This is a genomic window from Bacillus sp. M5A3_1b (assembly GCF_053345335.1).
Window position 1 is genome coordinate 1 of sequence record NZ_JBKEZY010000014.1, and the last position, 56,514, is coordinate 56,514.

General features: G+C 35.6%; 71 protein-coding genes and 2 pseudogenes (1 of these 73 only partly in view). 59 read left to right on the plus strand and 14 right to left on the minus strand.

Annotated elements, in window-relative coordinates:
* Together ACLBWW_RS25815 and ACLBWW_RS25820 are read right to left on the minus strand one after the other, a co-directional pair.
* The coding region (locus ACLBWW_RS25815) for a collagen-like repeat preface domain-containing protein (RefSeq protein WP_447614298.1) at positions 1-2,922 on the minus strand (2,922 nt) is incomplete at its 3' end.
* Positions 2,923-3,035: 113 nt separating this feature from the next.
* Positions 3,036-4,001 carry a tyrosine-type recombinase/integrase gene (locus tag ACLBWW_RS25820; RefSeq protein ID WP_048544247.1) on the minus strand — a complete coding sequence of 322 codons (966 nt, stop codon included), beginning with the start codon at positions 3,999-4,001 and terminating at the stop codon, positions 3,036-3,038.
* Between the two features lie 263 nt (positions 4,002-4,264).
* On the opposite strand from ACLBWW_RS25820, the gene spoVK reads away from it, so the two are divergent.
* Entirely contained in the window at positions 4,265-5,221 is a 957-nt protein-coding gene (gene spoVK / locus ACLBWW_RS25825) for a stage V sporulation protein K (protein ID WP_048544246.1), read from the plus strand.
* A 30-nt stretch (positions 5,222-5,251) separates the two neighbouring features.
* Here spoVK and ACLBWW_RS25830 read toward each other — a convergent pair whose 3' ends face one another.
* Positions 5,252-5,389 (minus strand): hypothetical protein, encoded by a 138-nt coding sequence (locus ACLBWW_RS25830; RefSeq protein ID WP_048544244.1) that lies wholly within the window; start codon positions 5,387-5,389, stop codon positions 5,252-5,254.
* Between the two features lie 99 nt (positions 5,390-5,488).
* Positions 5,489-6,112: a trimeric intracellular cation channel family protein gene (locus tag ACLBWW_RS25835; RefSeq protein WP_048544241.1), complete on the minus strand. Its 624-nt coding sequence runs from the start codon at positions 6,110-6,112 to the stop codon at positions 5,489-5,491.
* Between the two features lie 92 nt (positions 6,113-6,204).
* Between ACLBWW_RS25835 and hflX the strand changes: the two genes are divergently transcribed.
* From hflX to glnA, 4 genes are all read left to right on the plus strand, one after another.
* On the plus strand, positions 6,205-7,479 hold the full coding sequence (gene hflX, locus ACLBWW_RS25840) for a GTPase HflX (protein ID WP_063260594.1): 1,275 nt from the start codon (positions 6,205-6,207) through the stop codon (positions 7,477-7,479).
* Positions 7,472-8,743, plus strand: coding sequence for a methionine gamma-lyase family protein (locus tag ACLBWW_RS25845; protein WP_000460296.1), 1,272 nt, complete (start codon positions 7,472-7,474; stop codon positions 8,741-8,743). The genes hflX and ACLBWW_RS25845 overlap by 8 nt, the downstream gene beginning before the upstream one ends.
* Before the next feature lie 174 nt (positions 8,744-8,917).
* Positions 8,918-9,307: a transcriptional repressor GlnR gene (glnR, locus tag ACLBWW_RS25850; protein ID WP_000656784.1), complete on the plus strand. Its 390-nt coding sequence runs from the start codon at positions 8,918-8,920 to the stop codon at positions 9,305-9,307.
* A 48-nt stretch (positions 9,308-9,355) separates the two neighbouring features.
* A complete protein-coding gene (gene glnA, locus ACLBWW_RS25855) occupies positions 9,356-10,690 on the plus strand; it encodes a type I glutamate--ammonia ligase (protein WP_048544236.1) in 1,335 nt (444 codons plus the stop codon).
* Between the two features lie 123 nt (positions 10,691-10,813).
* Here the strand turns inward: glnA and ACLBWW_RS25860 are convergent, their stop codons facing one another.
* Complete coding sequence (locus tag ACLBWW_RS25860; protein ID WP_098831913.1) at positions 10,814-11,959, minus strand: tyrosine-type recombinase/integrase; 1,146 nt, start codon at positions 11,957-11,959, stop codon at positions 10,814-10,816.
* A 272-nt stretch (positions 11,960-12,231) separates the two neighbouring features.
* Between ACLBWW_RS25860 and ACLBWW_RS25865 the strand changes: the two genes are divergently transcribed.
* Positions 12,232-12,357: a hypothetical protein gene (locus ACLBWW_RS25865; RefSeq protein WP_257210999.1), complete on the plus strand. Its 126-nt coding sequence runs from the start codon at positions 12,232-12,234 to the stop codon at positions 12,355-12,357.
* A gap of 126 nt (positions 12,358-12,483) precedes the next feature.
* Here ACLBWW_RS25865 and ACLBWW_RS25870 read toward each other — a convergent pair whose 3' ends face one another.
* Positions 12,484-12,837: a helix-turn-helix domain-containing protein gene (locus ACLBWW_RS25870; protein ID WP_447614299.1), complete on the minus strand. Its 354-nt coding sequence runs from the start codon at positions 12,835-12,837 to the stop codon at positions 12,484-12,486.
* A gap of 491 nt (positions 12,838-13,328) precedes the next feature.
* Here ACLBWW_RS25870 and ACLBWW_RS25875 point away from each other — a divergent pair, with 491 nt between their 5' ends.
* The gene (locus ACLBWW_RS25875; protein WP_447614300.1) at positions 13,329-14,468 is read left to right on the plus strand and encodes an AimR family lysis-lysogeny pheromone receptor; all 1,140 of its coding nucleotides are present in this window, start codon (positions 13,329-13,331) and stop codon (positions 14,466-14,468) included.
* Between the two features lie 34 nt (positions 14,469-14,502).
* A complete protein-coding gene (locus ACLBWW_RS25880; protein ID WP_167514909.1) occupies positions 14,503-14,655 on the plus strand; it encodes a hypothetical protein in 153 nt (50 codons plus the stop codon).
* 309 nt (positions 14,656-14,964) lie between these two features.
* Here ACLBWW_RS25880 and ACLBWW_RS25885 read toward each other — a convergent pair whose 3' ends face one another.
* Entirely contained in the window at positions 14,965-15,309 is a 345-nt protein-coding gene (locus tag ACLBWW_RS25885) for a helix-turn-helix domain-containing protein (protein ID WP_098152302.1), read from the minus strand.
* A gap of 254 nt (positions 15,310-15,563) precedes the next feature.
* Between ACLBWW_RS25885 and ACLBWW_RS25890 the strand changes: the two genes are divergently transcribed.
* From ACLBWW_RS25890 to ACLBWW_RS25945, 12 genes and pseudogenes are all read left to right on the plus strand, one after another.
* On the plus strand, positions 15,564-15,842 hold the full coding sequence (locus ACLBWW_RS25890; protein WP_447614301.1) for a helix-turn-helix domain-containing protein: 279 nt from the start codon (positions 15,564-15,566) through the stop codon (positions 15,840-15,842).
* A complete protein-coding gene (locus tag ACLBWW_RS25895) occupies positions 15,805-16,536 on the plus strand; it encodes an ORF6C domain-containing protein (protein ID WP_447614302.1) in 732 nt (243 codons plus the stop codon). Before ACLBWW_RS25890 ends, ACLBWW_RS25895 begins: the two co-directional genes overlap by 38 nt.
* 40 nt (positions 16,537-16,576) lie before the next feature.
* On the plus strand, positions 16,577-16,837 hold the full coding sequence (locus tag ACLBWW_RS25900; RefSeq protein WP_098831918.1) for a group-specific protein: 261 nt from the start codon (positions 16,577-16,579) through the stop codon (positions 16,835-16,837).
* A 235-nt stretch (positions 16,838-17,072) separates the two neighbouring features.
* Positions 17,073-18,143, plus strand: coding sequence for a DnaD domain-containing protein (locus tag ACLBWW_RS25905; protein ID WP_447614303.1), 1,071 nt, complete (start codon positions 17,073-17,075; stop codon positions 18,141-18,143).
* Positions 18,144-18,146: 3 nt separating this feature from the next.
* Complete coding sequence (locus ACLBWW_RS25910) at positions 18,147-18,425, plus strand: AbrB/MazE/SpoVT family DNA-binding domain-containing protein (protein WP_107134803.1); 279 nt, start codon at positions 18,147-18,149, stop codon at positions 18,423-18,425.
* Complete coding sequence (locus ACLBWW_RS25915) at positions 18,418-18,777, plus strand: cell division protein SepF (RefSeq protein ID WP_107134804.1); 360 nt, start codon at positions 18,418-18,420, stop codon at positions 18,775-18,777. Before ACLBWW_RS25910 ends, ACLBWW_RS25915 begins: the two co-directional genes overlap by 8 nt.
* Positions 18,778-18,795: 18 nt before the next feature.
* Positions 18,796-18,960, plus strand: coding sequence for a DUF3954 domain-containing protein (locus ACLBWW_RS25920; protein WP_107134805.1), 165 nt, complete (start codon positions 18,796-18,798; stop codon positions 18,958-18,960).
* Positions 18,961-18,985: 25 nt separating this feature from the next.
* Entirely contained in the window at positions 18,986-19,459 is a 474-nt protein-coding gene (locus tag ACLBWW_RS25925; protein WP_107134806.1) for a sugar ABC transporter substrate-binding protein, read from the plus strand.
* Positions 19,460-19,479: 20 nt separating this feature from the next.
* Positions 19,480-19,995 (plus strand): dUTP diphosphatase, encoded by a 516-nt coding sequence (locus ACLBWW_RS25930; protein ID WP_098831924.1) that lies wholly within the window; start codon positions 19,480-19,482, stop codon positions 19,993-19,995.
* 3 nt (positions 19,996-19,998) lie between these two features.
* A pseudogene (locus tag ACLBWW_RS25935) lies at positions 19,999-20,471 on the plus strand (hypothetical protein).
* Positions 20,472-20,506: 35 nt separating this feature from the next.
* Positions 20,507-20,701: a hypothetical protein gene (locus tag ACLBWW_RS25940; protein ID WP_447614304.1), complete on the plus strand. Its 195-nt coding sequence runs from the start codon at positions 20,507-20,509 to the stop codon at positions 20,699-20,701.
* Positions 20,694-20,852: a hypothetical protein gene (locus tag ACLBWW_RS25945; RefSeq protein ID WP_447614305.1), complete on the plus strand. Its 159-nt coding sequence runs from the start codon at positions 20,694-20,696 to the stop codon at positions 20,850-20,852. The genes ACLBWW_RS25940 and ACLBWW_RS25945 overlap by 8 nt, the downstream gene beginning before the upstream one ends.
* A gap of 401 nt (positions 20,853-21,253) precedes the next feature.
* On the opposite strand, the gene ACLBWW_RS25950 is transcribed toward ACLBWW_RS25945, so the two are convergent.
* Positions 21,254-21,448, minus strand: a complete 195-nt coding sequence (locus ACLBWW_RS25950; RefSeq protein ID WP_107134808.1) for a hypothetical protein — start codon at positions 21,446-21,448, stop codon at positions 21,254-21,256.
* A 607-nt stretch (positions 21,449-22,055) separates the two neighbouring features.
* On the opposite strand from ACLBWW_RS25950, the gene ACLBWW_RS25955 reads away from it, so the two are divergent.
* Complete coding sequence (locus ACLBWW_RS25955; protein ID WP_070189703.1) at positions 22,056-22,277, plus strand: hypothetical protein; 222 nt, start codon at positions 22,056-22,058, stop codon at positions 22,275-22,277.
* Positions 22,278-22,495: 218 nt separating this feature from the next.
* Here ACLBWW_RS25955 and ACLBWW_RS25960 read toward each other — a convergent pair whose 3' ends face one another.
* Together ACLBWW_RS25960 and ACLBWW_RS25965 are read right to left on the minus strand one after the other, a co-directional pair.
* Positions 22,496-23,200 carry a BclA C-terminal domain-containing protein gene (locus ACLBWW_RS25960; RefSeq protein WP_447614306.1) on the minus strand — a complete coding sequence of 235 codons (705 nt, stop codon included), beginning with the start codon at positions 23,198-23,200 and terminating at the stop codon, positions 22,496-22,498.
* A gap of 796 nt (positions 23,201-23,996) precedes the next feature.
* Positions 23,997-24,291: pseudogene (locus ACLBWW_RS25965) on the minus strand (hypothetical protein).
* 125 nt (positions 24,292-24,416) lie between these two features.
* Here ACLBWW_RS25965 and ACLBWW_RS25970 point away from each other — a divergent pair.
* The 31 genes from ACLBWW_RS25970 (at position 24,417) to ACLBWW_RS26120 (ending at position 46,891) form a co-directional block, all read left to right on the plus strand.
* Entirely contained in the window at positions 24,417-24,707 is a 291-nt protein-coding gene (locus ACLBWW_RS25970) for an MFS transporter (RefSeq protein ID WP_447614307.1), read from the plus strand.
* Between the two features lie 115 nt (positions 24,708-24,822).
* Positions 24,823-24,993, plus strand: coding sequence for a hypothetical protein (locus ACLBWW_RS25975; RefSeq protein WP_107134811.1), 171 nt, complete (start codon positions 24,823-24,825; stop codon positions 24,991-24,993).
* A 20-nt stretch (positions 24,994-25,013) separates the two neighbouring features.
* Positions 25,014-25,484 (plus strand): ArpU family phage packaging/lysis transcriptional regulator, encoded by a 471-nt coding sequence (locus ACLBWW_RS25980; RefSeq protein WP_107134812.1) that lies wholly within the window; start codon positions 25,014-25,016, stop codon positions 25,482-25,484.
* Entirely contained in the window at positions 25,481-26,023 is a 543-nt protein-coding gene (locus ACLBWW_RS25985) for a tyrosine-type recombinase/integrase (protein WP_107134813.1), read from the plus strand. Before ACLBWW_RS25980 ends, ACLBWW_RS25985 begins: the two co-directional genes overlap by 4 nt.
* A 201-nt stretch (positions 26,024-26,224) precedes the next feature.
* Positions 26,225-26,473, plus strand: a complete 249-nt coding sequence (locus tag ACLBWW_RS25990; protein WP_447614308.1) for a hypothetical protein — start codon at positions 26,225-26,227, stop codon at positions 26,471-26,473.
* 386 nt (positions 26,474-26,859) lie between these two features.
* Positions 26,860-27,084: a hypothetical protein gene (locus ACLBWW_RS25995; RefSeq protein WP_000523951.1), complete on the plus strand. Its 225-nt coding sequence runs from the start codon at positions 26,860-26,862 to the stop codon at positions 27,082-27,084.
* 132 nt (positions 27,085-27,216) lie between these two features.
* Positions 27,217-27,465, plus strand: coding sequence for a hypothetical protein (locus tag ACLBWW_RS26000; protein ID WP_050426807.1), 249 nt, complete (start codon positions 27,217-27,219; stop codon positions 27,463-27,465).
* A 10-nt stretch (positions 27,466-27,475) separates the two neighbouring features.
* The gene (locus ACLBWW_RS26005; RefSeq protein ID WP_000426822.1) at positions 27,476-27,823 is read left to right on the plus strand and encodes an HNH endonuclease; all 348 of its coding nucleotides are present in this window, start codon (positions 27,476-27,478) and stop codon (positions 27,821-27,823) included.
* 2 nt (positions 27,824-27,825) lie between these two features.
* Complete coding sequence (locus ACLBWW_RS26010; protein ID WP_000582271.1) at positions 27,826-28,134, plus strand: hypothetical protein; 309 nt, start codon at positions 27,826-27,828, stop codon at positions 28,132-28,134.
* 107 nt (positions 28,135-28,241) lie between these two features.
* A complete protein-coding gene (locus tag ACLBWW_RS26015; RefSeq protein WP_447614309.1) occupies positions 28,242-28,565 on the plus strand; it encodes a P27 family phage terminase small subunit in 324 nt (107 codons plus the stop codon).
* A complete protein-coding gene (locus ACLBWW_RS26020) occupies positions 28,549-30,231 on the plus strand; it encodes a terminase TerL endonuclease subunit (protein WP_447614323.1) in 1,683 nt (560 codons plus the stop codon). The genes ACLBWW_RS26015 and ACLBWW_RS26020 overlap by 17 nt, the downstream gene beginning before the upstream one ends.
* Before the next feature lie 14 nt (positions 30,232-30,245).
* A complete protein-coding gene (locus tag ACLBWW_RS26025) occupies positions 30,246-31,427 on the plus strand; it encodes a phage portal protein (protein WP_447614310.1) in 1,182 nt (393 codons plus the stop codon).
* Complete coding sequence (locus ACLBWW_RS26030) at positions 31,399-32,112, plus strand: head maturation protease, ClpP-related (protein WP_447614311.1); 714 nt, start codon at positions 31,399-31,401, stop codon at positions 32,110-32,112. Before ACLBWW_RS26025 ends, ACLBWW_RS26030 begins: the two co-directional genes overlap by 29 nt.
* Positions 32,113-32,154: 42 nt before the next feature.
* Positions 32,155-33,318, plus strand: a complete 1,164-nt coding sequence (locus tag ACLBWW_RS26035) for a phage major capsid protein (protein ID WP_107134822.1) — start codon at positions 32,155-32,157, stop codon at positions 33,316-33,318.
* A gap of 14 nt (positions 33,319-33,332) precedes the next feature.
* Positions 33,333-33,557 (plus strand): hypothetical protein, encoded by a 225-nt coding sequence (locus tag ACLBWW_RS26040; protein WP_107134823.1) that lies wholly within the window; start codon positions 33,333-33,335, stop codon positions 33,555-33,557.
* A 9-nt stretch (positions 33,558-33,566) separates the two neighbouring features.
* On the plus strand, positions 33,567-33,866 hold the full coding sequence (locus ACLBWW_RS26045) for a phage head-tail connector protein (protein ID WP_107134879.1): 300 nt from the start codon (positions 33,567-33,569) through the stop codon (positions 33,864-33,866).
* The gene (locus ACLBWW_RS26050) at positions 33,847-34,203 is read left to right on the plus strand and encodes a phage head closure protein (protein ID WP_107134878.1); all 357 of its coding nucleotides are present in this window, start codon (positions 33,847-33,849) and stop codon (positions 34,201-34,203) included. The genes ACLBWW_RS26045 and ACLBWW_RS26050 overlap by 20 nt, the downstream gene beginning before the upstream one ends.
* Positions 34,196-34,603, plus strand: a complete 408-nt coding sequence (locus ACLBWW_RS26055; protein ID WP_223265764.1) for a hypothetical protein — start codon at positions 34,196-34,198, stop codon at positions 34,601-34,603. The genes ACLBWW_RS26050 and ACLBWW_RS26055 overlap by 8 nt, the downstream gene beginning before the upstream one ends.
* A complete protein-coding gene (locus ACLBWW_RS26060; RefSeq protein ID WP_107134824.1) occupies positions 34,584-35,012 on the plus strand; it encodes a hypothetical protein in 429 nt (142 codons plus the stop codon). The genes ACLBWW_RS26055 and ACLBWW_RS26060 overlap by 20 nt, the downstream gene beginning before the upstream one ends.
* A 1-nt stretch (position 35,013) precedes the next feature.
* Positions 35,014-35,598: a phage tail protein gene (locus tag ACLBWW_RS26065; protein ID WP_107134825.1), complete on the plus strand. Its 585-nt coding sequence runs from the start codon at positions 35,014-35,016 to the stop codon at positions 35,596-35,598.
* A 67-nt stretch (positions 35,599-35,665) separates the two neighbouring features.
* Positions 35,666-36,127, plus strand: coding sequence for a hypothetical protein (locus ACLBWW_RS26070; RefSeq protein WP_353836356.1), 462 nt, complete (start codon positions 35,666-35,668; stop codon positions 36,125-36,127).
* A gap of 178 nt (positions 36,128-36,305) precedes the next feature.
* The gene (locus ACLBWW_RS26075; RefSeq protein WP_447614312.1) at positions 36,306-40,436 is read left to right on the plus strand and encodes a hypothetical protein; all 4,131 of its coding nucleotides are present in this window, start codon (positions 36,306-36,308) and stop codon (positions 40,434-40,436) included.
* Positions 40,437-40,438: 2 nt separating this feature from the next.
* Positions 40,439-41,128, plus strand: a complete 690-nt coding sequence (locus tag ACLBWW_RS26080) for a phage tail domain-containing protein (protein WP_060487450.1) — start codon at positions 40,439-40,441, stop codon at positions 41,126-41,128.
* Positions 41,113-43,287, plus strand: coding sequence for a phage tail spike protein (locus ACLBWW_RS26085; protein WP_107134828.1), 2,175 nt, complete (start codon positions 41,113-41,115; stop codon positions 43,285-43,287). Before ACLBWW_RS26080 ends, ACLBWW_RS26085 begins: the two co-directional genes overlap by 16 nt.
* Positions 43,288-43,298: 11 nt before the next feature.
* Complete coding sequence (locus ACLBWW_RS26090) at positions 43,299-43,493, plus strand: hypothetical protein (protein WP_107134829.1); 195 nt, start codon at positions 43,299-43,301, stop codon at positions 43,491-43,493.
* Entirely contained in the window at positions 43,462-44,652 is a 1,191-nt protein-coding gene (locus tag ACLBWW_RS26095) for a BppU family phage baseplate upper protein (protein WP_447614313.1), read from the plus strand. Before ACLBWW_RS26090 ends, ACLBWW_RS26095 begins: the two co-directional genes overlap by 32 nt.
* Before the next feature lie 18 nt (positions 44,653-44,670).
* Positions 44,671-45,108 (plus strand): hypothetical protein, encoded by a 438-nt coding sequence (locus ACLBWW_RS26100; RefSeq protein ID WP_107134831.1) that lies wholly within the window; start codon positions 44,671-44,673, stop codon positions 45,106-45,108.
* A complete protein-coding gene (locus ACLBWW_RS26105; protein WP_000057774.1) occupies positions 45,109-45,261 on the plus strand; it encodes an XkdX family protein in 153 nt (50 codons plus the stop codon).
* A 93-nt stretch (positions 45,262-45,354) separates the two neighbouring features.
* Positions 45,355-45,591, plus strand: a complete 237-nt coding sequence (locus ACLBWW_RS26110) for a hemolysin XhlA family protein (protein WP_107134832.1) — start codon at positions 45,355-45,357, stop codon at positions 45,589-45,591.
* Positions 45,591-45,830 carry a holin gene (locus tag ACLBWW_RS26115; RefSeq protein WP_149238030.1) on the plus strand — a complete coding sequence of 80 codons (240 nt, stop codon included), beginning with the start codon at positions 45,591-45,593 and terminating at the stop codon, positions 45,828-45,830. Before ACLBWW_RS26110 ends, ACLBWW_RS26115 begins: the two co-directional genes overlap by 1 nt.
* Entirely contained in the window at positions 45,827-46,891 is a 1,065-nt protein-coding gene (locus tag ACLBWW_RS26120) for an N-acetylmuramoyl-L-alanine amidase (protein ID WP_447614314.1), read from the plus strand. Before ACLBWW_RS26115 ends, ACLBWW_RS26120 begins: the two co-directional genes overlap by 4 nt.
* Before the next feature lie 61 nt (positions 46,892-46,952).
* On the opposite strand, the gene ACLBWW_RS26125 is transcribed toward ACLBWW_RS26120, so the two are convergent.
* From ACLBWW_RS26125 to ACLBWW_RS26140, 4 genes are all read right to left on the minus strand, one after another.
* Complete coding sequence (locus ACLBWW_RS26125; protein ID WP_447614315.1) at positions 46,953-47,462, minus strand: protein phosphatase 2C; 510 nt, start codon at positions 47,460-47,462, stop codon at positions 46,953-46,955.
* 170 nt (positions 47,463-47,632) lie between these two features.
* Entirely contained in the window at positions 47,633-48,007 is a 375-nt protein-coding gene (locus ACLBWW_RS26130) for a protein phosphatase 2C (RefSeq protein ID WP_317616680.1), read from the minus strand.
* Between the two features lie 349 nt (positions 48,008-48,356).
* Positions 48,357-48,851, minus strand: a complete 495-nt coding sequence (locus ACLBWW_RS26135) for a protein phosphatase 2C (protein WP_335426720.1) — start codon at positions 48,849-48,851, stop codon at positions 48,357-48,359.
* A 58-nt stretch (positions 48,852-48,909) separates the two neighbouring features.
* Complete coding sequence (locus ACLBWW_RS26140) at positions 48,910-49,395, minus strand: protein phosphatase 2C (protein ID WP_447614316.1); 486 nt, start codon at positions 49,393-49,395, stop codon at positions 48,910-48,912.
* Positions 49,396-50,169: 774 nt separating this feature from the next.
* Here ACLBWW_RS26140 and ACLBWW_RS26145 point away from each other — a divergent pair.
* From ACLBWW_RS26145 to ACLBWW_RS26175, 7 genes are all read left to right on the plus strand, one after another.
* Entirely contained in the window at positions 50,170-51,213 is a 1,044-nt protein-coding gene (locus ACLBWW_RS26145; RefSeq protein ID WP_447614317.1) for a hypothetical protein, read from the plus strand.
* Positions 51,191-51,577 (plus strand): ASCH domain-containing protein, encoded by a 387-nt coding sequence (locus tag ACLBWW_RS26150; protein WP_447614318.1) that lies wholly within the window; start codon positions 51,191-51,193, stop codon positions 51,575-51,577. The genes ACLBWW_RS26145 and ACLBWW_RS26150 overlap by 23 nt, the downstream gene beginning before the upstream one ends.
* Before the next feature lie 2 nt (positions 51,578-51,579).
* Positions 51,580-52,098, plus strand: a complete 519-nt coding sequence (locus tag ACLBWW_RS26155; protein ID WP_447614319.1) for an ATP-binding protein — start codon at positions 51,580-51,582, stop codon at positions 52,096-52,098.
* A gap of 28 nt (positions 52,099-52,126) precedes the next feature.
* Positions 52,127-52,363, plus strand: a complete 237-nt coding sequence (locus tag ACLBWW_RS26160) for a DUF3850 domain-containing protein (protein ID WP_447614320.1) — start codon at positions 52,127-52,129, stop codon at positions 52,361-52,363.
* Between the two features lie 836 nt (positions 52,364-53,199).
* Complete coding sequence (locus ACLBWW_RS26165; protein ID WP_048544235.1) at positions 53,200-53,940, plus strand: YveK family protein; 741 nt, start codon at positions 53,200-53,202, stop codon at positions 53,938-53,940.
* Complete coding sequence (locus tag ACLBWW_RS26170) at positions 53,889-54,551, plus strand: CpsD/CapB family tyrosine-protein kinase (RefSeq protein WP_048544232.1); 663 nt, start codon at positions 53,889-53,891, stop codon at positions 54,549-54,551. The genes ACLBWW_RS26165 and ACLBWW_RS26170 overlap by 52 nt, the downstream gene beginning before the upstream one ends.
* Positions 54,552-54,841: 290 nt before the next feature.
* Positions 54,842-56,514, plus strand: partial view of a polysaccharide biosynthesis protein gene (locus ACLBWW_RS26175; protein ID WP_048544231.1) — the 5' portion only. It continues 154 nt past the right edge of the window; 1,673 of the gene's 1,827 nt are visible here — the first part of the coding sequence; the start codon lies at positions 54,842-54,844; its stop codon lies beyond the right edge, outside the window.

Below are 56,514 nucleotides of genomic sequence, written 5' to 3' on the forward strand. Positions count from 1 at the left end.
GCCCTGAGGTCCAGTAGCGCCGGTAGCACCAGTAGCACCCGTGTTACCTTGAGTACCTTGAGGTCCAGTAGCACCCGTGTTACCTTGTACGCCCTGAGGTCCAGTAGCGCCGGTAGCACCAGTAGCACCCGTGTTACCTTGAGTACCTTGAGGTCCAGTAGCACCCGTGTTACCTTGAACGCCCTGAGGTCCAGTAGCGCCGGTAGCACCAGTAGCACCCGTGTTACCTTGAACACCCTGAGGTCCAGTAGCGCCAGTAGCACCTGTGTTACCTTGAGGTCCAGTGGCACCAGTAGCACCTGTGTTACCTTGAATACCTTGAGGTCCAGTAGCGCCAGTAGCACCTGTGTTACCTTGAGGTCCAGTAGCGCCAGTAGCACCTGTGTTACCTTGAGCGCCTTGAGGTCCAGTGGCACCAGTAGCACCTGTGTTACCTTGAGCGCCTTGAGGTCCAGTAGCGCCAGTAGCACCTGTGTTACCTTGAGCGCCTTGAGGTCCAGTAGCGCCAGTAGCACCTGTGTTACCTTGAACGCCTTGAGGTCCAGTAGCGCCGGTAGCACCAGTAGCACCCGTGTTACCTTGAACGCCTTGAGGTCCAGTAGCGCCGGTAGCACCCGTGTTACCTTGAACACCTTGAGGTCCGGTAGCGCCGGTAGCACCTGTGTTACCTTGAACACCTTGAGGTCCGGTAGCGCCGGTAGCACCTGTGTTACCTTGAGCACCCTGAGGTCCAGTAGCACCAGTAGCACCAGTAGCACCAGTAGCACCTGTGTTACCTTGAACACCTTGAGGTCCAGTGGCACCAGTAGCACCTGTGTTACCTTGAGCGCCTTGAGGTCCAGTAGCGCCAGTAGCACCTGTGTTACCTTGAGCGCCTTGAGGTCCAGTAGCGCCGGTAGCACCTGTGTTACCTTGAGCGCCTTGAGGTCCAGTAGCGCCAGTAGCACCTGTGTTACCTTGAACGCCTTGAGGTCCAGTAGCGCCGGTAGCACCTGTGTTACCTTGAACACCTTGAGGTCCGGTAGCGCCGGTAGCACCTGTGTTACCTTGAACACCTTGAGGTCCAGTAGCACCAGTGTTACCTTGAGCACCCTGAGGTCCAGTAGCACCAGTAGCACCTGTGTTACCTTGAGCACCCTGAGGTCCAGTAGCACCAGTAGCACCTGTGTTACCTTGAGCACCCTGAGGTCCAGTAGCACCAGTAGCACCTGTGTTACCTTGAGCACCCTGAGGTCCAGTAGCACCAGTAGCACCTGTGTTACCTTGAACACCTTGAGGTCCAGTAGCGCCGGTAGCACCCGTGTTACCTTGAGCGCCTTGAGGCCCAGTAGCACCCGTGTTACCTTGAATACCTTGAGGCCCAGTAGCACCCGTGTTACCTTGAACACCTTGAGGTCCAGTAGCACCAGTAGCACCCGTGTTACCTTGAACACCCTGAGGTCCAGTAGCGCCTGTGTTACCTTGAGCGCCTTGAGGCCCAGTAGCACCCGTGTTACCTTGAATACCTTGAGGTCCAGTAGCACCAGTAGCACCCGTGTTACCTTGAATACCTTGAGGCCCAGTAGCACCAGTAGCACCAGTGTTACCTTGAATACCTTGAGGCCCAGTAGCACCTGTGTTACCTTGAGCGCCTTGAGGCCCAGTAGCACCCGTGTTACCTTGAGGTCCTTGAGGCCCAGTAGGTCCAGGAGGCCCACCAGAAGGTCCGGTAGGTCCGGTAACTCCTATACCAGTGGCACCGGTAGCACCCGTGTTACCTTGAGGCCCAGTAGCACCCGTGTTACCTTGAATACCTTGAGGTCCAGTGGCACCAGTAGCGCCCGTGTTACCTTGAACGCCTTGAGGTCCAGTGGCACCGGTAGCACCCGTGTTACCTCGAGGCCCAGTGGCACCAGTAGCACCCGTGTTACCTTGAGGCCCAGTGGCACCAGTAGTACCCGTGTTACCTCGAGGCCCAGTGGCACCAGTAGCACCCGTGTTACCTTGAATACCTTGAGGTCCAGTGGCACCAGTAGCACCCGTGTTACCTCGAGGCCCAGTGGCACCAGTAGCACCCGTGTTACCTTGAGCACCTTGAGGTCCAGTGGCACCAGTAGCACCCGTGTTACCTCGAGGCCCAGTGGCACCAGTAGCACCCGTGTTACCTTGAGGCCCAGTGGCACCAGTAGCACCCGTGTTACCTTGAGGCCCAGTGGCACCAGTAGCACCCGTGTTACCTCGAGGCCCAGTGGCACCAGTAGCACCCGTGTTACCTTGAGACCCAGTGGCACCAGTAGCACCCGTGTTACCTCGAGGCCCGGTGGCACCAGTAGCGCCCGTGTTACCTTGAGGTCCGGTAGCACCAGTAGCGCCCGTGTTACCTTGAGGTCCGGTAGCGCCAGTAGCACCCGTGTTACCTCGAGGTCCGGTAGCGCCAGTAGCGCCTGCTGGCCCAGTAGGCCCGGTAGGTCCTTTAATGAATGAAGCAGAATTAACTAGAGCGGTTTGTAATGCTGCTATTAATTTAAGAAGCTCTTGAAGTGTGCAAGGGTCAATTCGGAATAGTTTTGTAATGTATAGTAAATAATTAATTAGATTTTGAAGCTCAATAAATACAGCGCTTGCTACGAAGGTTGGATTTTTTAATATAGTTATTAAATTTTTAATAATAGCTAACCCTTGTGCTTTCAGGGAGGAAGTAGCGTCTAGTGAACAAATAAATTTACTTAGTAAGTTCAATGTATCGATTAGATCTTCAATATTTTGAGGAGATGGATTTGCGAAAAGTTTTGGAATTATTTTTGTTAGATCGATAATGATTGCGCGGAATGTTCTAAGTTGTGCCTTAGTAACTGGGATGGATGGAGTATTTGGGATTCGTCCGGCGCTACTTGGAAAGCATGGTTTGGAGAATTTGTTCTGACTGTCGTTAAAATGAGACATTAAATCTCTCCTTTCTCATGAGGATATGAAAGAAACTCATCATAGTAGATGCAAAAATTAGTTAAATGGTCATAGTAAAATCGTTTGTTTAAAGAAAAAATAGAAAAAACGCCTTAGGATAAGGCGTTTTTTCTATTTTCTGCGTATTGATAATATCGTTTGAGTGAAACTTTTGATTTAAATCCAACTAGTTTTATAATTTCTGATTCTGGAGTTTCTTTTTTTATTAAGTTTAAAATATAGGTGTTACGAAAGTGTTGTCCTGAGATTCCTTTACGTAAATTAGCTCTAGATACTTCAAGGCGAATCATTTTTTGGATAGCGATTTCTGTTAATCCCTTTGGTGCATCATTTTCGTATACCCATCTGTATGTTCCGCGATTAAAATCAAAGGCAATAAATAATGGATCATTACTATGGTATTTTGGACGAACGGGCTCTGGGATGCTTTTGTAATAAGTATATAGTTGTTTTTTGTCTTCGCTAGTTAATGTAATTGTTCTTTCTATCCCTGCGGTTGCTGGGATAGATAATGTGTTCGTTTCAAAGTGGACGTGCTGCATAGTTAATGCTGTAAGATCTTGTAAGGATAATCCGTAGTCGATTAATAAATTTAAAATAGCGATATTACGATCCATTAATAAAGGGCGCACAGGACGCTGTTTTTCTGAAAGTCCTTCTAATGAAGTGACTATATGTTTTAATCTTTTTTCTTCATCAGATGAAATGAAATCCTCATTACGAAGTGTGCGGTCTGGTTGAATAGAAATTTCCATGTTCTTTAATGGATTAGGGATGTTTAGAAAGTGATGCATTCTATTTAATACAATAAATACACGGTGCATCGTTTTCTCTGAGTAATGTCGATTCTTTTTTAAGTCGGAAAAGTAATCTTCATAGTCTTTTGTACAAAGTGTAGCCCATATATTACTGGAAGGGAGCTTTTTGTTTTTTTCTAACCAATGTCCGAAATCTTCAATGTCATAAACATAACGTTTAATGGTTGAAGGTTTTCGGCCTTTATTCAATAAAAAAATAGAAAAGGCTTGTATTGTATCATGGAATTCCGTTGTCTCCATAGTCCCACCACCTTCATTATTTCTTATATTATAGCAAACTTTTCTGAAAATAGTCATTTGCAAGGGAGACAGGAATAATAATATTTGGTGAGTGGATAAAGTGAAACTTTAATCAGTGGGGTATTTGTTCATCTCCCTTGATTATTAGTTGAACCAATCGGGCATTTACGGGTAGCTATCTCTCGTCTAACTTCCTCGCGTTTGCTGAATTTTGAGGTGGGAGTCTTACTGCTTGTTCATGCAGGATAAAATGAGGTGATTGTATGGAACAATCGATGCGAAAGAAAAATAATAATCAAATTAACATTGTGTTAAATCATCGAAAGAAAATTTCTTTACCGGCCGCAGAAAATAAAGCAGTAATTTCAAGTGAAACTACTACGAAACATGAGATGCTGCAAAGAATTGAAGAAGAGATGGGAAAGCTTGTTGGGATGGATGAAATAAAAAAGATAATAAAAGAAATATATGCTTGGATTTATGTAAATAAAAAAAGACAAGAAATAGGGTTGAAGTCTGAGAAGCAAGTACTCCACATGTTGTTTAAAGGGAATCCGGGTACAGGGAAGACAACTGTTGCTAGAATGATAGGGAAATTGTTGTTTGAGATGAATATTCTATCAAAAGGGCACTTAGTTGAAGCTGAACGTGCGGATCTTGTAGGAGAGTATATCGGTCATACAGCTCAAAAAACAAGAGATTTAATAAAAAAAGCAATGGGAGGTATTTTGTTTATTGATGAGGCGTATTCGTTAGCCCGAGGAGGAGAAAAAGATTTTGGGAAAGAAGCAATTGATACGCTCGTGAAACATATGGAAGATAAACAACACGGTTTTGTATTAATTTTAGCCGGATATTCAAGAGAGATGAATCACTTTCTTTCATTAAATCCAGGTCTGCAATCCCGTTTTCCGTTTATAATTGAATTTGCGGATTACTCGGTAAATCAGCTGTTAGAAATAGGGAAGAGGATGTATGAGGAACGTGAATACCAGTTATCGAAAGAGGCTGAATGGAAATTTAGAGATCATTTACATGCTGTAAAGTACTCATCGCAAATTACATCGTTTAGTAATGGAAGATATGTACGGAATATCGTTGAAAAATCGATTCGTACACAGGCTATGCGCTTGTTGCAAGAGGATACGTATGATAAATATGATTTAATTGGGATATCAAGTAGTGATTTGATGCTTGAAGAGGAGACGCACAGTACATAAACTGTGCGTCTGTTTTTGGTATAAGTGCTGTTACTCTTTTTTTGCTTTTTCTTGATAAGATTTATGGAAACGTTCCATTTTAGCACTTTTTTCGTGTGCAGAATTAGGATCATGCCCAAATTGACCTACTGAGCTTTTTTGAGCACCTTTATTAACGTGGTTTGTCATTTGTATTCACCTCGCTTTGAGGATTAGTATAAACATTATGTAAAGAAAAACTCGTTAGAAAAGAAAAACCTCTTTACGATCTGTAAAGAGGTTGGATTGCTATTTATGCACTGAACGTTCGTTTGTGTCGATGCGTCTATGCGGTAAATGCCATTTGTAATGAATAGAAACCATGCGGAAGCAAACAATTAAAATGAATAAGGTGTATAAAGCCCAATCACTAACAATAATTTGAGCGCCGATTAAGAAACCTGCTAGAATCGTCCAAAAAGCATATACTTCAGCTCGAAGGACGAGAGGTTTTCTACGGGCTAAAAGATCGCGGATAATACCACCGCCAATGCCAGTTAAAACAGCTGCTACGATTGTAGCGCTAATTGGTAAATTTAATTTCTGAGCATATAATGCTCCTTGTACGGCAAATGCTGATAAGCCGATAGCATCAGTGATGTTTTCCCACTTTTTCCAGTGTCTAATTAATTTATTAGGAAAAAGAAAAATAATTGTCATTGATAAAAGTGCGATTTGGAATAACATGTCTTGTTGCCAAAACGCGACAATCGGATAACCGATTAATAAATTACGAAGGGCACCTCCCCCAAATGCGGTCGCCATTCCTAAAATATACACCCCGAAAATATCATAATCCTCTTCCATTGCAACAATGGCTCCGCTTAGTGCGAAAGCAATTGTGCCTATGATGCTAAAAATCTCCCATGCCATGAATTTTCTCCCCCGCTAACTAGATGAAATGTGCTTCCTCTGCTATTATATTAGAAGGTTTAAATTTCGAAAAGGATGAGTGAACATATTTGATGGAAGAAAAAGAAAAAGTCATATTAGTGGGCTGTCAATTGCCGCAAGAAGATGATGAAAAATTTATGCATTCCATGAAAGAGCTTGCATCGCTAGCGAAGACTGCGCGAGCAGAATTGTTAGTGTCTACAACGCAAAAACGACCGAAGTTTCATCCGGCGACGTATATAGGTAAAGGTAAATTAGAAGAGCTTACAATGTTAACTGAAGAATTAGAACCGGATGTTATCGTATTTAATAACGAATTAACGCCGAGTCAAATTCGGAATTTATCCTCAGTATTAGATGCGAGGGTAATTGATCGAACGCAATTAATATTAGATATTTTTGCGCAACGTGCGAAGTCGAGGGAAGGTAAGCTTCAAGTAGAATTAGCTCAGTTGCAATATACAATGCCGCGTCTTATGGGGCAAGGATTGTCTTTATCACGTCTTGGTGGTGGTATTGGAACAAGGGGACCAGGTGAGACGAAACTAGAGACGGATCGTCGTCATATTCGATCACGTATTGATGAAATAAAGAAACAACTTGCAGTCGTTGTGGAACATCGGAAAAGATATCGTGAGAGAAGAAAAGATAATAAAGTATTTCAAGTTTCATTAATAGGATATACGAATGCGGGGAAATCTACGCTGTTTAATAGGTTGACGGAAGCTGATACATTTGAAGAAAACTTGTTGTTTGCAACGTTAGACCCGACGACAAGGAAAATGCCGTTACCTTCTGGTTATACAGTATTACTAACTGATACGGTTGGTTTTATACAGGATTTACCTACGTCATTAATTGCGGCTTTTCGTTCGACATTAGAAGAAGCTGGTGAAGCGGATGTTATTTTACATGTAGTTGATTCTGCAGATCCTAATTATGTAGGGCATGAAAAAACAGTAAAACAATTATTGTCAGAACTTGAAATTAATCATATTCCTATTATTACGTTATATAATAAAAAAGATGAATTACATCAAAACTTTATTCCGTTTCCGAAAAGTGACTTCTTAATGACTAGTGCTTTTGAAGAAGATGATTTATTACATATAAAAGAAGCGATAGAAACGAAAATGAAGGAAGAAATGAATTGTTATCAAGTGGAAATTCCTCCGAGTGAAGGTAAGTTGTTAACGTTATTAAAAACGGAAACACTTTTAACAAAGATGGAGTTTTTAGAAGATAAATTTGTATATGATTGCGTAGGGTATATTTTTGCTCATTCATCGCTTAATGTGCAATTAAAGAGATTTTTAGTGGAAGAAGGAGAAAATAAAAATGTTTGATCGTTTGAAAAATGGAGAAAAAATTGCTCCAATCGTAAAAGAAGTAGAGAGCCAAATTACAGAAGTACATAAACGTGCGGATGAAGTAATTGAAAGTAATCAGTTTCGTGTATTAGAAAGTTTTCGTAAACATAAAATTAGCGATTCGCATTTTATTCCGACGACAGGTTACGGTTATGATGATATTGGCCGTGATACGTTAGAAAAAGTGTATGCGGATGTATTTGGAGCGGAAGCTGGTCTTGTTCGTCCACAAATTATTTCAGGTACTCACGCTATTTCTACAGCGTTATTCGGTATTTTACGTCCAGGAGATGAGTTATTGTACATCACTGGCAAGCCGTATGATACGTTAGAAGAAATCGTTGGTGTACGCGGAAAAGGTGTAGGTTCATTTAAAGAATATAATATTGGTTATAATGCAGTTCCGCTTACTGAAGAGGGGCTTGTTGATTTTGGAGCTGTTGCGGCTGCAATTCATAGTAATACGAAGATGATTGGTATTCAGCGTTCAAAGGGCTATGCTACTCGTCCGTCATTTACTATTTCTCAAATTAAAGAGATGATAGCGTTTGTTAAAGAAATTAAACCAGATGTTGTTGTATTTGTAGATAATTGTTATGGCGAATTTATTGAAGAGCAAGAGCCATGTCATGTTGGTGCAGATTTAATGGCAGGTTCGCTTATTAAGAACCCTGGTGGTGGAATTGTTAAAACTGGTGGTTATATCGTTGGTAAAGAACAGTATGTTGAAGCGTGTGCATATCGTTTAACATCTCCAGGAATCGGTGCGGAAGCAGGGGCATCTTTATACAGTCTACAAGAAATGTATCAAGGTTTCTTCTTAGCGCCGCATGTAGCGGGACAAGCGCTAAAAGGTGCGATTTTTACAGCTGCATTTTTAGAGAAGTTAGGAATGAATACATCACCAGCATGGAATGCGCCAAGAACAGATTTAATTCAGTCTGTTCAATTTGATGATAAAGATCGTATGATTGCATTCTGCCAAGCAATTCAATATGCATCTCCGATTAATTCTCACTTCACTCCATATGCCAACTATATGCCGGGTTATGAAGATGATGTAATTATGGCTGCGGGAACGTTTATTCAAGGTGCAAGTATTGAATTGTCAGCTGATGGTCCAATTCGTCCCCCTTATGTTGCTTACGTGCAAGGTGGGTTAACTTATTCACATGTGAAGATTGCAATTTGTTCTGCAATTGATGCATTAATTGAAAAAGAATTATTAACAATTTCTTAAGGGGAAGCTGTCGATTTCGACAGCTTTTTTCTTGTAAAAGTAATGATTTATTTCACTAGAAAAAAGAATGAAAAAATTTATAAAAAATCATGTAAGAAAAGCTAACATCTATTGACACTAAACATAACATGGTATAAAATGAGAAGCAGTTAAGGCGAAGGAGGAACTGAAACAATGAAAGAAGATAGACGTTCTGCCCCGCTGTTTCCTATTGGTATTGTTATGGATTTAACACAATTATCTGCACGTCAAATTCGCTACTATGAAGAGCATAATCTTGTTTCTCCAACCCGTACAAAGGGGAATCGCAGATTATTTTCATTTAACGATGTAGATAAGTTGTTAGAGATTAAAGATTTATTAGATCAAGGCTTGAATATGGCTGGTATTAAACAAGTGTTACTAATGAAAGAAAATCAAACAGAAACAGTGAAAGTAAAAGAAGAAACGAAAGAAATTTCAAAAACTGAGCTTCGCAAAATACTTCGAGATGAGCTACAACATACAGGTAGATTTAATCGAACTTCATTGCGACAAGGTGACATTTCAAGGTTTTTTCACTAAAGAGAACTGATTCTGAAGGTGTTTAGAGGGACGAAGGAGGAATTTATAATGGCTAGGTACACAAAAGAAGATATTTTCCGTTTGGCGGAAGAAGAGAATGTAAAGTATATCCGTTTACAATTTACAGACCTTTTAGGAGTAATTAAAAACGTAGAGATTCCAGTGAGACAATTAACGAAAGCTCTTGATAACAAAATGATGTTTGATGGATCTTCGATTGAAGGTTTTGTACGTATTGAAGAATCTGATATGTATTTATATCCTGACTTAGATACTTGGGTAATTTTCCCATGGACTGCTGAAAAAGGTAAAGTTGCCCGTCTAATTTGTGACATTTACAATGCGGATGGCACTCCATTTGATGGAGACCCACGTAACAACTTAAAACGTGTGTTAAAAGAAATGGAAGCTTTAGGATTCTCAGATTTCAATCTTGGACCAGAGCCAGAATTCTTCCTATTTAAAGTAGATGAAAAAGGAAATCCAACATTAGAATTAAACGATAACGGTGGATACTTCGACCTTGCGCCGATGGATCTAGGGGAAAACTGTCGTCGTGATATCGTTCTTGAACTAGAAGAGATGGGCTTTGAAATTGAAGCGTCTCACCATGAGGTTGCTCCAGGGCAACACGAAATTGACTTTAAATATGCAAATGCAATTCGCTCATGTGATGACATTCAAACATTCAAACTTGTTGTAAAAACAATTGCTCGTAAACACGGTTTACACGCAACATTTATGCCAAAACCATTATACGGTGTGAACGGTTCAGGTATGCACTGTAACTTATCACTATTCAAAAATGGTGAGAACGTATTCTTCGATCAAAACGGTGACTTACAATTAAGTGATGATGCTCGTCATTTCATCGCAGGTATTTTAAAACACGCACCAGCATTTACAGCGGTAGCAAATCCAACTGTAAACTCTTACAAGCGTTTAGTACCTGGATACGAAGCTCCTTGTTACGTAGCATGGTCTGCACAAAACCGTAGCCCATTAGTACGTATCCCTGCATCTCGTGGTATTAGTACACGCGTAGAAGTACGTAGTGTTGACCCAGCTGCAAACCCATATTTAGTAATGGCTACATTATTAGCAGCAGGTCTTGATGGAATTAAAAACAAATTAACTCCACCAGCTGCAGTAGACCGTAACATCTACGTGATGACAAAAGAAGAGCGCGAAGAAGCTGGCATCGTTGACTTACCAGCAACATTAGCGCAAGCATTAGTTACATTACAATCTAATGAAGTAGTATGTGGTGCACTAGGTGACCATTTACTTGAGCACTTCATCGAAGCAAAAGAGATTGAGTGGGATATCTTTAGAACACAAGTTCACCAATGGGAACGTGATCAATATATGTCTCTTTACTAAGAGGCTTAAACCCTTGATATGACTGGTATCAAGGGTTTTTTTATTTACCTCTTACCACAACCTTATGTGGTTGTGAAATGAAAAACAGCCACAAAACAGCCACAAAAAACACCAAAAAAAATTCTACTCTAAAACATTACTCATATACTTTTCAAATTCAGAAATAGAGTCTTTATTGATTTTATCACTAATATGCGAATAGACATTGGATGTCATTTCGATACTTTTATGACCTAATCGTTCTTGTATATATTTTAAGTTAGCGCCTGATTCTAATAACAAAACGGCATGTGTATGCCTTAGAGAGTGGATATCAAGACTAGGTATGTTAACCTTTTTTAAAATTCTTGAAAAGGCATTAAATAAAGTTGATTTTGGCAAGAAATTACCGTCTGTTCTGGTGAAAACTAAATCTAAATCATGTTTATAACTTTCTTGTAATACTAATTTATTTTCATTTTGCCATTTCTTATGATTCAACAAATCTTTAGCAAGGGGAGCCGGAATCATAATTGTTCGTCTAGATGAAAATGTCTTTGTATCACCAAATAGTTCTTCATCACCTTTAGCTGTGAAATCTAATGTTTTTGTAATGTTTATCGTTTGTTCTTTAAAATCAATATCACTCCATTGAAGTGCGGCAGCTTCACCTTTTCGCATTCCAGTATTGATAAGTGTCTTAAAAAAGATATAATAGATGTAATTATATTGATAAGATGCTTTTAAGAATAGTGGAATGTCTTCTGTACGCATATACTTGAGACCTTCCTCTTTTTTTTGGTTTTTATTTGAAATTACAACATCATCACAAGGGTTTGTTCCAATCTTTTTTAAACTAACAGCCTTACACATTGCGTTATTCATAGTTCGGTGAATTATTTTTACGGTTCCCTTGCTATATCCTTGATCAGTGAGATGATTAATAAAGTTTTGATACATCATCGGCTTTAAATCTTTTAAATTAATATTTTTAAAATAAGGGATGATGTGTTTTTCAATGTTTCTTTTGTGTAGGATGAATGTGTTTTTTCGTACGGTATTTTCTTTGTACAGTTTAAGCCAATCTTCTAAAAAGTACTTTAAGGATGTTGGAACATTATCGATTTCAAAACCATTTAATATCTTTTGCTCTTCTTCAGCAGCCGCAATTTGGGCTTCTTTTTTTGTTTTAAAGCCACGTTTAGTTTTTTCTTTGTACTGGTGAGTATAGGGGTCTTTGAATTTAATCCTATATTGCCAACCGTTGCTTACTTTTCTAAAGCTAGCCATAAAAATCCTCCTTATCATAAGTTACAGTTAACATACAGCCTGTACATTAATTGTAATTGAATAATAGCACGATAACCTAATTACTGTAAAAGAAATTTACAGCTGATGAATAGCTAGGTTAAAATATTTATGTATTCAAAAAAAGAAAGGGGGATGAAAGTATGGGAGAATATACAAATGATCCTGGTGGTCATAAGGTTAATGAACCGGGGACAGGATGGAAAGTAGTTACCGATTCAGGAACGGGTATATAACAAAGGGGGAATAACAAGATGAAAAGTTCCATAAAAGACCCAGGTGGTTCAAAAGTAATTAATGATCCAGGTGGTGGTGGCGCTGGATATGAAAAGGATCCAGGGGGATGGAAAATAATTTTAGATCCGGGAACGGGTGTGTAATACATAGGAGCCTAATGGCTCTTTTTTTATTGCAGAAAAAAAGAGAGCACCTGCTCTCTTGCTCAAATTGTAAAATAAAGAAAATTTTACAATTTTAATTTGGAAAACATTTCTTCTACAATCAAATCATAACAACTCATCAGTCTCTGCTAAGACTTTTGAATAAAATATGAGTTGTTTGCAAAATCGCTCTCTTTGGTGTTCTTCTAACGCTCCATACGTTAATTGAACTTCATGGAGAGCATTCTCTAATAACCTATCTTTTGTTTGATCGCAGCCGCTGAAAAGAGTGTCTAAAGGTACGTTGAAGAAGGAGCTGATTTGTAGAAGCGTTTCCATACTCGGTTCAAACATTGCATTTTCATAATTATTAATCTGATTTCGACTCAGATTAAGTTTTAAACCGAGTTGTTCTTGTGTTAAATCTCTAGACTTTCTAAGCTTTTTTAAATTTTGTGCGAATACTTCTAATGCTTTCATAATTCGAGTATAGTATTTAAAGATTTAACATACTATAATTGATTGTAAAACAATCATAATGTCTAATTAAGATTGTTTAGTTTGATTTATTTGAAATAAAAATGAGAACAAGTGTTCTTTTTTGCTTAATTAATGGTAAAATGTGTACATAGGTATTACAGAGATATAAGTAATACTTTTAGTAAGTATAGAGGAATGTTGTATTATATTGATTTTTAACTTTCTCAACAATTATCTGATAACTGAATGACTGAAATTTGGAAAAAATGTGATATTATGAAAATAATAAAATAAACGGACGTAAAAAAGACCCATGACTGTGCAAGTGGTGCGCTAACACCCTTACACCGTCCACCCTAAGCCAGCTAGGGAAAACACTTGTCATAAGTCTCGTACATAATTATAACACATCTTTTGAATGTAGTGACGCGTTTTCCTCAAAAGTTAAAAATGGGTATAACGTGTCTTTTTGTCCACAAGGAGGACAAATAATGCAGAGTTTATTAAGTAACATGCATGAGGATTTAAATAGTAATGGCTACACCAATCGTAAGTTAGCTAAACGATTTGATGTTAGTCACACAACTGTAAACAGTTATTTTAAGGAAACTAGCGAGTTTGATTTTATGCACTTTGTAGAATCTTTGAGGCTACATAAGCCTAATAATATTAACTTTAGAAGAGAATGCATAAAAAAGATGTTTGAACAATTAACACCAGTTAATGAACGGGTAGCAATGGAAGTTTTGAATATGTACGGGGAATACGGCCTACAAAAACAGTTAACCGCTAGAATAATGAATTCAGATAAAACTACGAAAAACGCAAGAATAAATAAGAAAATAGCAGCCATTTATGATTTACTCGCTCTTCGCCTATCTGGAAGGATATCTAATGATGATTTTTTTGTAGAGACAGAAAAGATGAGAAATTCATTCAAAACGTCTAACAACGAAGCTAAAATATTATCTGGTTTTGCGTTTATATATGCTCAACTTAACTTCGGTGATTATCGAATGGTTTCACAATATACAAATCAATTAAAACCATTAATTAATGACGTTAGTAAAGATACCATTAGAAAATCATATTCCTTACGAATAAAAGAAATGGAGTCGATGAGTGCACAAAGAGGAAATGATTTAGAGACTTCAAGGGAATTGTGTTTCGAAATTATAAATGATGAAACAAACCCTTATGATTGTATGAAATCATTAGCTTATTGTACATTAGCTGAGACGTATATGATGGATTATGAGAAGTCATACTATTTTTTAGAACAATCTTTCGCTACTCTTCCGATCATAACTAATAAGAAACTTCTTAATCGTAAAGGGTTCATAAAAAACACACTTGATTTTCTAAATATAGTTCATGAAAAGAATCTTGAAAAAATAAAACCATCAAGTTTAGCTGAAAAAGCACATCTATACACAAAAATAGGTAAGAAGAAAGAGGCTGTATTTATTTTAGATGAGTTAGAAAAGAAAAATGGTGGACTTTCCCCTTTCCAAAAGTACTATAAAGGTCTTGCTACAGGAGATGGAAAATTTTTCGGAGAATCCATAGCAGATTTTGAAAAAACAGGGGATTTTTTCTATATTTCCCTACCTAAAATGGCTTTAAAATGATATAATGGAGCCATACATAAAGGTGGTGAAATGATTGAAATCAAAGATTATTAAATCGATTTTAGCAATTGCCGCTGTAGCTTGTTTTTCTTTTACAGCAGTAAAAACAGAAGATACTCAGCAGGTTGCGAAAGTAGAACAGCCTGTACTATATATGCAAGTTGATCCTGGCGGGACAGGCGGCTGATTCTGTCACAACATAATGGGAATTTAATAGATAAAAGAAATGACACTATCAACAATTGATAGTGTCATTTCTAATTTAAGGGGAATGGAAGCGAATCGACCGTATGGTCAAATACTTTCCAAATTAGACTTGAGAAAGTTGATAAATAAACATTTTGAGGGGGACAACGTATTATGGAGAAGCTAGTGTCTGAATTATTATTAATGGAGAAAGTTGAAGGGGTAAATATTGAACATCTCCGTGAAATGCTAATAGAATTATCAAATACAGAAAAAAAGTAAAATAAAACTCCGTAGACAATTATTAGTCTCACGGAGTTTTATTTTTAGATATAAAGCTTTGAATTGTTGATTTAAATAACTCTTTGTTGTCCTCTGAAAGTTGGTTGATCAGCGTCATCCATTCGTTAGTCTCTTTACTTATCTCTTCTGTTTCTTTAACCGTTAGTTTTTGATGCATAGCTCTTCCTAATAAGTAATCAATAGAAACCTCGTATATGTCTGCTAGTTTAGTTAATGTTTCGTAGTCAGGTTTACGTCTTCCTGATTCATAACTAGATAAAGTGGCTTTGTTTACGTCTAATTTGTCTGAGATGAAAGTCTGTGTGTAACCTTTCTTTTCGCGACACGCTTTCAATCTTTCGTTTAAGTTCATAATTTTATTATTCCCCTTTATAAATAATATCCCATTACTAATGTGCATTTCCTTATTTGAAGGTGTATTACACTGCTTTGCTGTGCATTGCACAACTTTTGCTTAATTACAGTATATATACTTTTTGACAACTTTTCACTATCTGTAAAAATATTTTTAACAAAATGACAAAATAGGGTTTACATTTACGAAGTGACAACCTATAATGAAATCAAGAAGTTGTCAAAACGACAACGACGGGAGGTGAGGCGGATATGACATTTGGAAACAGAGTCCGAGATATTCGCAAACAAAAAAATATAACACAAGAAAAACTAGCTAAGAAGCTTGACTTCAGCCACGCTTCAGCTATTTCTTTTATAGAAAATGGCAAGAGAAGATTAGATGCTGAAAAGATACCAACTTTAGCAAATGCACTTGGAGTATCAATAAACGAACTTTTTTTTGTTCAAAATGTTGTCGAAATGACAACTGAAGGAACGGAGGGAAAAGAAAATGAATCAATTGCAAGTTATGCAACATCCAGTAAGTGAATTTGTTTTTATGGAAGGAAATCAAGTGGTTACAGACAGTTTAACAATGGCTCAAATGTTTGGAAAAGAACATAAAAATGTAATTCGAGATGTTGAGGTCCAGATAGAAAAATTGATTGAAGCAAATGAAATGGAATGGGGGCAGCTCAACTTTGAGCATACCCAATACCAGCATCATCAAAATAAACAATGGTATCCAAAATTCAATCTTACAGAAGATGCATTTGCAATTGTTGCAATGAGCTACATAACACCAGAGGCGATGAAAATGAAAATTAAGTTCTTACAAGAGTTTAAACGAATGAAAGAACATATTCAAAAGTTGCAACAACAACCGAAAAGTGTTGAGGATGCAATTATCCACAGTATGACTGAATTAAAACAAATAAAATCACGACAAGATCATACGGAAGAAGAAATGAACAAAATGAAACTTCTAGTAGATAACGAATTATGGCTAACTGAACAACACAAAGGATCTGTGCAACGTAAAGTAAAACAACATGTTTTTGAACTTAAAAAAGAAGGTTATGTTAATGCATCGTATCAGGGAATATATGGCGCATTGAAAAGACATTTTGGTGTAGCTAAATACGATAAAATTCCAAGGAAATATTATCAAAATGCTATGCGATTTATCGCAGGATGGTATCCGCCAGAAAGACCTAGTTCATTAGATGATTATATTTCTTAATAGACAAAATTAAAATTTTACAGAAAAGGAGATCCGAAAAATGATTAGTGTTCAAGTCGATGAAAAAGAAGTAAGAACCCTTTATTTAGCAAAAGTTGAAGAAAAAGTTAAAGAAATCGATGCAGAGTTAGTATTTTGGGATACGAATGAATTAAAAAGAAGAACTTGTATGAGCTGGAACACGATTCAAAAAGAATTCTTCTTTGATCCAAGGTTTCCTAAATTTAAAGTTGGCTCAAAATGGTACTTTCCATCCCAAAAAGCCAAAGAATTTCTATTGCAATGGCTATCTGAAAGATAAAGGAGGTGATTTAGTGGAAGATACAACATCGTTAGGAGTATTCGCGACGTTTATCGCATGCAGTGTATTGTTGCTTTACATTACCTACGAACCAATAAAACGGTGGGCTTGGAGTGACGTAGAACAAAGTAAAAAGACCCATGGCAGTGGGTCCTTTAAGAAAAACAATTTGTTATAAGTATATCACGGAAAGCAGGGAAATAGCACATTGGTTTTATGAAAAGGAGTGAAGGCTATGAACAACAAGGTATTACAAATAGGACAAATAAATTTTCGTGGCAATGTTATAGATCATGGGTGGTTTAAAACACTTACGTTAGATAATGGCAAACCTAATATTGTTGCAATTACTATCTTAGGGGAATTCGTTTATTGGTATAAACCTACTGAAGTAAGAAGTGAAGAGTCTAGTCAAGTTCAATATAAACAAAAGTTCAAGGCAGACATGCTTCAAAAGAGTTATCAACAATTAGCCGATTCATTTGGATTTACAAAAAGGCAAGTAAAAGACGCGTGTGACTTTTTAAAAGAACGTGGTCTTATAAAAATTGAATTTAGGACGATTGTTGTTAACGGGACAAGGTGCAATAACGTTATGTATGTTGAACCTATACCTAAAATGATTCAGAAAATATCCGTTATGTATTGGGGAAATGACACCCCTCCTACATTGAAACGTAACAGCCCTATTACAACAGAGAGTAAGAGGGTCTTACATTCTAAAGAAACACCCTCTTACGATAAAACGGAAGAGTCTCTTACATTAGAACGTAAGACAAATACAGAGAGTACTACAAATATTACTACAGAGATTACTACAAATATAAATGATGATGATAATGCTACTTCTTCTCAGAAATTAATTGATCAAGAATTTAAAATCAGTTACAACTTTTTACTTAAAAAAGGAATTCCATTAAGTGAGATTGCAATCCAAGAATTAGGTGAGTTTTGCGATAGATTTGGTAATGAATTAATTACTCACGCTGTTAATAAAGCAATTGATGAAAATGTACCAAAGTGGAGATATATCCGCAGTATTTTAAGTAGTTGGGAAAAGGCAAAAGTAAAAACATTAAATGATGTTGCTGCTTTAGATACTCGATTTGAAATGAGTAAGAAAAACAATAAACGTACTGGTAAAGGTTATGCTAATCGAACGGAATCTGTACCAGGTTGGTTACATCAACAGGAGGAACCTGAACCTATACAACAACCACAGCAATCTCAAAATAATGAATCCGCATATAATGAGACACGTTTTAATGAGATCTTAAGCAAATATAAAAATACTAAAGGGGAGTAAGGTATGAAAAACACAGGTGTTATAAGAAAAGTGGACGAGCTTGGACGTGTAGTAATTCCAGTAGAGTTACGCAGAACTTTAGGAATTGCTGAAGGAACAGCATTAGACTTTCATGTTGATGGGGAAAACATAATTTTAAGAAAACCAGAAAAGTCATGCTTTGTTACAGGTGAAGTTTCCGAATCAAACATGGAATTGTTTGGTGGTCGAATGTTTTTGAGCAAGGAAGGGGCAAGTGAATTACTGGACCTTATTGAAAAGAGCGTGAAGGTACATGCCTAAGCAATTAAATATTTTCGATGTAGAGCCAGCAATTTGTGAGTTCGATGTAATGAAAGCAAATGTAAAAAGGGGAACTGGACGCACTACATATGCTGATGTACGCGTTCAGGTTCCTAAGAAAGCGAAATGTACGGATGAGTTACCACGTAAAACGGAGCCAGATGACCGTTATGAATTATTTGAACAGTATGCAATAGCAATTTGGCGATATGAACGATCAATTGATAGCTCTTGTAATTGGGAAACAGTAGAGGAATTGTGTAAGGCGGCACGAGATAAAAAAGAAGCCATTCCAGTACGAATTTATTTAGGAAGTGGATTTAAACCTGATGTTGTCGAGTACATGCGGTAGTAAAAGGGAGATGGACATATGAAAAAAGAGATTGATGTTACAAATAATAAACTTCTTGTGGTAAAGGATGGTGAAGTCCTTACATTTAATCCACCAGCAAGTGGTTTTGGTGAACAAGTTGTAATTTGGGTTAACGGTAAGGTTGGTCATGTTAAAACTACTTCTAATGAAATGATAAAGTAATTAGCTTTTTAAAGGAGTGTTTGAAATGTCGGCTTTTAAAGTCCAGGTCGCTTTAGAAGAAGTGGATTTCTTATGGGATCAAAGAGAGGTGTTCCAATTCCGGGAGCTTTGGAATAGTAACTACACTCTTTTAGAGATTTCCAAAAGGTTTAAAAGAAAGCAAATAGAGGTAGCGGCACTTATTGTAGATCAAGTCGATAAGTTAAAAATCCATAATCGGAAAATGGGTTTAGGACAAATTGGCGACAAAGATATTCGGAATAAAAAGAAAAAGGAAATACCTCCTTATGTTTATATCGCCTTAGAAGAAGTGAATTTTATTTGGAATGAGGACGAAATAGAACGTTTTAAAGATTTATGGAAAAAACGATTTAACGTTGAAGATATAGCAAACAGGTTGGGAAGGCATCAAGTTGAAGTAGCAACATTAATATTGGATCAATTTGGTTTAGAATACATGCTTAATTGTTTAATAGATACGGAAAAAAGAGTTGCTTAATTCAATTATTGAGGGAGCGAATGAAAATGAACTTAACTAGAATAATGGGAATGCAAAAGGCATTAGATACAAGAATCGTCAAGGAACATGGATTGGAAGGGCAAAATTTATTTTACAATATGATCCTTGCTTTACAGGTTGAAATTGGAGAACTTGCAAATGAAACAAGATGCTTTAAGCATTGGAGTAATAAAGGTCCTAGTGAAAAAGAAGTCATTTTAATGGAATATGTAGACGGGTTGCACTTTATAGCATCATTAGGAAATGGCATTGGGTTTAATTCTAAAAAGTATAATTTGGAAATGTTAGAGCTTAAATCAAAAGTTTATGCAGCAAGTTCGTTAGTCAATCAATTTAACAATGTATATGAAGCTGTATCGGAATTTCGTGCAACTCAAGATATGGAGCTATATGAAGAGCTACTGTATTCCTTCCTAGGATTAGGTAAGAAATTAGGGTTCACATTTGAAGAAATTGAGCAAGGCTATTGCAAGAAGAACAAAGTAAACCATCAACGTCAGAATAACGGGTATTAAGCAATGAAAGGTATATGCATAGATGTAGACCATTCAGCTTTGTTGGGAATGAAGAATATTTTTTATTCCCAGCAAAGCCAAATCATTACTTTGTCAGCAAATTTAATCGTAAAGAATCACATTTTGGATGTTACCCAGCAGAGAGATTCCAAGTTGTCGAAAAAGAGGTTTGGACACCAGAGCCGCAAGTTAATAAGCCTAATTTAGATAAAGGTTTACTGTATAGAGCGCAATTGATTTGGCGAACAAAAGGTTATAAAAATAAATCGCTTAAGGATTACATTATAAAGCCTAAGGGTAATCATTGTTTCTTCTGGCATGATCGTGAACGTAAAAAATTATGCGGATGTTTTCCAATACATTGGTTTGCTAATTTTGAAGAATTAGCAGCAGAACAAGAAGAAATTAAAGAAACGCCAGAGCAGGAACGTGTTTCATTATTAGAAAGACCTGGGGGTCAACTAGCATTCTTTTAAAATTTGAATTTTGTATAAAAAACGGAGGGATTCAAGTGCTTAAAAAGGGTGATAAAGTTCAAGTAACTGAACACGATGATTTAAACGGTTCTATTTTGGAAGGTATTCAAGGTAAGACATATATTTGTTCTAGTGATGAATTTGAAGTAAAAGGAAGTCGTTGGATTTATGTACGTGGCAGAAGAAGTCCAATCTCAGTTGGTTTTTTGGTTAAGGAGGCTAATGAGTAATATGGCGTATGAAGTATTTTACACGGTCGGTGAAGTCGAGGATTCTATTGTTATTGAGGGTGAGTCTGTCGAAGAAATCCGAGAGTCTACACGTAAGGAATTAAGCGTAAGAAATGCAACTTACAGGTATTCTAATTGGTTAAATGCTTGATATTATTTTCGAACAAAAGCGTTATTTTAGAGAAAAAAGCAGGTAGGTAATCCTATCTGCTACAGACTTAATGTGATTTTAATTATGTGAATTAGATAAATATCTCATATAAAGAGTATGTAACAGCTATTAGAATTAGGATATTAAATACCACCATAGAGAGTTTTTTTTCAGGTTTTTGAAGTTCCTTTATTAGATCGTATATTAAACTAACTCCAAAAATAATATATACAAAGATGAATATGTTTTCTAACATTATTAACACTCCTAATAATTAGTTAATTATATTATACAGTTGTAAATGCGAACATTAAGAAGTGTTGATGAAAATTAAGGTAATTTTAAACAAAATAGTTATTTGGTATTAAAAACATATGTAATGACACAAATAGCGTGTCATCTTATTCAATAAAGATATGTTTAATCTCTTTATTGTCATCATAGATACCAGAAACATGAGCACCTATAAATGGATTGCCATGCACCTTATCTTTGGTAATTATAAAGTTAAATTTAGAATGGTTATCTATTGTACAAGTTATAAGATATTCATTATCAATGTCGCGAATATCAACAAGCGTAGCTGCAAAGAACATGTTGATCACACCTTTTCTTATTCTGAATATAGAAATATTTTATTCTTCACGTAAGGTAACGGCTTGTGCTAATAACGCAGTATTAAACAAAATTCTTATTTGATCAGTATTAAAAAAAGAGCACCTGACCAGGGTGCTCCGCCCGAAATTATGAACAACAATCCATAATAATATATGTGACTTTTGCCTAATGGTAATAATTTTATAAATTCATTAACAAAACCCTTATTTAACAACAAATAAAAAGAGTGCATTTTTATATGCACTCTTAGTAAATCGGGTGAATGTCTCATGAAATATAAAAAAATCAAAAAATCGTAATCAGATTTTTACGAGTAATTTTTTTATATTGTATGCCTTACTTGGAATTATGAAGCATGTCAGTAAAAAAAAAAGGCCAGTGAGAATTTTAACAAAATCGTTATTTAAATAAAAGAAACCCCGTTTGTCTGCGGGGTTCCTAAGGGTAATTGTCAAGTAATGACGTACTCGACTAAATAACAATATCATGATTTTTTTGGTAAAAATACTGGTAAATGTGTCCAAATGGATGAGGGCATTATTTTGAACCAAAACGCTATTTTATTAGAAAAGGGAGTTGTAAACATTGAGTAAAAATGTATTACGCTGTATTCATAGCATAAATGATTCAATGCACGAATTGAGAACGCATAGGGAGTTTTCAGAGCGTAGAATTAGTTTCTTGTTTGCTTTAAGCGAAGAGGAAATACAAGTAGTATATGAAAAAATCAAACCAGTTAATGACGATTTTATTATGGAACATCATCAAACGGAGGTAAGTATTCAATTTTCATTTAGATTTAAATAAAAACTTCATTTTGTAGAATAAGGGAAACTAAAAAAGAGCACTTACTTACGGTGCTGTTTAGGAGAAAAGTCAAATGTTGAAAAGTAGATTAGAGTTTCTTGGTTAGAAATAATATATGATCATTTAATCTTAATGTGACAATGAATCACTAATGCTAACTACTTGTTGAAAAAAAGAAACCCCTCTAGATTATTGACTGCCAGAGCTTCAAGCAATAATTAATCTAATTTTTCAATTACAATCGAAGCATTTATATTTGTTTGTGTTCCACCTGCTAAAGTCTGCAAAGTAACTGCAGCAGCGGACGTATGATTATTAAGGGTAAGAATATCACCTGCGGCTAAAGTAAGAACTGTTTGCCCATTGTTTTGTTGAGTTCCTGCACCTGATCCATAAACCGAGTTGGTAACGGGGGCACCGTTTAAAAATAGTGCAAATTGATTAGGCTCAACTCCTGATACAGAAAAGGAAATTTTATAATCTCCGGCATTTGTAACCATCATCTGAGAAGTTCCAGGGGTAAAAGTAAATCCAGACGTTATTACCCCATTTGAATTAAAAAGAATAGGTGCTTCTAAGGCAACTACTTGAGCTGCTGTATTGAAGATATAAGCATATTGAGATAATCCAGATGCAGTAAGTCCAGTAGCACCAGTAGGTCCAGTTATCCCGGTAGGTCCAGTTATCCCGGTAGGTCCAGTTATCCCGGTAGGTCCAGTAGCACCAGTAGGTCCAGTTATCCCGGTAGGTCCAGTAGCACCAGTAGGTCCAGTTATCCCGGTAGGTCCAGTTATCCCGGTAGGTCCAGTTATCCCGGTAGGTCCAGTAGCACCAGTAGGTCCAGTGGCACCAGTAGGCCCTATTTGAGGCAAAGGAAAGGCACATGGAAAGGGTATGTGACAATTCTTTTTAAATTTACTCATTTTTACACCGCCCTTATAAATTAACTAACCAATTGATACTATAACAACTTATGAGCAAACCGACACACAGGTATAAGTAAGAAACCCATGAAAATCACAAAAGGTCTTAAGAGTAAGCCTTCATCTTTTGTTCTATAATATGTAGACTTATATTTTTACTTCGAAATTTTTTGGGAATGTATGTGGTAACTTTTCAGACAGTGATTTGTAAAGCTGCATGAACGGATAGAAGGTCATACAAAGGGAAGTGTTACCATCCGAAAAACTAAACAAAAATTTCATTTTGTAGAAAAACACCAAAGTAAAACGAGCACTTGTTCCAGAGTGCTCGCATAAAAACATTCCATGTATTGGGGTTATGTTTGTAAGTCATGAACCAGTGAATGATTGAAAAGTAAGGTTCAAGATAGTTTATTCATTTTAAAGCAAATAGGAATTTGTACGGCAAAAAGAGCAGCTAGTAAAAGCTAACTGCTCCATTAACAAAAAAGGCTTCAGGCTGCAATCACTGTTAAGAAAGCAGCTTACAGATAGTATGTACAGAATTGTAATGATTATTCGGATGAATAAAAAAGAGCACCTTCGAAAAGTGCTCTCTCATAAAGGGTATGCGGAAATAAAATGACGAGATCACTTAATAGAAAGGATGGCACAAAATAATATATGAACGTTTATCTAATGGGTGACAGTGAAATGAAAAGAACAGCTAGCAAAAGCTAACTGCTCCAATCAGGGATGCATTTCTAGATGGTAAGTATAGTATGAGCGGGATATTGAATTTTATTCAGAAGGGAACTTAAAGATTTTCGTTTGAACTTATTCTATATCCCACAAACAAGATAAGTGCTAAAAACAAAGACAATGAAAAATGCTAGTAAGATTATCGCTTTCCAATTATTTATCTTAGAGAATCTTACCAAAATAACAAAAAAAGTTCCTATTGTTAAGGCTAGTAAAATAAATAAAAGAGGAAAAGATGCTGAATTTATAGGTATATTCATTTTGGGTGACCATACTTCAAGGTATAAAAAGAATAAACCGATACAAATGAGTGAAAAAATAAAATATTGTAGATTTATATTATGCTTCATAGGTTGCTCCTTTGTTATTGAAATATCTCTATTAAATTTTAATGGGAAATATAAGAAAAAGCTAGTGCTTATAAATTAGAATGGATTTTTCAACAAAATAATCCTTTTAGAAAGAGGTTGTTAATATGAATAAAGAAAAATTAAGTTTAATTGAAAAGAAGATTATTGATAATAAAAAAAGGGAGTTATATAGGGAAGTAACAGAGTTGGCATTAAGTATTAGAGATAAGCAGAACGAAATCATTTGTAATTTGGAATTAATGGACAATGAAAAAGCGTATGAGTTAATCAAAGTTATCTTAGTTGAATCAATACTCAATCATAAGTTAAAAAAACCAGGAGATATTTATTGGCATAAAGAAATTGAGGATACTTTTTTAAATAATGGTATCGAGGAGATATTAAATAAGCAATAAGATAAAACAGAACACAGTCCGGCTAGAAAACTAGAGGACACCAATTCATTAAAGCGGCAATTAAAGCTGTTTTAGGAATAGGTGTCCTTTTTATTTTGAAAAGGGAGATGGGGAAATGAAGGTGTTAAAGGATCAGCTACGTGAATGGAAAAAGCAATCGAATCAAGCAAAGAAGAAAAACAAGAAAAAAAGAAAAGAAAAATTAAGTACTCGTGACATTGAAGATTTAATGGGAATTCGTGGGCCACGCTATGAACGCAGACGTGGAGCAGTAAGAAAAAAATAAAAACAATGGAGGAATTTAATATGAATAAACAATTATCATTTAAAATGCCTGTTTTAGATGAAGAAGAGACAAAGAATGAAGTTGAAAAAGTATTTGAGGAGTATCGTATGTATTTATCTCAAATGCCAAGTGACATTTTACCTAAAGTAACCGCATCATATTCTATTGTTCCTCCATCTGTAACGAATGAATTCAACAGTTCTACAGAAAACATAGCGATTGAAAGGCTACAATATGAGATGGTCAGAGATAAATTTATGAATTGGGTTCATAGAGCTGTTAACAGGTTACCAAAAAGAGAAAGACAAATCATTCATATGTATTATATGGAGGAAGAGAAGGGTTACGATCCGGATATTATGGATGAAGTGAGATTAGGTAGAACTACCTATTACAAAGTAAAAGGAAAAGCTTTATTACGTTTAGCTTTCAGTTTGCGAAAAGAAGTGTTTAAACAAAAGGCGCAAGGTGAAGAGGTAGAAATGGTATGAACATTGTACAACCAATTCGAAATAAAGAAATCATCCAAGAAATAAAAGAGTTCTATAAGAAACAGAATGAGAGGAACTACATTCTGTTTCTTCTTGGTATTAATACAGGCTTTAGGATATCAGATATATTGCGCTTGCGTGTTCGTGATGTAGAAGGATGGAATATTGTTATACGTGAAAAGAAGACAAAGAAAATAAAGGATATCAAGATGCCATCCGAATTAAAGAAGGCAATTCGTGATTATACAAAAGGGAAGCCGAAACACGAGTATTTGATTAAAAGTAGGAACGGGAAAAATAAGCCAATTACAAGGGCAATGGCTTATGTAATATTGAATCAAGCGGCGCAAGAGTTTGGCTTAGATCGTATTGGAACACATTCTTTACGTAAAACGTACGGATATCATCATTATCAACAGTTTAGAGATGTAGCGGTTTTACAGCAAATGCTAAACCATACAGAGCAAAAAGAAACATTGAGATATATTGGAATTGAACAAGATACATTAAACGATTATCAAAGGAAATTTAAAATCTGATTTCTTTCTTTTTTTATCAATTTTTGAATTAGCTACAAACTGAACGTGTCAAATTCATTTCCGTAATAATACATCAATGCTTGATACACATGAGTTAAATACGTAGAGGTGAATTTAACACACTCTAGTTTATAGCTAATTCATTTTCAAGGATTAAAGAACATATTTAATCAAAACTATGCGAAAAGAGGCTGAAAAACGATGGGAAAAAGTACTGGAAGTATTGATGGGCTAAATTGCGGTTCGATAATTTATGATGAAGTGGAGCAGAATTTACGAGAGACATTAGGAATTGATGCGAAAGCAAGACGAGAATTTTATTCTCCAATTATTAATGGTGCAGGAGATGACATTCAATTAATAGGAGGTATTGATTGGAGTTCTGGTAAAGATTGGTCAGTCATAATAAGAAACCCAAGATTGTTAACTAAAGAGAAAAAGAGAAAGTGAAAAACGCGAACTATTCGTGAACTATTTGCGAACTATTTACGGACACGTTTTGGTTTTTAACATGTTATATTTATATTGTGAGAAGTGGCGGAAAACATTTTTCACATTCCTTTATAACTCAAATGGATCGTTAGGCTATGGGTGATGGTTGAGGATTGAATGAAATGTTGTTCTTGTTTTCAATTCCAATGTCAAAATCTGTTGTGTAAACGGAGAGGGGCTTTTGTTCTTCTTCCAGTTACTTAATAATGTTGGCGCAGATGAATGTAACAACATTAGGTGATTGGAAAAAGAATAAAACTTCACGTACCACAATTAAAGTACAAATGAATAATCGAAAGAAAAGCATCCATTCGGGTGCTTTTTATTTTTGAGGAGGATGAAGGATGGGATTAAATAAGCTTGAAAAAGCTATGATTGTTGGGATAATCCTTAAAGCTCTTCGCAGTAAGCAAAAAATCAAACAATATGTCGGATTAGAAAAGATACCAGATGTAATTAAAGTACTTGATGAATTACAAATGAATACAATTTTTGAAGATAGAGAAGAAGCTTTAACAAGTGTAATCAACAAGTTGTTGGATGATCTGTTAGAGAAAGAAAAGGAGTGAGAAAAAATGGGGAAAGTTTTATACCAGTGTTTGCTTTGTGAATACAAATTGAAATTAGAGTTAGGAAAAGGAAATTATGAGGAAGTGAAGGTTTGTCCGAAGTGTAATGGCGCTTTGGTAGATAGATACAAAATGAACAAGTATAAGCGTCATGGTGAACTTGCAACAAGTGAGGAAGAAATCTATATCAATAGTATGGAATCATGGATTAAAGAGCAAGAATCCAGAAGGGAACAGATTTTGTCTACAATAAAAACGAGTTCGGAAATTGTGGAACAGAATAAAATACAATTACGTTGGCTAGATAAAGCGCTTGAAGTTGCTAAGTTTGAATTTGAAGAGTGGAAGAAAAATAACAGTATTGCTATACCTAATGGATGAGGTGAATGTGGTGGAGAATGAACAACTTATCCAGCTTATAAAAGAAGATAAGCTTATGAAGTTCTATAAGTCTAAAGAGTGGAGAGCATTAAGATTAAAAGCAATTGATCGAGCTAAGAGTGAATGTGAGCATTGCAAACAGGAAGGAAAGGTAACAACACGAGATACACTTGATGAACGTGGACGCAAGACAAAGATGGATGTGAATCATATCAAACCAGTTAAGACTCATCCACATCTTGCATTGGAATTAGATAATCTTGAATACATTTGTGTACGTCACCATAATATTGCTGATGGTAAGGATAAGATGATTCGTAATAGTGAACCTAAGTTCGTCAATGAGGAGCGCTGGTAGCTATGATAATTGCGGATGGTAGTTGGACATTCGATACTGACTTAATGATTCAATACGCTGAGAAGAGCGAGAGGACGTCATATGAGCGCGACATGCTCAATCAGTTCCGGAAGTATTCTTATTGGCGTTACTGTCAGATAAGAGACTGTGCGAACCCAAGAAAGTGTAAGAGACTTAAGCTCGTTGATGTAAGAGAAAGATTACAAGAAGAAAAGAATTTAATATTTACAAAAGAAATTTTAAAGATTTCTAGTGAAGAGGTCTTTTTTATTTTGAATTTTATTGAAGAATATTTTGAATTAGTTTCTTAAACACCCCCCGGTCAAAAAAGTTTGGCTTTTCCTTGGAGGACCATTCAACGGGGGGAGGAGAGCGGTTAAAATATTTTTGCGAATTAAAAAGTAAGAGGGGGGTACTTGTGCGAAAACTATCAAAAAAAGCACAAATGAAACAAGATTTATTACAACAATTGGAAATTGGCGGTTTGCAGGGTATGCACTACGTTGACCTTGTTGATGACTACATGACAATGTTTGATGTGAAAAATAAGCTAGCAAGAGAAATGAAAAAGAACGGACCAATGATTGAATGGCAAAATAGCGATAGTCAAAAAGGAGTCAAAGCGAATCCAGCTACAAAAGAATTTCGTGAGACAAATAAGCGAATGACAGAATTATTAAAAGTGCTTGGTTTGAAAGAGCCAATATATGAAGGTAATGATGATGATGATGATGACATCTAGATATCCAACCACATATCAATATCATCCTTACATCGATGAGTATATGCGTATGGTTGACAATGAGGAAATACAAAGTTGTAAAGAACAAAAACAACTCATGGAGTTTCTTCGTTGGAAGTTAGATCAACCGGGTGTAGTAATTGATGCAGATGCTATTGAAAAATCAGTAGAAAAGCCAGCCCCTTATTTTTCTTTTTCACTATTTGCTTGGCAAAGGTTCTGTAATGCCATTTTTTATGGTGTACGTTATGATGACGGTCGTCTTATGTTTGACAGATATCTGTTACTACTTGGTCGCGGGGCAGGTAAAAACGGATATATCAGTTATGACTGTTTTTATATGCTAAGTGGTCATCACGGGATTAAGAATTATGATATAGATATTGTGGCAACTTCAGAAGATCAGGCGAAAACCTCATTCGAAGATGTTTTAAATATTTTAGAAACACCCAAATTTGCAAAGAAATTAAAAAAAGTTTTTTATAAATCAAAAAAACTAATTAAACATTATAAAACTAAATCTAAATTTGAATTTAACACGTCAAATGCTCGTACAAAAGATGGTAAGCGAAGTGGAACTGTTATATTTGATGAGTTACATGAATATGAGGATTATTCTAATATAAAAGTTTTCACATCTGGTTTGGGTAAAAAGAAGGACCCAAGGATTTTTTATATTACAACAGATGGAAATGTCCGTGGTGGAGTATTGGATGACATGAAAGACGAAGCTCAAATGGTGTTAAATAAAGAATTGCCACACTCCACACTGTTTCCTTTCATATGTAAGCTTGATGATGAAAAAGAAGTTCATGATGAGTCTATGTGGGAAAAGGCGAACCCTTCATATAGATACAATGAAAATTTACAACATGAAATGCGTAAAGAATATCATGATATGAAACGTAATAGTGCTTTGCGGATTGAGTTCATGACGAAAAGAATGAATTTACCTGTCGAGGATACAAGAAAAGAGGTTGCTACATACGAAGAACGATTAGCTACAGAGCAGCCATTCCCTGAAAATGTTCAAGGAATAGAATGCATAGGGGCTGTGGACTTTGCTCAAATTCGAGACTTTTGTTCAGTGGGGATATATTTCAAAAAAGATGGAAAACGTTATTGGATGCAACATACATTCATGCATCATACAGCGCCTAAATTACAAGATATTAACCCAGACATTATTCGAATCGCTATTGAAAAAGGATTGCTTACTGTAGTTTACGACAAATCAATTAATGCGGAACATGTGCTGAATTGGTTCATCATGATGAATAAGAAATACCGTATAAAAAAAGTCAGCATGGACTTATATCGTTCAGCAATTTTAAAAGAGGCGCTTGAAGCAGCGGGTTTTGAAATTGAAATTGTTCGTCGCGGTCCAGCAACTCATAGTAAACTTGCTCCACTTGTGGAAGAGATATTTATCAAACATACAATTGTTTTTGGTGATGATCCGCTTATGCGTTGGTATGTTGGGAATGTATATAAAGAAGAAAAAATGAATGGAAATATTGAATATAAGAAGATTGATAAAGAGAAGCGAAAAACAGATGGTTTTTTCGCTTTTTTACATGCGCTTAATTTTGATAGCGAACTAAAAGAAGCAAATGCTTTAACGAAAGAAAATGTTAGAAAGATATTCAAATCATTTAGTGTATAAAGGGTGGTGAGAATTTGGGGTTAAGAGAATGGATAAGCGGTTTTCTTGGAAGTAATAACACTTTTACTTTAAAGGAATGTCTTTATGAATTAAGTGTTGATTACTACTATAAAAAATTAGCTGTGGAAAGCTGTATTGATTTAATCGCTAATGCTCTAACTAGATGTGAATTTCAAACGTTTGAAAAAGGTAAAGAAAAACGTGGTGAAAATCATTATTTGCTCAATGTACAACCTAATCAAAATCAAAATGCATCAGAATTTATGCATAGCTTAGTTAATCATTTAATCATGGACAATGAGTGCGTAGTTATTATGCAAGATGAACAATTGTATATAGCGGATTCTTTTAATGTTACTAAATTTGCATTAAAAGAAAATATATATAATGACATAACGATTGATGATTTTACCTTTCAAAAATCATTTAATGAATCTGAAGTATTTCATTTTAAATTAAATGATCGCAACATCATGGAAGTCATCGATGGAATGTATAACAGTTTTGGGAAATTACTTGCATCCTCTATTGATTATTATAAAAGAAAAAATAATAAGCGCTTGTTAATTAAAGGTGATTTTTTAAGGCCGCAAGATGAAGAAACACAAGCAGCGATTGATGAGATGTTTGAAAGTCAATTAAAGAACTGGTTCAACGCTGATAAAGTAGGATCTGCTTTTCAATTGCAAGATGGCTATGTTTTCGAAGATATGAGCGATAGTAAAAATGGTGTCGCAAACAATAGCACAAGTCGTGATATTAGTGATTTAGTCAGTGATATATTTGGTTATGTAGCAACGGCTTTTCATGTTCCTATTGGAATTTTAAAAGGGGACGTGGCTGATATTGAAAAGCAAATGGATTCATTTTTAGCTTTCTGTATTAATCCGATTGCTGAATTGATACAAGATGAATTTAACCGAAAGATGTACAAGAAAGAAGAGTATTTGAAAAGAACATACTTAAAAATTGATACAACGAAAATAAAAATTGTTGATATCACGAAATTATCAACCGCAATGGATAAATTATTTGCGATTGGTGGTTTAACAATTAATGATGTCTTAATGATGCTTGGAAAAGAGCCGATTGATGAAGAATGGGCAAACAGAAGACATGTAACGAAAAACTATCAAGAAGCAGATTCACTGGAAGGGGGTGAAAAGGATGAGACGTTACAAGAATTACAAATATAACCATTTAGCTAATGTTCAACATACATTTAAGGCAGAAACAAAAACGGATTCGTTAGACATAACGATTTATGGTGATATTGGTGAATCGTGGTGGAGTGATTCAACATCAGCGGTTGATATTGAAAAGACATTAAAAGCTACTTCAGCGAATGTTATTAATATCAATTTAAATAGTCCTGGTGGGGATGTGTTTGATGGAATTGCAATTTACAACCAATTAAAAAATCATCCAGCAAAAATTATCATTAATGTAGATGGATTGGCCGCAAGTGCCGCATCAATTATTGCAATGGCAGCAGATGAATTAATTATGAATACAGGTTCTATGCTAATGATTCATGAGGCTTCTACATGGACTTGGGGAACAAAGTTAGACATTCGTAAAACACTGAATGCTCTTGAAGGAATAGACAAGTCAATTGCTGATATCTATATGACTCGTTACCAAGGGGAACGTTCAGAAATTGAGACGATGATTGCGAATGAAACATGGTTTACTGCAAACGAAGCAGTAGAATTCGGATTAGCTCACAAGGTAAATGAACATGTGGAAGAAATTGCAGTAGCAGATCCAGAGGAATTTAAAAATAATGTTCTACAAAAATTCCGAAATAAAAATAAACAGAATGAACCAGCAGTAGCAAATACAAATCAAAATATACTTAATAAATTTAAGCGCGCGTAAAGCAGTGCTTTTTTTATTGTCAAAAATCAAGGAGGTAATAAGATGACTATCAGAAATTTAGATCGTCCGGTAATCGAAAATAAAGATCAACAGATCGTTAATGTTCAAGAAGCGCTTGAAACAGGAGATGCACAGGTAGTAGCAGAGCGTATTGTCGCAAACATGGAAAATAACATGCAGCATTTCCAAAATATGATGAATGGTATTATTGATGAAGCGCAACAAGCAAAAAATGAAAACTGGGATGCTCAAGTTTTAGCTTCTCGTGGTGTACGCACTTTAACAAATGAAGAGAAAAAGTTTTACAATGCAGCAATAGATGTGAATTCATTTAATGAAACACATAAATTGATGCCACCAACTATTTTCGAACGTGTTTTTGAAGAATTAGAGAAAGAACATCCGCTATTATCACTCGTTAATTTCCAAACAGTTGGGGCAACTACTCAATGGATTGTTAGAAAAGAAGGAGCAGCTTCAGCTTATTGGGGTGATGTTTGTGATGCAATTAAAGAAATGATTGATGAAGGTTTCACGACAATCGATCAAGGCATGTTCAAACTTAGTGGATTCTTAGTTGTATGTAAAGCTATGTTCGAATTAGGTCCTGAGTGGCTAGATAAATATGTTCGTACATTTATGAAAGAAGTTGTAGCAGAAGAATTAGAAAGAGTCATCGTTATGGGGACGGGAAAAAAACAACCAATTGGTATGATTAAAGATTTAAAAGGCGCTGTAACGGATGGTATTTTCCCAGATAAAAAGAAAGTAGTCTTAGCTGATTTTACTCCAGCCACTATCGGTAAAAAAATCTTAGCTCCTACAACAAAAGACGGCACTAAACGATATACAGGTGTAACGTTAATTGTGAATCCTTTAGATTACGCAACAAAATTCTTCCCAATTGGAGCGAAACGTAAGGACGATGGCACTTGGACATATGATAATTTCGGTGTACCAGGCTTAACAATTGTACAATCGCCAGCCGTTCCGTTAAATACAATGATTGGTGGTAAGCCAAAAGATTACTTTATGGGTGTAGCATCTAAGCAAACTTTAGAATCAAATGACACAGTACGTCTTATTGAAGATCAACGTTTATATCTTATTCGTCAACTTGCGAATGGTCGTCCGCTGGACCATGATTCATTCACAGTATTTGATATTACAGCACTTGAGCCAAAAGAAGGAACACCAACGCCTTAAAAGGAGTGAATAGTATGTATCCAGTATTAAACGACTTTATTGAAACAGAGCATGATGGTATTACTTATAAAAAAGGTGAGCAATATCCAAAGGCTGATTTTAAATCGAATTCTAAACGGGTGAAATACTTGCAATCAACCGAAAATCCATATCAAATTGCTTTCTTGGGTCCTAAACTTGAAAAAGCAAAAACGACAAGTAAGTCTTCGGAAAAACAGTCAGATCAAGAAGATAAGTAGGTGATTCCATTGGAAGATAATCTTCTTGAAGAATTAAAAGATGTACTTAAAATCACATGGAACGAAGAGGATGCACATTTAAATAGCATTTTAGATAAAGGAAAGGCGTATTTGTTTAGATTAACGAATGCGTCTTTTGATTTTTCTAAGGAGTTAACACCAAAAGATTTACTGTTAGAACGTTGTCGATACGTTTATAACAATGCTGGTGATGAATTCGAAAAAAATTATAAGAATGAACTATCTAGACTCATTTTAGATGTAGCAATAGGAAGAGTGGGTGTTGTTAATGGTTCAGAAAGCGTATAGAGAAACCTTTAACGATGGATTTTTAGAATATGGTTACAAAAAGACTGAACGATCTGAAAATGGAAAACGAATTGGTGAGAAATTTCATGAAGAAGGTAAACTTGCTTATAAAGAAATGTCTTTCCGTGATAGTGATTATCAAATTGTTGGTGTTTTAACAACGGGCCTAGATTTAAAGTTAAAAACGTTGTACCCACCTTCATTTAGAAAAATAAATAAGAATAAACTCAAGGTATTGATTGATGGAATCGAATATGACGTGATTAAAACGGATCATGATTCTAATAAACAATATCTTTTCTTTTATTTACAACAGGCGGTGAAATCTCGTGAATGAAAAATCTAAAAAGCTAATGAAGGAGCAACGAAGTGGCATTAAAAAATCTCTTGACGATGGATTTAAGCTTTTAGTTGTGGAGGATGAATTAGCAGAAGATGAGGAATCGCAATTAACCGAAGAGGGATATAATTGTTTCATTTTGGAATATGGCGAGTTTCAGCCATCTTCCAATGAACGTACAATTTCTCAAAATGTATATATCAGCTATTTATCTGAAAATCAGGCTGATTTAGATGAACAGGTAATCGATATCATTTCATCTATTAGTAAGGTGAAAATGGTATCTTTTGTCGTTGCTAAAAGTGATCGTCTTCAGGTAAAAGATATAGATCGTTATATTGATCGTGTTGTTTTTACATTTAAGAGGGTGATTCCATATGAATGCGTTCGAACTTGATTATTCAGCTATAGAAAAGCTTGAGGAAAAGATGCGGATGTTACCAAATAAAATGGAACCCGCAGTAAACACCATTCTTCATACGGATGGTATACAAATTGCTACAGAGGAAATTACAAAGCTTATTCGGGTATCTCGGTCTAAATGGAGCGTTCGTGATAAGGCTCATGCCAAAAATAGCAATTGGTCAAAAAGTGAAAAGATGAATTTAGGTTTCAAAGTAAAGGCTCGTGGTGGAGCGGCTAATAAAAAAGGCTCGTTTGGTTATTTAGTTTTCCCTAACGAGGGACGAGGTTCAAGTAATCCGTTAGAACAGCGATTTGCAGAACGAGGACTTATGAACGCAAAACCAAAGATTATAGAAAAACTACATGAAGGTGTAGATAAAGTGATAGAGGAGGAATTTTAGTATGGTTAAAGTGATTGAAGAATTTGATTCCGTGTCGATTGTTAACGCAAGTATCCAGTTTAAAAAGAAAGGTGTACAGGAACCCGGCACACCCTTCGGATGTGTAGGAACGATTGAAGGGGAACCGGAAATAAAAGAAATTAAAAAAATATGCGGTGGGGCAACTATTAAAAAGAAAACAAAGACAACTGAAATTAAAATAACTGTTGCAGCACATATCCCTGTTAAAGTAGCAAGGGATTATTTTGGTTTTGATACAACAGGATTAAAGCCCGGCATCTGGGCATATGGTAGTGAATCAAAAGGAAATGATTTCGTATTTACAGCTGATGTAGTGGATGAATTTCAGGATATTGTAAAATTAATTGCTTTTCCAAATTGCTCAAATTCTACAGGGTTTAAGTTTTCAATCGCAAATGGCGAAGAGGAACTAGCAATGATGGAGTTAGAATTCACAGCTTTACCAGATGAATTGAAGAAATTTTATTATGAAGCATTTGTGGAAGAATTAACAGATGCTACAGTCGCTCAAAAGTGGCACACGCAATTTAATTCAACTCTTGTTAAAGGAACGCCAGCACCTTAAAAGCCCCAGTTTACAACGGGTCTTTTTCTATTGGATTAAACGAAAAAATGAAAGCGAGGAATAATACATGAAAGTACAAACGGTAACACTAAAAGAATTTGAAGTTGTGAGTGTTGATGGTGAATTTGAAACAAGATTTATTAACGAACAAAAATACCCAGCATTTTTAACGAATTACGCTTTACAGAAGGGTAAAGATTTAGGTCTTGTTGAAAGTTCTATTTTTAAAGATTTATTAAAGTTTCAAGCTTTAGATGGAGTGAATAAAGAGGGGAATGCCGATTTAGAAGCTTTAGGAGAAATCGATCAGACGAATATGCATAAAATTATTTATTTAGCGTTTAGCGGAGCAAATCCTAAAGAAAACCTATCATATGAGGATTTTTTAAAAAGATTTCATGAACCACTAGTTGAATCTATGCAATTATACGCAACATTAATTACAGATGTAATTAATCAAGACCCGAATCAATTTGCAACAGCATTCCAAAAAAGCACGGATAACAGTGGAAAAGATAAAAAAAAGTAAAAGTTCCTGACGCGAAAGTCGAGTGTGTAGAGGACTTATATGTTTTGTATTGCTTGGTCTCTGGGATTGATCCAGAGACTTTTTGGCATGCACCTATTGCGTCTGTGGAACGGATTTATGCAGGAATTACAGCATTCAATGCTTGGAGTAACAATCCAAAAGAAAGGTAGGTGAGAATGTGGCAAGAAACAATTCGGAAGTAGAAGTTATATTTAAAGCGCAAAATAAAGATTTTAATGATGCTATGAAGGGCATGAATCAAGAATCAAAAAAACTTCGTCAAGAAATGAAATTACAAGAAGAACAGATGAAGTTAAATGCTACTGATTCAGAAAAATTACAGGCAAAACTTCAAAATCTATCGCAACAATATGCAGTTGCACAAAGAGCTACGCAAGCAACCGCGGAACATTTACAAAGAGCTAAAGCACTGTATGGCGAAAATTCAACCGAAGTTGCCAAGCTAGAAACAAGGTTAAGAAGCCAGCAAATTGCAGAACAACAATTACAAAATCAAATTAGTACAACAAATAGAAGTTTGCAAGAGCAACAAAATGCAACGAAACAATTAAAGACGTTTTTTGACGCTACTGGAACGAGTGTAGAACACTTTTCTAATGCATTAGGGAATAATCTAACGAATGCAATTAGAAACGGTACGGCGACCGCTAGGCAGTTAGAACAAGCACTTGATTTAATTGGTCGTGAAGCATTAGGGGCAGAAACTGATATTGAAAAGTTGCAACGTGCTCTTCGATCTGTGGACGATGGAAACTCTATAGAAAATGTTAGAAACGAATTGAGGGACCTTTCACGAGAAGCAGAAAGGGCGGAGCATAGTCTCAAAGGTTTAGATATTGGCTTAGAAAATCTATTAGGTGGACTAATGGCTGGTGGCGGTATTGCAGGGGTCATCGAGCAAGCGCTTGATACTTCTAAATTAAAAACGAAAATTGATGTAACCTTTGAGGTCCCAGCATCTTCTAAAAAATCAGTTGAAGAAGCGGTTCGTGGAGTTGGAGCTTATGGTGTTGATGTGGAAGAAGCTCTTGAGGGTACACGAAGACAATGGGCATTAAATAAAACCGTTAGTGATAAAGCGAATGCTTCAATTGTAAAAGGAGCAGGAGCCATTTCAAGTGCTTATGCAGGTATAGATTTTACTGAGTTAATTCAAGAAACAAATGAAATTGGTAATGAATTAGGGATAACCAATGATACGGCATTAGGACTAACGAATCGACTGTTAAATATCGGATTTCCACCGGAACAATTGGACATTATCGCTGAATATGGCGGGCAGCTAACACGAGCGGGTTACAATGCTGAAGAAGTGCAGGCAATTATGGAAGCTGGGGTTGAAACAGGAACTTGGAATATTGATAACCTGTTAGACGGATTGAAAGAAGGGCGTATAAAAGCCGCTGAATTCGGTCAAGGTGTCGATAAGCCTATGCGGGAAGCGCTTGAAGGTACTAAAATTTCAGCTGATCAGTTAGAAAAATGGGGGCAATCTGTAGCAAAGGGCGGTAAAGAAGGTTCCGCAGCTATGACAGATATTGCTAAAGCTTTGGCTGATATTGAAGATGAAACAAAACGAAACGAAATTGGTGTTAAACTTTTCGGGACGATGTATGAAGATCAAGGGCAAAACATTACAAATACACTTATTGGTGCCCAAGACAAAGTTGTAGATTTAAACAAGAATCAAGAACAACTAAATGAAATGATAAAGAAAATGGATGCCAGTCCAGCTGTAAAACTTCAAAAGGCACTTGCGGATTTGAAAATGGCACTTGAACCAGTGTTGGCTACAGTCGCTAGTGTTATTGCCGCATTTGCAACTTGGGTTTCATCACATCCAGCATTAGCAGCAGCAATAACAACGATCGTTGTTGCCCTTGGAATCCTTGTTGGAGCCGCTATGGCTTTAGGGCCCGTATTTATTAGTTTAGCCAGTTATGCAACATATGCCCAATTAAGTATAGGGGCGGTTGCAACATCATTCTTTTCTATCATTGGAATTATTATAGGTGTAATAGCCATAATAGCCGCCTTAGTCGTCGGGATAAGGCATTTATGGCAAACAAATGAATCATTTCGAAATGCTTGTATAAACGCGTGGGAAACAATAAAGAATGCAACAACAACAGCAATAGAGGCTATGAAAAATGCATTAAGTAGTTTCGGAGATTTTCTTGGAACTATTCCGAGTAAGTTTTCAGCTATGGGAAGTGCAATAGGGAGTTTAGTTGACTCTATAAAATCGAAATTCAGTGAAATAGGAGATGCTATTGAAAATTCACTCCAAAGCAAGATTTCTTCTTTATCAAATATATTTAGTGGATTAGGTTCCGCAATTTCTCCAATTATTAAATTCATTAAATCATCGTTTTCATCAATAGGAAATACGATTGCAACGCTCACGCCATTAATTGTCCGTTTAGGATTAACATTTTTAGGTGTAACGGGTCCTGTTGGATGGGTAATTGCAATTATAGCTTCGTTAGGTGCAACGATATTTAAATTAATAAATACGAACGATCAAGCGAAAGAAGCCTTGATGTCAGCATGGCAAATCATTCAAGGTGTATTTACTTCTATTGCATCTGTTATTATGCCGGTTATAACCTCACTAGCACAAGGATTTATAGATGCATTTGCGCCATTAGCACCAGAGTTTCAAAAGACTGGACAAGTAATCATGGAAAGTTTCGCGTCATTACAGCCAGTATTTGCTGAGTTAGGAACAGCATTTGGAGAGTTAGGTTCAACAATTATTAGTCTGTTTGGTGAAGTTGTAACGGGAATTATGCCGTTAGCAGCGGATTTATTTAAATTATTTGGAGAAACAGTTCAACAAGTTATGCCACTTGTTACAGACTTAATCAAGTTGTTTACTGATACAACAATTGAATTAATGCCTTTAATAACAGGGGTTGTTCAAGAATTAGTACAAATGTTTTCAGGATTAGCAGCTGAAGTTATGCCTATGCTTGCTCAAGTAGTACAAGAAGTCTTCCCAGTGATCTTAAATGTAATTCAAGCGTCAGTAGGAATTTGGATTGTACTTATAAAAACTTTTGCGGATATTATTGTAATTATCGTACAAGAAGCACTACCGATTTTTCTTACAATTTTCCAACAGGTATTTCCGATTATTGTTTCAATCGTTCAAACAACAATTCCGATTGTAATTGAAATTGTAAAGCTGTTTGGTGAAGTCATTAGAATTATAGCAACTACAGTAATTCCGCTTATTTTACAGGTTGTACAAGCTGTTTTCCCTGTAATCATGGCAATTATTCAAGCTATAATACCTATAATTTCAGCAATATTACAAGGTATGGCAGAAGTCATAAAGGGCGTATTGATTCCAGCGATACAATTCATTTTATCCATTGTGCAGGCAGTATTCCCAACGATAATGAGCGTAATATCATCTGTACTTGGCATCATCACAAATGTTATCAAACTGTTTACTTCGATATTGAAAGGTGATTGGAGTGGCGCTTGGGAAGCTGTAAAAGGAATCACATCTAGTGTAATGTCGCTTATCGGGAGTATTATCCAAGGTGCTATGTCCTTGATTGGCACGGTTGTAAGTGGTGGATTAAATCTAGTGAGTTCAATATTCTCTAGTGTTTTAAATGCTGTATGGGGAGTAGTAAAATCAATTTTTAGTGGTATTAGTAATGTGATTTCATCTGTTATGTCAGCTGTAGGTAATATTATATCAGCCGGATGGAACGCAGTTAGTTCCGTAACATCAAGCGTATTAGATGCAGTATTTAATACGGTATCTAATGTTTGGGATAATATAACTTCATTCTTATCTGGGATTAACTTAATGGATATTGGTCGAAATATTATGGAAGGTTTATTAAACGGTATTTCATCAATGGTCAATCGAATTTGGGATAAAATCACGGAAACGGCAAGTGGGATTAAGGATAGAATTACAAGTGCTTTAGGAATTCATTCACCTTCACGTTGGATGCGAGATATGGTTGGTGTGAATTTAGGTAAAGGATTAGTTATTGGTATGGATAAGATGAAAACCTCTGTCCAAAATGCAGCATCTAAAATGGCTGAATGGTCGAAGCCGGACATTGATGGTTCGGTGTCTTATGCATCGGCTATCCCACAATCATTAGTGAATAGCGTAACCAATCAACCATCCATTACATTGAATTTGTACGGAACAGTACGTGAAGAAGCAGATATCAGAAAGCTAGCTGTAGAAGTAAGAAATGAATTAACATACACACAAAACGAAAGTGCCGCAGGTATAGGAAGGAGGGCGTAACGATGTTAGAACTGATAATAGATAATATACCCGCAAGTGATTATGAATTATGTTTAGTTGAGCGCCCCCCAATCCCTACCCCAAAAAGAAAAATAATAAAACATGAGGTAGAGGGAAGAGATGACGGAGCGCTTACTGAACTAGGGGAATATGAAGATATTAACTTATCAGTGGAACTTAACATATTGCTGGATGAAGAGTCATTAAAAACGAAGCTTAGATTTATAAAGGTATGGTTATTAGAAGCAAAAACCTTATCTTTCAATGATGAAGATGTTTTTTATAAAGTGAAATATGTGGAAATAGATGATATTGAAAATGAGATAGAAGAATACGGTAAATTTGAAGTGGGTTTCACATTAGGCCCACATGCATATTTTACCTATAGTTCATTAGAAATTACAGGACCAGAAATTGTTTATAATCCAGGAACGTATAAGTCAAATCCATTTCTGAAGATATACGGTTCAGGTGAAATTAAAATGACAATTAATGATAAAACCTTTCTTTTAAAAGACGTGAACCAATATGTTATTGTAGATTCACAAATGATGGAATGTTATAAAGATACAAGTCCACAAAATCATAAGATGATTGGTGATTTTCCATTCTTCCAAAGGGGAGCGAATAACATATCGTGGACTGGAAATGTTTCTAAAGTAGAAATTGAAGGAAGATGGAGATATCTATGATTCCAGTTTTATATGAAAAGAACACGAGGGATTTCACGAATAATGGAATATGTTTTCTAAAAGATACAATTATAGCTGAAGTATCAGAAACATTAAACGGTTCTTTTGAGCTTTACATGGAATATCCTGTGCTTGGACTTAAATGCAATGAGATACAAGAAGAACGTATTATCAAAGCCGAGACACCAGAAGGCCCGCAACCATTTACTATTCATAGGTGTGTAAAGAAAAATATGTCTACTGTAAAAATTTACGCTAGGCATATTTTTTATGACCTTTTGGAAAATCTGATTGAAGATACCAACATTGTAGAGCAACCGGGAGTGGGAGCGTTAGATCAATTACTCCGTAAAACACAATATCCGCATCCATTTAAAGTTGTTTGTGATATCTCTAAAATGAATAACAGCCGAATAGTAAGGAGAAACCCTGTTGAAGCAATTCTTGATCCGCAGGAAGACAATAGTTTTGTGAACCGTTGGGGCGGCGAACTAGTAAGAGACTTTTTTGATATCAAAATGTATCAACAACGTGGAACAGATAGAGGGGTTACAATACAAGATCAAAAAAACCTTATAGGTTTTGAAAGTGATGTAGATTTGGATGTGGTTGTTACTCGTATCATGCCTAAGGGCGCAGATGGATTATTGTTACCTGAAAAGTATGTGGATAGCCCATTAATAAATAATTACAGCCGCCCTAGAATTAAAGTAATTGAATTTAATCACATTAAGGCTCAAAAAGAAGAGGGAAGAAATGATGAAGAAGCTCTCCCACTTGAAGAAGCATATAAAGCATTACGAGCAGCGGCGAAATCTAAGTTTACGGATGAAAAAATTGATATTCCACAAGCTAACTATAAAGTTAATTTTGTGGAACTGTCTAAGACAGAGGAATACAAGGATTATGCGGTGTTAGAACGGGTATATCTAGCCGATACTGTTCGGGTGAAACATAGCAAACTCGGTGTAGATATACAGGCGAAGGCGATTAGTTATGTGTTTAATGTACTAACAGAAAAATACAAAGATTTGAATCTAGGAAGTTATAAAAAATCCTTTTTAGATAAAATGAATGACGTTAGTAAAATTACTGATGGTCTTGAAGATATGGAAGAATCCGTGCTACAACAAGCGAAAAACAATGCAACGAATTTAATTAATTCTGGTTTTGGTGGTCATGTGCGTACGTATCCAGAACGTATTTTAATTATGGATACAGATTCGGAAAAGACAGCTAAAAAAGTTTGGCAATGGAACATAAATGGATTGGGATTCTCTCCTAAAGGGATAAATGGTCCATATGAAACAGCTATGACGATGGACGGTCGAATTGTAGCTGATTTTATAACAACAGGTACATTAGATGCTAATTTAATTAAGGTTGTTAATCTAGTGGCTGATGACATTGTTTCTGGTATTCTCCGAAGCCGCAACAACCGTTTCAGAATCGATTTAGATCGCTCTGGCGTTGATTTTTACTCCGAGACAGGAAAACTAGTGACTCAAATTGCCCAAGCGAAAACACGTCAAGCAGATGGTAGTTCCGCTGAAATCACTTATTTTGGCGTATCTGAGGCGGAAGGTGTAGCAACTGGTTTGGCTTTCGGTAAACGTGCGGCAGATGGTTCTTTTGGTAACTCAATTTATATTGAAAGTCGATATGGTGATGTATATATGCGCCCACCGACATTGTATATCATACCGTCTGAAAAAATGCGAGTAGAGGCTCGTGCAGAATTCCACCACCCTGTCAGGTTCGATGCCTCACCACTTTCTAAAATCGAAGGAGCAATGAAAGGTGAAGAATGGACGATTGTACCAGGTGAAGGTGATAGAGGTGGTGCGGCAATTCGTCCTTGGACAAGCGGGAATGGTTCATTAGGGACAGCGACACACAGATGGCAGGAAGCTTGGATTGGTTGGATTAACGGTCAAGATATTGGCTTGAAATTCAAAGCGATAACGGATGCAGATTTTAAAGCGGGAGAAGCAAGACGGGTTGCTGATTGGGCTTCAGCTCGTGTGGAAGAAGTAAATAAAATAGCTGTTAATGCGGCGAATGCTGTAAGTGGTAAGGCAGATGCATCAGCCTTAGGTTGGCAAATTGCTCGTATAGATAATGCATTTGCTCGTATAGAAGCGCTAGAAAGAAAATAGGAGGTGTGATCATGAATGAAGTAGATGTTTTAAGAGTGGCAAACGGCATGTTAGCAGAAAAATTAGTAGCTACAGAAACAGAGAACGCGGTATTAAAAGCACAATTAATTTTACTGCAGAAAGGAGCTTCCAATGAGAACGGAAACGATAGTACTGGACCTGTCCAACCAGAGTATGCCGAGAACAATCACGGCGAGGGAGAATGACCGAAACGGATTTAAAATTGTCGGGAATTTGAAAGAACGAGGAAAAGCGGTTGATCTAACAGGGTTTGTAGTGAAATATGAAGCAGCTAATTCGAATGGATATTTCGTTCGAAATGATGCAGTTATTATTGATGCGACAAAAGGAATCTTTGAATATACCTTTTCAAAAGAGTCAGTATCAACCCGCGGTGTATGGGCTGGATATTTCGCATTTGAAAAAGAGTCAGAACGGTTTACTACATCTGACATTAAAGTCATTTTAGGATGCGATGTGAAACAAGGAAAGATTGAAATAAAGGATTATATTTCTGACTTTGACAAGGCCCTTGAAGCTGTAGCTGGTTATCGTAAAGAAATAGATGATACAAATAAAAAAATCGTAGAGTTAACAAACTTGATTAATGCAAAAAATGTACAAGTACCAAAACTGACACTAGATACTGGTGGTGCGTTAATTTCGATTAGCGATACTACAAAGAACATCCTTAACGAAATTTTCGCTAGAGGACTAGGAGTGAGCACAATTTATTGTGCAGGTGGGGTGCAAGGTAATGCACCTAATGCTAAGTCGTGGCGTGGTATTTCGTTTTTAAATTCTGCAAATTATGGATTTGTTATCGCTAAAGATTTTCAAGGTAAATTATTTACGAACTACCTCGATAATGGAACTTGGATTGGGTGGGAAGAGCATGTAACATCAAATGACTTACTCAAAACTCTTAACGGATGGAAATTTACAACTACTGCATTACAACTTAATGGCAGCAATGTACTATCAAAGATTGCAACAGGATTTCGTTTCGATAGTAATCTAGAAGTAAACGGTATAGTGAAACAAAGTAATGATACTGACTGGACACCATTAATCTTAATAAACGGAGTTAAACAACAAAGTTCACAACCAGCATCAGCCGTTAAACGTTCAGGTAATGTTGTTAATATCGTCTGTGCGATTACTGATTTCAAAGATAAGCAGGTCATTGCTAATGTTCCAGCGATATTTAGACCAGATAGAGAAATGTTCTTTACACCTAACTATTTTCAAGGTTTAGCACTAAAAACTGGTTATGTAATTGTAAAACCTAATGGAGACATCTATCTTGAAGGAATTGAAGCTACAGTATCATTATATAGATTTTCCCTTACTTACATTGTATAAAGGCGGTGATTAAAAAATATGAGAACATTTTATGTATACGACAAACAAACAGGAAGATATTTAGAAAATGTGATTATATTCCCTTCATATGACACTAAGACAGATAATGACGGGAATGTGATTGAATGGATTCCTGTTTATAAAAACATTCCAGAAAACTCAACAGAAATACCATTACCGCAGCCGAATTGGAAACCTGTATGGGATGGAGAAAAGTGGGTTGAAACAATCACAGAAGAAGAACTGGAAGAAATGAATAAGCCCCAACCAAACAAGCCAAGTGAAATTGAAAAACTAAACAATCTTATTACTGAAATGAAGGATAAACACGAAACATTAGAAGAAGAGAATGCGGGATTGGTACTTTCTTCTATAAAAAAAGAAATGACTCTTGAATTGATGCAAGAAGAACAATCTACGCTCGTTTTAAATTTAATTAAAGGTGGCGTTTTATAAATGGCTCAATTAGATTTTTATGCACTAGCTAAGAGATATTATGCGAAGGGATTTTATTCATACGAAGATGTAGGCGTATTTGTTCAAGCTAAGAAGATTACACCAGAGCAATACAAGGAAATTACAAACTTTGATTATGTGGAGCAGCAATAGCTGGTATTTTTTATTTTGCACAAAATACGGCTTTTATAAGAAAAGAGGGACAAATAGATGTCTCTCTTTTTATTTTGAAATGAGGTGATCAATATGGAAGGGTTACAAGAGGTAAGAACCGATGTTCAAGAAATCAAGCAAGAAATTAAGGAAATAAGGGTAGAGATTAAAAGTTTGGAAATGCGTACAACAGGTAACGAGAAAGATATTGATAATATCAACAAGCAACTAGATAAAATCAGTGCAAATACTACCTGGATTTTACGACTTATTGTCGGTGGAATTGTAGGGGCAGCTCTCACTTTCTTCTTGAAAGGAGGTGGTATGTAATGGTTGAAATTACTGTAATGACCGGAATTGTAGTGTGTCTTTCGCAGATTGTAAAAACAATTGGATTACAAACAAAATATGTTCCGTTATTAAATGTAACGCTTGGCATTGTGCTAGGCGTTTTATTTTTGGGCGGAGATATCAAAACAAATGTATTTCAAGGAATCATCATCGGACTGTCAGCAAGTGGATTATTTGACCACACAAAAATTATGAAAAAGGATGTTGATGCTAAATGAAAAAGACAATGAAATATATTACCTCGTTCCTTATGATTCTAGTACTTGCTGGTTCTTTTGCTACAAGTGCTTTTGCTGATAGAATGCTTATTATTCCAGATTTACCCAAAAAATCATACCGTAATGGTGTAGGTGCTTATGAGGGAGTTGTAGCACATTCTACAGCAACTCCAGAAGCTCCAGCTATTAATATCCAAAAATACGAGGCTCGTACATGGAGAAAAGCATTCGTTCATTATGCAGTTGATTGGAATGAAACAATCCAAATTGCTGATACAAAGTACATTGCTTATGGCGGTGGACCTGCTGCGAATAAACGATTTGTACATGTAGAGTTATGCGAAACAGCGGACTATACAAAATTCAAACGCAGCTATGATAAATATGTTAAATTACTGGCTAAAATCTTACGTGACCGTGGGTTATCTGTAGAAAAAGGATTATGGACGCATAGCGATGTAACACATTATCTCGGCGGTACTGATCATGAAGATCCAATTGATTACTTAAAGTCTCATGGCGTTTCAGAAGCTCAATTTAGAGCAGACGTACAACAAGCATACAATAATTCTAGCGTGGATGTTTCTGTTCCAGAGAAGTCATCTAAACCAGAAGAAGTACCAACAGCTGTAACAGACGGTATCGCTTATATTGAAGGTTACAACGTTAACTTACGAAAAGGCCCTGGTACAAGCTATTATAAGATTCGTCAGTTAAACAAACCAGAATCTTATATTGTGTGGGCGGAAAAGGATGGTTGGTTAAATCTCGGTGGAGATCAGTGGATTAAGAACGATCCATCTTATGTGAAGTTTAGTAAGAAGAGTACAGTGGATTCATCTATTGTAGGGAAACGCGTTGTATCTAAAGTTAACAATCTACGTTTCTATGATGCACCATCTTGGCAAGATAAAGATGTTGCTGGCTCTGTAGATGCAGGTTTAGGGTTTACTATTGATGCGAAAGTAAGTGTTAATGGTTCATTGCAATACAAAGTGCATAATTCGAGAGGACATACATTTTACATTACATCTAGTGAGAAATATGTAAGTGTACATTAGTAGAACAAAAAAGAGGACTACTCATTTAGAATAGTTCTCTTTTTAATAAAAATATTTTTTATTAAACTCTTGTTAGTCTACCAGTTAACCATGCATTATATATCATACTAATAACTTCAGCTCTTGTGGCAAAATCATTTCCGCGAGTACCATCAAAGATACCAGTTGATTTTGCCCAATTATTTGAGTTGTAGAATCCAGTCTCAGGACTCCATGCTGGACTTTTTAGTCTGTTTTGATACAACATTCCAGCCATTTCATCACGAGTAATCCAGTTAGTGCCTCTTGTACCATCTGTAACATCACGATACCCTAAAAATTGGCGTGCATAGTTATAGTCATATCCACCTTGTCCCTTTATTGCGCGCGTTAGAATTAACCATGCGTCCTGTCTAGTAGCTAGATTATCTCTTAGGTCTGCCGTGATATAACCTCTGTTCATAGCCCAATTCATCTGTTTATCAGCCCAATGTGCTGCATGAGCTTCATTTGGTGCAGTTGCTGCAAATCCTACAGATAGCATAATAGCTGCAGCAGCAACGACCATAAACTTTTTAATTTTTTTTAACATCTTTTCCATTCCTCCCCTTATTTTGTTTATAAAATCTAATATTCAGCAGATGGTTCTATAAATTATATTAGTTCATTATATATGCATAGAAAAAATGAATCCTATGTATATGGGAAGTTAGTGAAAGAGGGATTACCCAATTGTGGGAGACTCCTCTTTCTTATATTTTCTTATCGATTCGAATGTGTGTTATACATCATAGTAACAACTTCAGCTCTTGTAGCAGCATCATTTCCACGGCTACCATCATAGACACCTACAGTACGTCCCCAAGTAAATGCATCTTTAAAGCCTTTATTGGGAGTCCAACCACCATTACCGTAGAAGTAGTTATACAACATAGCAACGGTTTCATTACGAGTCGCCCAGTTAGTTCCACGAGTACCATCAGAAATACCGTTTCGCACTACATACTGACGCGCTTGCTCATAATTTCCAACGTAATTTTTATCCCAACGTGCAATCATTATCCAAACATCCTGACGAGTTGCAAGGCCGTCTCTTAAATCAGCAGTAATAATGCCTTTGTTGAAAGCCCAATTCATTTGAGTATCTGCCCAATGTGCAGAGGCTTCCTTGGGTGCTACTGTTGCAAAGCCAGCAGATAACATAACAGCTGCAGCAGCAACGACCATAAATTTTTTAATTTTTTTTAACATATTTTCCATTCCTTTCCCTATGTGTTTATAACATACATTATATTACAATATTTGGTTTTAGAAGTAAATAGATATATTTGAATTTACGATATTCTTTTAGTCATATTTTGTGAAGTTGACAAGAAAATGGAATTGTGTATGATGTTATTTCTTATAAAAGAATAGTTTGATAAAACAAATGCCACCCTTAATTGGGCGGCATTTGTTTAGTTCATTGTTTCCATTGATTTAATTATTAGAGTGCACCTACAAGCCAGGCTTGCCTCATCATAGTCATAACCTCAGCTCTTGTAGCAGGATCGCTATTTCGTGTACCATCGTATATCCCCTTATTAACTGCCCACTCGAGTGCTTGATAATCCGCACTTGCGAAATGAATGGATTTATACGTATGTCTATGTAGCATTTGTACTACTTGAAAACGAGTAACATAGTTTTGAGGGTTGCTACCATCTGAGATTTTATTACTCATCACATACTTACGCGCGGCGTCATAAGTGGATCCTCCTGAATGATCAGTAGCAATACGTGTTAGGATTAGCCAAGTATCTTGTCGGGTAGCATAATTATCTCGTAAATCAGCAGTAATGTAACCATTGCGTAGTCCCCAGTCCATAGCTCCGTCAGCCCAGTGTGCTGAAGCTTCCTTTGGTGCAATTGTTGCAAAGCCAGCAGATAGCATAAAAGCAGCAGCAACAACTACCATAATTTTTTTAAGTTTTTTTAACATATTTTCCATTCCTTCCGCTAAAGGTTTTTAACACTTGAAATTTCGCGCAATTTAATTATTAGAGTGCGCCTATAAACCAGGCTTGCCTTATCATAGTCATAACTTCAGCTCTTGTAGCGGCCTCAGCAACACGGGCACCACGGCCATCTGCTTCTTGGACAATCTTCTTTGCACGTGCCCAGCTATATGCGCCATGATCATCTATAGTTCCGTACGCGCCCGGATGAGCGGCTCTATACAACATTTGGCATACTTGCCCACGTGTAACATATGCTTGAGGGTTTGATCCATCTGATATTTTTCTATTCATTACGTAATTACGTGATGCAGTGTAACTTGATCCACCTGAAAGATCATTAGCGACACGTGTTATAATCAGCCAAGTGTCTTGTCGGGTAGCGTAACTATCTCTTAAGTCAGCGGTGATATAGCCATTTCTTAGTCCCCAGTCCATAGCTCCGTCAGCCCAATGTGCCGAAGCTTCCTTTGGTGCGACTGTTGCAAAGCCAGCAGATAACATAACAGCTGCAGCAACAACTACCATAATTTTTTTAAGTTTTTTTAACATCTTTTCCATCCCTTTCCCTATGTGTTTGTTACATCCATTATATTACATTATTCGATTTTCAGAGTAAATGAATATATTAGAATTTTCGATATTCTTTTAGTCATAATTTGTGAAGTTGACAACAAAAATGGAATTATATATATGGGAAGTGATTTCTTATAAAAGAATAGTTTTATGAATAAAAATTATTACCTGATTCTATATGTAGATAATTATATCTTGGATTCCGTATTTATAAATGTTAATGTAAATATACACCGGTTCTTATTTATCTATGAATAGTGTCTGTAGAACGAATAGAATAATTTGAAAAAAATCCCCTTCTGCATATGGGTGCGGAAGGGGATTTTTATTTTTATGAAATTTAAAATTTACTTTTAGATAATGCCTTTAGTATTGGATTAACAATCCTCCCGATCAAACGAAATCCTCTAAATATTGACTGGACAATCTTCATATAATAATCCCCCTTAAATTAAGTAAATCATACTAATTTATAAAATATTTTAAAAGTGTGATTTTATTACATATTATATTTAATAATTTGAGTCTAATTAAAAATGTATTGTTCTAGATTTTTGTTAATTTAATTGGATAAATCATTTAAGGGCAGTTCGTTTAATGAAAAGATTTTTTTATGAAAAATTCCTTTTTTTGCTATAATTAATTGGTATCAATAAATACACTCTAAATAAGAACGTACGTTTGAACATTGTTGCTAGAAATGATAACATAGGAGGAAGAAAGTTAATGAATGATGTAATTGAACAAATTAAAATCTCACAATTAGATGTAAATGATCGCTTTTTCGAAAGTCTAATAGAGGATTATGAGGGTTTCGAAAGATGGTTCGAGAAGAAAGCCTATCAAGGTGAAAAAGCTTATGTTTTAAGAAAAAATGGAGTTCAGGGATTTTTGTATCTTAAGGAAGAAGATGAGTCTGATGATACTATCACTCCAAATTTTGTGAAAAAAAGACGCCTTAAGATTGGAACCTTTAAAATCAATCCACATGGAACAGTTCTGGGAGAACGTTTTATTGGTATTATTTTGAAGAGAATGCTAGAAGAAAAGTATTCTGAATGCTATGTAACTCTTTTTGAAAGGCAAGTAAAGTTAGTGGAGATATTTGAAAAGTTTGGTTTTGTTTTTTGGGGGAGAAAAAATAACGGTGAATTGGTATATGTAAAAACATTGGAGAAAAAAAATGATATTTTTAGAGACTTTCCATGTATCCAATTAGAGGACAACAATAAATTTGTACTTGGTATCTATCCTAAATACCATACAAGATTATTTCCTTTTTCAAAACTAGACACGGAAAGAAATCATAAAATAGAAGATTTATCTTTTACAAATACAGTTGAAAAGGTTTATTTAACAGCTATGCTGGGGATAGAAAGTATTCAATCTGGAGATATGTTAGTAATTTATCGAACAGCTGAATGGGGTCAGTCCGCTAAATATAGTTCTGTTGCAACATCTATATGTACTGTAATAGAAAGAAAACATATTAGTGAATTTAATAACATTGACGAATTCATTAAATTTTGCGGTAAAGGAACAATTTTTACCCCTCTAGAGTTAAAAGGATTTTGGGAGTTAAAAAAGTATCCTCATATTATTAAAGTGTTGTATAATATTGCATTGCCAAAACGTATTATTAGGAAAGAATTAATTGAAAAAAATGTGATAAGTGACGGGAAGTATGCAGGTTTTATGCCCTTAACAAATTCACAATTTGAAAAGATTTTAGAATTAGGTGAGGTATGTGAAAGTTTTATTATCAATTAAACCAGAGTTCGTAGAGGAAATTATTTTAGGAAACAAGAAGTTTGAATACAGAAAAAAAATTTTTAAGCGGAAGGATATTTCTTCTGTAGTTGTGTACGCAACTAAACCATGCGGAAAAGTAGTAGGAGAGTTTGAAATAGAAGATATAATTATAGATAACCCTAACAATATATGGGAAAAAACGAAAAAACAATCGGGTATAACAAAAAGCTATTTTAATCATTACTTTGCAGGAAGACAAAAGGGAGTTGCTATACAAATCAAAGAGTTTAAAAAATATGAAGAACCTCTAGATTTAATTGACTTCGATAGCAATTTAAAAGCAGCACCCCAATCATTTTGCTATACGAATGGAGGTATGTAGGAGTGGAGTATATCTTTTTGTCTGGTATACATGGAGTCGGAAAATCTACTTTGGTAACAAAGCTGCGTAAAGAAATAGAGATTAAATCTTTTTCTGTTAGTGATTTGATTAGAAAAGCTGGTAATAATATAAGTACATCTGACAAGAATACAAATGGTATTTCACGAAATCAAGAATTGTGGAAAAATGAATTAAACAATATAGAACAGGATGGTTTTATCTTGTTGTTAGATGGACATTTTTGCCTGTTAGATTCTGATAGCAATATTACCATGTTACCTTTCTCAACTTTTGAAGACACTAATATGCTTAAAATTATTCTTATACAGAATAAGCCTGAAGTAATTAGAGAAAGATTACTGAAACGAGATAATAATGACTACTCAATTGAACTTTTAGATGAATTTCAGAATTCTGAAATTCGACAAGCAGTTAAGTATTCTGAAGAAAGAAATATTGAGTTATTTATTTACGACGAAACTGAGCCGTTCCGAGAGTTAATAAATTTCGTTAGAAGTTAAAGCTATACCATTAGAGGTGGTTGAAACTATGTTACATAATTTAAAAATAAATAAAGTTTTCTTTACACCCGTTCTAGAACAAATTAAAACTTTTGAAATCCGAAAAAATGATCGAGACTTTCATATAGGTGATAAAGTTATTTTAAATGAATGGGATGATAAAAATCAGCAATATACAGGGCGTAATGTTAAAGTAGAAATCTTATATATTACTGATTATGAACAAAAGGATAATTATGTAGTCTTTGGTTTCAAAATGATTTAGAAACTTGGAAGTACTTCTTTAATAAGTTCTAACAAGAAGTTATTTATAGCTATTTTGTTAGAATTTATTAAAGTTTGATTTTAGGAAAAGAATATCGAGATAATTCTCTATTAAGCGTGCATGCAAAGTACATGTTTTATTCAAATTTTAGCTTAAATAAAAACAGCCACATTACCAACCATAAAACAGCCACAAAACAGCCACAAATTAATAACAAGTAGTGAAATCACAGAAAAACGTTATCAGACAAACACTTAATTCATGCTATGTGTGAAATGAAATGAAACTATATAAAACGAAGGTATATTTTTAGAACGCAAGTTCACCAATGGGAACGTGATCAATATATGTCTCTTTACTAAGAGGCTCAAACCCTTGACACACAACGTGTTGAGGGTTTTTTTATTTAGCGGGCATTTTTATAGGAGGAATATAAAGGAGCAAATAAATTCAAAAATGTACTTGCTAATACTTATACGAAATGAATATCATTTGAAAAAGTGAGTTATTTAATATATATGGCCTATTTAAATGAGTTAAAAAGCCTAGCTCAATTACGTTTCAATACAAAGAAAAACCCCTTGATACTGCAGTGATAGGGGATTTTCGTCATTTATCTACAGTGAATTATGAAGAATATTGTCGTAATTTTTGAGCTGGAATTAAGAAGTGATTAAACAAAAATAAATTATATTGACTCGTTCTATATAAAGAACTAAAATGACAGTAATTAGGAAGTTTTGTATATTCGAAAAATAAAAATAATAATCTTGTTTTTGTTTTTTTATGGAATGCTCAACTGAAATCTCATTGGTATTAAATGAGGGGGAGAAGTAATGAATAAGGAAATAAATTTGAAAAATCTATTCACTTTAATGCGGAAAAGGGTGTGGATACTACTATTGTTTACGACTCTCACAACGGTAGGAGGAGTTCTGTATAGTATGTATATGAAAACGCCTTTGTATGCTTCTTCGGCAAGGGTAATTGTTCAAGCTAATGCCGAAACGATGAATACATTGAAAGCAATGGTAAATGAGCCTGTAATATTAGAAAAAGTAGCTGCTGAATTGAATATAAACAGATCAGCAGGTGCATTAAGTGGACAAATAAGTACAGAAAGTGTACAAGGCTCTCAAATTATGAGGATAAATGTAGTGGACATGGATCCTGTGCTTGCACATAAAATTGCAAATACTACAGCGGCTGTTTATAAGCAAGAAGTAGCAAATATACTGAATTTTAATAATGTAAGTATATTACCAGAGGATCCAGTTCAAAAAAATTCTATGCCTATAAATATAAATCACTTTAAGACGATACTAATCGCATTCACGTTAGGTATGGTGCTCAGTATCGGTTTTATTTTTTTATTGGATTCATTGGATGAGAGAATCCACTCAGAACGACGAATTGAACAATTGTTAGATATCCCTGTTTTAGGTGGAATTTCTAAAATGAATAAGAAGAATATGAAAGATAAATTTAGTGGGAAAAATACAGTGTTATTGGGGGAGGGAACGGAGTGGCATACAAAAATAGACGGAAAACAAATAAAGTTAAAGGAGAAAGTATAGTTGCGTATACCGCCCCAAGATCGAAAATTTCGGAGCAGTATCGTTCGCTTCGAACAAATATTCAATTATCTTCGTCTATGCATAAAATCAGGACGATAGTGATTACTTCTCCGAGGTACGGTGAAGGGAAATCAACGATTACAGTAAATTTAGCAGTCTCAATAGCACAAAAAGGTGAAAAAGTATTGGTAATAGATGCGAATTTACGAACACCAACGATTCATGAAATGTTAGAAGTAGAAAATACAATTGGATTAACTGACATATTGAACGGAAAAACAAATTTGGTAGGTGCTGTAAAAAAAACAAAGATGGAAAGTTTGGATGTATTAACTAGCGGTCCAGTACCATTCAATCCGTCAGAAGTACTTAGTTCAGAGGAAATGGATATGTTGATTCAAAAGGCGATGGAACGGTATGACATCATATTATTTGACTCTTCCCCTGTATTAGAAGTAACAGATACGAGCGTATTAGCTGATAAGTGTGAAGGTGTACTTTTGGTGATCCGGTATAATCGCACTGTGAACGAAGATGCACTTGAAACGAAAAGGGCATTAAGTTTTACGAAAAGTAGAATATTGGGTGCGATTTTGAACGGGAAAGTATAAAGGATAGTTTTAAATTAAACTTTCGTACGTGAAATTGTTCGTTATAAAGAAAAATTAATAGAATTGTGATGTGGTGATGTCTCCTAACCGCTATCAATGGAGGCACTCGATTATGCTGTGGGTTGTGAAAACAACCTTAGATGCCAGTCGTCAAAAGTGTAATGTGAGGGAGGGTTAGATGCCCATGTTTTATTAAAGTTTCTAACTATGTGTTTTTAATAAAGAGAATATAGTTAGAAACTTTAAGTTTGAAAGAGTTAAGTAAGGAATTGATTAAAGGAGGAAGTTATATGACGTATCGCCGGAGGATATCGTTATTGCTTTTAATGGATTCACTGATAGTATTAACTGCTATTTTTTTTAGTTATTTTTTTGTAAATGCTAGCTTCAGTGTTATCACTTTATCATCAGTTATTAGCTCTATCACTTTATTAGTTAGTCATCATTTGTTTGCTTTTATGTATAAGTTGTATAAAAAGGCTTTGGAATATGCAAGTATAGGAGAATTGCTAATTATATGCAAGGTTGTTACATTTTCTATACTTACTACAGCGGCTGTGCAGCAACTAATCATGGGGAAAATGTATTTTCGATTGTTAGTTGTTACTTGGATGATTCATATTTTATTAATAGGTGGTTCTCGCTTTATTTGGAGAATGTACAGAGATATTTATTATGTAAAAAAAGGCGATAAGAAAAGAACGTTAATTGTTGGTGCTGGATCTGCTGGAACAATGGTTGCTAGACAGTTGTTGAAGAACAGTGCTACGGAATTAATGCCAGTCGCATTTATTGATGATAATATCAAAAAACATAATCTAGATATTTGGGGGATTCCGGTAATTGGTGGTATGAACCAAATTGATTACGTTATCAAAAAACTGAATATTGAAATGATAATTTTAGCAATTCCTTCGTTAAATAAAAAAGAAAGAAATATTATTTTAAAAGATTGTTTAAAAACAAATGTAAAAACACAAATCCTTCCAATGTTAGAAGACTTAGTAACAGGTAAAGTTTCAGTGAATGAATTCAGAGATGTTCAAGTAGAAGATTTATTAGGACGAGATCCTGTAGAGTTAGACGTGGATATCATTTCAGATTATATAACGGATAAAGTCATTTTAGTTACTGGTGCAGGTGGATCAATAGGCTCAGAAATTTGTAGACAAGTTGCGAAATTTAAGCCGAAAAAATTGATTTTATTAGGTCACGGAGAAAACAGTATATATTCAATAGAAATGGAATTAAAAGAAAAACATAATGATAAAAAAGGCGTGTTTATTCCAGAAATCGCAGATATTCAAGATGAAAAGAAGATGCATGTAATAATGAAAAAACATCTTCCTCATGTTGTATATCATGCTGCTGCACATAAACATGTACCATTAATGGAAAACAATCCTGAAGAGGCAGTTAAAAATAATTTGATTGGGACTATGAATATAGCAGAGGCAGCAAGAACACATGGAGTAGGAACGTTTGTTATGATTTCGTCGGATAAAGCAGTGAACCCAACGAGTGTTATGGGGGCAACAAAGAAATTAGCTGAGATGGTAATACAACATAAAGATAAAATAAGTCATACAAAGTTTGTTACTGTACGATTTGGAAATGTCTTAGGGAGTAGAGGGAGTGTTATCCCTTTATTTAAGAAGCAGATTCAAAAAGGTGGACCAGTTACTGTTACTCATCCAGATATGATTCGGTATTTTATGACAATTCCGGAGGCGTCTAGACTTGTAGTACAAGCTGGTGCGTTAGCTAAAGGTGGAGAAATTTTTGTACTCGATATGGGAGAACCAGTAAAAATAGTGGATCTTGCTAAAAACCTCATTCGATTGTCAGGAAACTCCGTGGATGAAATAGGAATAGAATTTACGGGTATACGCCCAGGAGAGAAACTTTTTGAAGAATTACTAAAAGAAGATGAAATGAATGAGCAGCAAGTCCACCCAAGAAT

Coding starts and splice junctions, on each gene's coding strand:
- ACLBWW_RS26000 (WP_050426807.1), top strand. CDS start 27,217: ATGAACAAGTATAAGCGTCATGGTGAACTTGCAACAAGTGAGGAAGAA.
- ACLBWW_RS26145 (WP_447614317.1), top strand. CDS start 50,170: ATGAATGATGTAATTGAACAAATTAAAATCTCACAATTAGATGTAAAT.
- ACLBWW_RS25900 (WP_098831918.1), top strand. CDS start 16,577: ATGATTAGTGTTCAAGTCGATGAAAAAGAAGTAAGAACCCTTTATTTA.
- ACLBWW_RS25890 (WP_447614301.1), top strand. CDS start 15,564: ATGACATTTGGAAACAGAGTCCGAGATATTCGCAAACAAAAAAATATA.
- ACLBWW_RS25830 (WP_048544244.1), bottom strand. CDS start 5,389: ATGACAAACCACGTTAATAAAGGTGCTCAAAAAAGCTCAGTAGGTCAA.
- spoVK (WP_048544246.1), top strand. CDS start 4,265: ATGGAACAATCGATGCGAAAGAAAAATAATAATCAAATTAACATTGTG.
- ACLBWW_RS26080 (WP_060487450.1), top strand. CDS start 40,439: ATGTTAGAACTGATAATAGATAATATACCCGCAAGTGATTATGAATTA.
- ACLBWW_RS26165 (WP_048544235.1), top strand. CDS start 53,200: ATGAATAAGGAAATAAATTTGAAAAATCTATTCACTTTAATGCGGAAA.
- ACLBWW_RS25975 (WP_107134811.1), top strand. CDS start 24,823: ATGAAGGTGTTAAAGGATCAGCTACGTGAATGGAAAAAGCAATCGAAT.
- ACLBWW_RS25910 (WP_107134803.1), top strand. CDS start 18,147: ATGAAAAACACAGGTGTTATAAGAAAAGTGGACGAGCTTGGACGTGTA.
- ACLBWW_RS25835 (WP_048544241.1), bottom strand. CDS start 6,112: ATGGCATGGGAGATTTTTAGCATCATAGGCACAATTGCTTTCGCACTA.
- ACLBWW_RS26105 (WP_000057774.1), top strand. CDS start 45,109: ATGGCTCAATTAGATTTTTATGCACTAGCTAAGAGATATTATGCGAAG.
- ACLBWW_RS26140 (WP_447614316.1), bottom strand. CDS start 49,395: ATGGTAGTTGTTGCTGCAGCTGTTATGTTATCTGCTGGCTTTGCAACA.
- ACLBWW_RS26070 (WP_353836356.1), top strand. CDS start 35,666: ATGAAAGTACAAACGGTAACACTAAAAGAATTTGAAGTTGTGAGTGTT.
- ACLBWW_RS26120 (WP_447614314.1), top strand. CDS start 45,827: ATGAAAAAGACAATGAAATATATTACCTCGTTCCTTATGATTCTAGTA.
- ACLBWW_RS26020 (WP_447614323.1), top strand. CDS start 28,549: ATGATGATGACATCTAGATATCCAACCACATATCAATATCATCCTTAC.
- ACLBWW_RS25895 (WP_447614302.1), top strand. CDS start 15,805: ATGAATCAATTGCAAGTTATGCAACATCCAGTAAGTGAATTTGTTTTT.
- ACLBWW_RS26065 (WP_107134825.1), top strand. CDS start 35,014: ATGGTTAAAGTGATTGAAGAATTTGATTCCGTGTCGATTGTTAACGCA.
- ACLBWW_RS25875 (WP_447614300.1), top strand. CDS start 13,329: ATGCAGAGTTTATTAAGTAACATGCATGAGGATTTAAATAGTAATGGC.
- ACLBWW_RS26160 (WP_447614320.1), top strand. CDS start 52,127: ATGTTACATAATTTAAAAATAAATAAAGTTTTCTTTACACCCGTTCTA.
- ACLBWW_RS26130 (WP_317616680.1), bottom strand. CDS start 48,007: ATGAATTGGGCTTTCAACAAAGGCATTATTACTGCTGATTTAAGAGAC.
- hflX (WP_063260594.1), top strand. CDS start 6,205: ATGGAAGAAAAAGAAAAAGTCATATTAGTGGGCTGTCAATTGCCGCAA.
- ACLBWW_RS25845 (WP_000460296.1), top strand. CDS start 7,472: ATGTTTGATCGTTTGAAAAATGGAGAAAAAATTGCTCCAATCGTAAAA.
- ACLBWW_RS25995 (WP_000523951.1), top strand. CDS start 26,860: ATGGGATTAAATAAGCTTGAAAAAGCTATGATTGTTGGGATAATCCTT.
- ACLBWW_RS26050 (WP_107134878.1), top strand. CDS start 33,847: ATGGTTCAGAAAGCGTATAGAGAAACCTTTAACGATGGATTTTTAGAA.
- ACLBWW_RS25860 (WP_098831913.1), bottom strand. CDS start 11,959: ATGGCTAGCTTTAGAAAAGTAAGCAACGGTTGGCAATATAGGATTAAA.
- ACLBWW_RS26125 (WP_447614315.1), bottom strand. CDS start 47,462: ATGTTAAAAAAAATTAAAAAGTTTATGGTCGTTGCTGCTGCAGCTATT.
- ACLBWW_RS25985 (WP_107134813.1), top strand. CDS start 25,481: ATGAACATTGTACAACCAATTCGAAATAAAGAAATCATCCAAGAAATA.
- ACLBWW_RS26110 (WP_107134832.1), top strand. CDS start 45,355: ATGGAAGGGTTACAAGAGGTAAGAACCGATGTTCAAGAAATCAAGCAA.
- ACLBWW_RS25915 (WP_107134804.1), top strand. CDS start 18,418: ATGCCTAAGCAATTAAATATTTTCGATGTAGAGCCAGCAATTTGTGAG.
- glnR (WP_000656784.1), top strand. CDS start 8,918: ATGAAAGAAGATAGACGTTCTGCCCCGCTGTTTCCTATTGGTATTGTT.
- ACLBWW_RS26085 (WP_107134828.1), top strand. CDS start 41,113: ATGGAGATATCTATGATTCCAGTTTTATATGAAAAGAACACGAGGGAT.
- ACLBWW_RS26095 (WP_447614313.1), top strand. CDS start 43,462: ATGCCGAGAACAATCACGGCGAGGGAGAATGACCGAAACGGATTTAAA.
- ACLBWW_RS26040 (WP_107134823.1), top strand. CDS start 33,333: ATGTATCCAGTATTAAACGACTTTATTGAAACAGAGCATGATGGTATT.
- ACLBWW_RS26030 (WP_447614311.1), top strand. CDS start 31,399: ATGAGACGTTACAAGAATTACAAATATAACCATTTAGCTAATGTTCAA.
- ACLBWW_RS25980 (WP_107134812.1), top strand. CDS start 25,014: ATGAATAAACAATTATCATTTAAAATGCCTGTTTTAGATGAAGAAGAG.
- ACLBWW_RS25925 (WP_107134806.1), top strand. CDS start 18,986: ATGTCGGCTTTTAAAGTCCAGGTCGCTTTAGAAGAAGTGGATTTCTTA.
- ACLBWW_RS26035 (WP_107134822.1), top strand. CDS start 32,155: ATGACTATCAGAAATTTAGATCGTCCGGTAATCGAAAATAAAGATCAA.
- ACLBWW_RS25970 (WP_447614307.1), top strand. CDS start 24,417: ATGAATAAAGAAAAATTAAGTTTAATTGAAAAGAAGATTATTGATAAT.
- ACLBWW_RS25945 (WP_447614305.1), top strand. CDS start 20,694: ATGAGTAATATGGCGTATGAAGTATTTTACACGGTCGGTGAAGTCGAG.
- ACLBWW_RS25820 (WP_048544247.1), bottom strand. CDS start 4,001: ATGGAGACAACGGAATTCCATGATACAATACAAGCCTTTTCTATTTTT.
- ACLBWW_RS25870 (WP_447614299.1), bottom strand. CDS start 12,837: ATGAAAGCATTAGAAGTATTCGCACAAAATTTAAAAAAGCTTAGAAAG.
- ACLBWW_RS26010 (WP_000582271.1), top strand. CDS start 27,826: ATGATAATTGCGGATGGTAGTTGGACATTCGATACTGACTTAATGATT.
- ACLBWW_RS26135 (WP_335426720.1), bottom strand. CDS start 48,851: ATGTTAAAAAAACTTAAAAAAATTATGGTAGTTGTTGCTGCTGCTTTT.
- ACLBWW_RS25930 (WP_098831924.1), top strand. CDS start 19,480: ATGAAAATGAACTTAACTAGAATAATGGGAATGCAAAAGGCATTAGAT.
- ACLBWW_RS26090 (WP_107134829.1), top strand. CDS start 43,299: ATGAATGAAGTAGATGTTTTAAGAGTGGCAAACGGCATGTTAGCAGAA.
- ACLBWW_RS25950 (WP_107134808.1), bottom strand. CDS start 21,448: ATGTTCTTTGCAGCTACGCTTGTTGATATTCGCGACATTGATAATGAA.
- ACLBWW_RS25990 (WP_447614308.1), top strand. CDS start 26,225: ATGGGAAAAAGTACTGGAAGTATTGATGGGCTAAATTGCGGTTCGATA.
- ACLBWW_RS25905 (WP_447614303.1), top strand. CDS start 17,073: ATGAACAACAAGGTATTACAAATAGGACAAATAAATTTTCGTGGCAAT.
- ACLBWW_RS25920 (WP_107134805.1), top strand. CDS start 18,796: ATGAAAAAAGAGATTGATGTTACAAATAATAAACTTCTTGTGGTAAAG.
- ACLBWW_RS25865 (WP_257210999.1), top strand. CDS start 12,232: ATGAAAAGTTCCATAAAAGACCCAGGTGGTTCAAAAGTAATTAATGAT.
- ACLBWW_RS26060 (WP_107134824.1), top strand. CDS start 34,584: ATGAATGCGTTCGAACTTGATTATTCAGCTATAGAAAAGCTTGAGGAA.
- ACLBWW_RS25960 (WP_447614306.1), bottom strand. CDS start 23,200: ATGAGTAAATTTAAAAAGAATTGTCACATACCCTTTCCATGTGCCTTT.
- ACLBWW_RS26100 (WP_107134831.1), top strand. CDS start 44,671: ATGAGAACATTTTATGTATACGACAAACAAACAGGAAGATATTTAGAA.
- ACLBWW_RS25885 (WP_098152302.1), bottom strand. CDS start 15,309: ATGAACTTAAACGAAAGATTGAAAGCGTGTCGCGAAAAGAAAGGTTAC.
- ACLBWW_RS26115 (WP_149238030.1), top strand. CDS start 45,591: ATGGTTGAAATTACTGTAATGACCGGAATTGTAGTGTGTCTTTCGCAG.
- glnA (WP_048544236.1), top strand. CDS start 9,356: ATGGCTAGGTACACAAAAGAAGATATTTTCCGTTTGGCGGAAGAAGAG.